Source organism: Streptomyces venezuelae ATCC 10712 (assembly GCF_008639165.1).
Classification (GTDB): Bacteria; Actinomycetota; Actinomycetes; order Streptomycetales; family Streptomycetaceae; genus Streptomyces; species Streptomyces venezuelae.
This window is the reverse complement of the sequence record NZ_CP029197.1, coordinates 5,448,451-5,506,121: the sequence shown is the minus strand read 5'-3', so window position 1 is coordinate 5,506,121 and position 57,671 is coordinate 5,448,451. Positions and strand designations below refer to the sequence as shown.

General features: G+C 72.6%; 44 protein-coding genes (1 of these 44 running past the window's edge). 21 read left to right on the top strand and 23 right to left on the bottom strand.

Annotation, left to right across the window (positions count from 1 at the left end; genetic code table 11):
* On the bottom strand, positions 1 to 2,444 hold the start of the coding sequence (locus DEJ43_RS25600; RefSeq protein ID WP_233448081.1) for an RHS repeat-associated core domain-containing protein. It extends 3,811 nt beyond the left edge of the window; only the first 2,444 of its 6,255 coding nucleotides appear in the window; its start codon is at positions 2,442 to 2,444; its stop codon lies beyond the left edge, outside the window.
* 304 nt (positions 2,445 to 2,748) lie between these two features.
* On the opposite strand from DEJ43_RS25600, the gene DEJ43_RS25595 reads away from it, so the two are divergent.
* Both DEJ43_RS25595 and DEJ43_RS25590 read left to right on the top strand, forming a co-directional pair.
* Positions 2,749 to 3,405: a response regulator gene (locus DEJ43_RS25595; RefSeq protein WP_015036290.1), complete on the top strand. Its 657-nt coding sequence runs from the start codon at positions 2,749 to 2,751 to the stop codon at positions 3,403 to 3,405.
* Positions 3,398 to 4,969: a sensor histidine kinase gene (locus tag DEJ43_RS25590; RefSeq protein ID WP_015036289.1), complete on the top strand. Its 1,572-nt coding sequence runs from the start codon at positions 3,398 to 3,400 to the stop codon at positions 4,967 to 4,969. Before DEJ43_RS25595 ends, DEJ43_RS25590 begins: the two co-directional genes overlap by 8 nt.
* 30 nt (positions 4,970 to 4,999) lie before the next feature.
* Here the strand turns inward: DEJ43_RS25590 and glgP are convergent, their stop codons facing one another.
* The 6 genes from glgP to DEJ43_RS25560 all read right to left on the bottom strand — a co-directional run bounded on the left by glgP (position 5,000) and on the right by DEJ43_RS25560 (position 14,261).
* Positions 5,000 to 7,573, bottom strand: coding sequence for an alpha-glucan family phosphorylase (gene glgP, locus DEJ43_RS25585; protein ID WP_041662881.1), 2,574 nt, complete (start codon positions 7,571 to 7,573; stop codon positions 5,000 to 5,002).
* A 125-nt stretch (positions 7,574 to 7,698) separates the two neighbouring features.
* On the bottom strand, positions 7,699 to 9,039 hold the full coding sequence (locus DEJ43_RS25580; protein WP_015036287.1) for an FAD-dependent monooxygenase: 1,341 nt from the start codon (positions 9,037 to 9,039) through the stop codon (positions 7,699 to 7,701).
* Positions 9,040 to 9,144: 105 nt separating this feature from the next.
* Positions 9,145 to 10,167 (bottom strand): monodechloroaminopyrrolnitrin synthase PrnB family protein, encoded by a 1,023-nt coding sequence (locus DEJ43_RS25575; RefSeq protein ID WP_244322131.1) that lies wholly within the window; start codon positions 10,165 to 10,167, stop codon positions 9,145 to 9,147.
* Between the two features lie 89 nt (positions 10,168 to 10,256).
* Positions 10,257 to 11,684, bottom strand: coding sequence for an MFS transporter (locus DEJ43_RS25570; RefSeq protein ID WP_150253469.1), 1,428 nt, complete (start codon positions 11,682 to 11,684; stop codon positions 10,257 to 10,259).
* Positions 11,681 to 13,111 (bottom strand): 4-hydroxyphenylacetate 3-hydroxylase family protein, encoded by a 1,431-nt coding sequence (locus DEJ43_RS25565; protein WP_015036284.1) that lies wholly within the window; start codon positions 13,109 to 13,111, stop codon positions 11,681 to 11,683. Before DEJ43_RS25565 ends, DEJ43_RS25570 begins: the two co-directional genes overlap by 4 nt.
* Before the next feature lie 148 nt (positions 13,112 to 13,259).
* Positions 13,260 to 14,261, bottom strand: a complete 1,002-nt coding sequence (locus tag DEJ43_RS25560; RefSeq protein WP_015036283.1) for an AraC family transcriptional regulator — start codon at positions 14,259 to 14,261, stop codon at positions 13,260 to 13,262.
* 118 nt (positions 14,262 to 14,379) lie between these two features.
* Between DEJ43_RS25560 and DEJ43_RS25555 the strand changes: the two genes are divergently transcribed.
* The 6 genes from DEJ43_RS25555 to DEJ43_RS25530 all read left to right on the top strand — a co-directional run bounded on the left by DEJ43_RS25555 (position 14,380) and on the right by DEJ43_RS25530 (position 24,407).
* Entirely contained in the window at positions 14,380 to 15,306 is a 927-nt protein-coding gene (locus DEJ43_RS25555; RefSeq protein WP_015036282.1) for an SDR family oxidoreductase, read from the top strand.
* A 342-nt stretch (positions 15,307 to 15,648) separates the two neighbouring features.
* Positions 15,649 to 17,634, top strand: coding sequence for an alpha-1,4-glucan--maltose-1-phosphate maltosyltransferase (locus DEJ43_RS25550; protein ID WP_223831098.1), 1,986 nt, complete (start codon positions 15,649 to 15,651; stop codon positions 17,632 to 17,634).
* Complete coding sequence (treS, locus tag DEJ43_RS25545; RefSeq protein WP_015036280.1) at positions 17,631 to 19,325, top strand: maltose alpha-D-glucosyltransferase; 1,695 nt, start codon at positions 17,631 to 17,633, stop codon at positions 19,323 to 19,325. The genes DEJ43_RS25550 and treS overlap by 4 nt, the downstream gene beginning before the upstream one ends.
* A gap of 246 nt (positions 19,326 to 19,571) precedes the next feature.
* Positions 19,572 to 20,921: a maltokinase N-terminal cap-like domain-containing protein gene (locus DEJ43_RS38710; RefSeq protein WP_015036279.1), complete on the top strand. Its 1,350-nt coding sequence runs from the start codon at positions 19,572 to 19,574 to the stop codon at positions 20,919 to 20,921.
* Positions 20,922 to 21,060: 139 nt separating this feature from the next.
* On the top strand, positions 21,061 to 23,373 hold the full coding sequence (glgB, locus tag DEJ43_RS25535; protein ID WP_015036278.1) for a 1,4-alpha-glucan branching enzyme: 2,313 nt from the start codon (positions 21,061 to 21,063) through the stop codon (positions 23,371 to 23,373).
* Positions 23,374 to 23,516: 143 nt separating this feature from the next.
* Complete coding sequence (locus tag DEJ43_RS25530) at positions 23,517 to 24,407, top strand: ScbA/BarX family gamma-butyrolactone biosynthesis protein (RefSeq protein ID WP_051026163.1); 891 nt, start codon at positions 23,517 to 23,519, stop codon at positions 24,405 to 24,407.
* Here DEJ43_RS25530 and DEJ43_RS25525 read toward each other — a convergent pair.
* The 4 genes from DEJ43_RS25525 to DEJ43_RS25510 all read right to left on the bottom strand — a co-directional run bounded on the left by DEJ43_RS25525 (position 24,382) and on the right by DEJ43_RS25510 (position 28,113).
* Entirely contained in the window at positions 24,382 to 26,625 is a 2,244-nt protein-coding gene (locus DEJ43_RS25525) for a HelD family protein (protein ID WP_015036276.1), read from the bottom strand. The genes DEJ43_RS25530 and DEJ43_RS25525 overlap by 26 nt on opposite strands.
* Before the next feature lie 158 nt (positions 26,626 to 26,783).
* Complete coding sequence (locus DEJ43_RS25520) at positions 26,784 to 27,122, bottom strand: thioredoxin family protein (RefSeq protein ID WP_015036275.1); 339 nt, start codon at positions 27,120 to 27,122, stop codon at positions 26,784 to 26,786.
* On the bottom strand, positions 27,119 to 27,550 hold the full coding sequence (locus tag DEJ43_RS25515; protein WP_015036274.1) for a MerR family transcriptional regulator: 432 nt from the start codon (positions 27,548 to 27,550) through the stop codon (positions 27,119 to 27,121). Before DEJ43_RS25515 ends, DEJ43_RS25520 begins: the two co-directional genes overlap by 4 nt.
* 29 nt (positions 27,551 to 27,579) lie before the next feature.
* Positions 27,580 to 28,113 (bottom strand): Lrp/AsnC family transcriptional regulator, encoded by a 534-nt coding sequence (locus DEJ43_RS25510; RefSeq protein WP_015036273.1) that lies wholly within the window; start codon positions 28,111 to 28,113, stop codon positions 27,580 to 27,582.
* Positions 28,114 to 28,157: 44 nt separating this feature from the next.
* On the opposite strand from DEJ43_RS25510, the gene DEJ43_RS25505 reads away from it, so the two are divergent.
* Both DEJ43_RS25505 and DEJ43_RS25500 read left to right on the top strand, forming a co-directional pair.
* A complete protein-coding gene (locus tag DEJ43_RS25505; protein WP_015036272.1) occupies positions 28,158 to 29,051 on the top strand; it encodes an NAD-dependent epimerase/dehydratase family protein in 894 nt (297 codons plus the stop codon).
* Complete coding sequence (locus DEJ43_RS25500; RefSeq protein WP_015036271.1) at positions 29,051 to 29,938, top strand: aldo/keto reductase; 888 nt, start codon at positions 29,051 to 29,053, stop codon at positions 29,936 to 29,938. The genes DEJ43_RS25505 and DEJ43_RS25500 overlap by 1 nt, the downstream gene beginning before the upstream one ends.
* Before the next feature lie 423 nt (positions 29,939 to 30,361).
* Here the strand turns inward: DEJ43_RS25500 and DEJ43_RS25495 are convergent, their stop codons facing one another.
* Positions 30,362 to 31,768, bottom strand: a complete 1,407-nt coding sequence (locus DEJ43_RS25495) for a C4-dicarboxylate transporter DctA (protein ID WP_015036270.1) — start codon at positions 31,766 to 31,768, stop codon at positions 30,362 to 30,364.
* A 132-nt stretch (positions 31,769 to 31,900) separates the two neighbouring features.
* Between DEJ43_RS25495 and DEJ43_RS25490 the strand changes: the two genes are divergently transcribed.
* From DEJ43_RS25490 to DEJ43_RS25465, 5 genes are all read left to right on the top strand, one after another.
* Positions 31,901 to 33,676 carry a sensor histidine kinase gene (locus DEJ43_RS25490; protein ID WP_015036269.1) on the top strand — a complete coding sequence of 592 codons (1,776 nt, stop codon included), beginning with the start codon at positions 31,901 to 31,903 and terminating at the stop codon, positions 33,674 to 33,676.
* Entirely contained in the window at positions 33,673 to 34,377 is a 705-nt protein-coding gene (locus tag DEJ43_RS25485; protein WP_015036268.1) for a response regulator, read from the top strand. Before DEJ43_RS25490 ends, DEJ43_RS25485 begins: the two co-directional genes overlap by 4 nt.
* A gap of 178 nt (positions 34,378 to 34,555) precedes the next feature.
* On the top strand, positions 34,556 to 35,164 hold the full coding sequence (locus tag DEJ43_RS25480; RefSeq protein ID WP_015036267.1) for a helix-turn-helix transcriptional regulator: 609 nt from the start codon (positions 34,556 to 34,558) through the stop codon (positions 35,162 to 35,164).
* A 33-nt stretch (positions 35,165 to 35,197) separates the two neighbouring features.
* A complete protein-coding gene (locus DEJ43_RS25475) occupies positions 35,198 to 35,956 on the top strand; it encodes a tyrosine-protein phosphatase (RefSeq protein ID WP_015036266.1) in 759 nt (252 codons plus the stop codon).
* A gap of 605 nt (positions 35,957 to 36,561) precedes the next feature.
* Positions 36,562 to 37,353: a hypothetical protein gene (locus tag DEJ43_RS25465; protein ID WP_015036265.1), complete on the top strand. Its 792-nt coding sequence runs from the start codon at positions 36,562 to 36,564 to the stop codon at positions 37,351 to 37,353.
* A gap of 29 nt (positions 37,354 to 37,382) precedes the next feature.
* On the opposite strand, the gene DEJ43_RS25460 is transcribed toward DEJ43_RS25465, so the two are convergent.
* The 3 genes from DEJ43_RS25460 to DEJ43_RS25450 all read right to left on the bottom strand — a co-directional run bounded on the left by DEJ43_RS25460 (position 37,383) and on the right by DEJ43_RS25450 (position 40,815).
* Complete coding sequence (locus DEJ43_RS25460; protein WP_015036264.1) at positions 37,383 to 37,904, bottom strand: hypothetical protein; 522 nt, start codon at positions 37,902 to 37,904, stop codon at positions 37,383 to 37,385.
* A 150-nt stretch (positions 37,905 to 38,054) separates the two neighbouring features.
* Positions 38,055 to 39,407 (bottom strand): helix-turn-helix domain-containing protein, encoded by a 1,353-nt coding sequence (locus DEJ43_RS25455; RefSeq protein ID WP_015036263.1) that lies wholly within the window; start codon positions 39,405 to 39,407, stop codon positions 38,055 to 38,057.
* A 382-nt stretch (positions 39,408 to 39,789) separates the two neighbouring features.
* On the bottom strand, positions 39,790 to 40,815 hold the full coding sequence (locus DEJ43_RS25450) for an ATP-dependent 6-phosphofructokinase (protein ID WP_015036262.1): 1,026 nt from the start codon (positions 40,813 to 40,815) through the stop codon (positions 39,790 to 39,792).
* A gap of 356 nt (positions 40,816 to 41,171) precedes the next feature.
* Between DEJ43_RS25450 and pta the strand changes: the two genes are divergently transcribed.
* From pta to pyk, 3 genes are all read left to right on the top strand, one after another.
* Positions 41,172 to 43,253 carry a phosphate acetyltransferase gene (pta, locus tag DEJ43_RS25445; protein WP_015036261.1) on the top strand — a complete coding sequence of 694 codons (2,082 nt, stop codon included), beginning with the start codon at positions 41,172 to 41,174 and terminating at the stop codon, positions 43,251 to 43,253.
* Positions 43,250 to 44,482 carry an acetate kinase gene (locus tag DEJ43_RS25440; protein WP_015036260.1) on the top strand — a complete coding sequence of 411 codons (1,233 nt, stop codon included), beginning with the start codon at positions 43,250 to 43,252 and terminating at the stop codon, positions 44,480 to 44,482. Before pta ends, DEJ43_RS25440 begins: the two co-directional genes overlap by 4 nt.
* Before the next feature lie 74 nt (positions 44,483 to 44,556).
* Complete coding sequence (gene pyk, locus DEJ43_RS25435) at positions 44,557 to 45,987, top strand: pyruvate kinase (RefSeq protein ID WP_015036259.1); 1,431 nt, start codon at positions 44,557 to 44,559, stop codon at positions 45,985 to 45,987.
* A 101-nt stretch (positions 45,988 to 46,088) separates the two neighbouring features.
* On the opposite strand, the gene DEJ43_RS25430 is transcribed toward pyk, so the two are convergent.
* From DEJ43_RS25430 to DEJ43_RS25410, 4 genes are all read right to left on the bottom strand, one after another.
* On the bottom strand, positions 46,089 to 47,414 hold the full coding sequence (locus DEJ43_RS25430) for a hypothetical protein (protein ID WP_015036258.1): 1,326 nt from the start codon (positions 47,412 to 47,414) through the stop codon (positions 46,089 to 46,091).
* Positions 47,404 to 47,976 (bottom strand): DUF6114 domain-containing protein, encoded by a 573-nt coding sequence (locus DEJ43_RS25425; RefSeq protein WP_015036257.1) that lies wholly within the window; start codon positions 47,974 to 47,976, stop codon positions 47,404 to 47,406. Before DEJ43_RS25425 ends, DEJ43_RS25430 begins: the two co-directional genes overlap by 11 nt.
* A gap of 178 nt (positions 47,977 to 48,154) precedes the next feature.
* On the bottom strand, positions 48,155 to 48,835 hold the full coding sequence (locus DEJ43_RS25420; protein WP_015036256.1) for a DUF6230 family protein: 681 nt from the start codon (positions 48,833 to 48,835) through the stop codon (positions 48,155 to 48,157).
* A gap of 601 nt (positions 48,836 to 49,436) precedes the next feature.
* On the bottom strand, positions 49,437 to 50,414 hold the full coding sequence (locus DEJ43_RS25410) for a tetratricopeptide repeat protein (RefSeq protein ID WP_015036255.1): 978 nt from the start codon (positions 50,412 to 50,414) through the stop codon (positions 49,437 to 49,439).
* Positions 50,415 to 50,712: 298 nt separating this feature from the next.
* Between DEJ43_RS25410 and DEJ43_RS25405 the strand changes: the two genes are divergently transcribed.
* Positions 50,713 to 51,348, top strand: a complete 636-nt coding sequence (locus tag DEJ43_RS25405) for a TetR/AcrR family transcriptional regulator (protein ID WP_015036254.1) — start codon at positions 50,713 to 50,715, stop codon at positions 51,346 to 51,348.
* Between the two features lie 102 nt (positions 51,349 to 51,450).
* Here the strand turns inward: DEJ43_RS25405 and icmA are convergent, their stop codons facing one another.
* From icmA to DEJ43_RS25385, 4 genes are all read right to left on the bottom strand, one after another.
* Positions 51,451 to 53,151, bottom strand: coding sequence for a coenzyme B12-dependent isobutyryl-CoA mutase large subunit (icmA, locus tag DEJ43_RS25400; protein WP_015036253.1), 1,701 nt, complete (start codon positions 53,149 to 53,151; stop codon positions 51,451 to 51,453).
* 71 nt (positions 53,152 to 53,222) lie between these two features.
* Positions 53,223 to 53,555, bottom strand: coding sequence for a DUF3817 domain-containing protein (locus DEJ43_RS25395; protein ID WP_015036252.1), 333 nt, complete (start codon positions 53,553 to 53,555; stop codon positions 53,223 to 53,225).
* A gap of 43 nt (positions 53,556 to 53,598) precedes the next feature.
* A complete protein-coding gene (locus DEJ43_RS25390) occupies positions 53,599 to 54,108 on the bottom strand; it encodes a MarR family winged helix-turn-helix transcriptional regulator (protein ID WP_015036251.1) in 510 nt (169 codons plus the stop codon).
* A 9-nt stretch (positions 54,109 to 54,117) separates the two neighbouring features.
* Positions 54,118 to 55,506, bottom strand: coding sequence for an MFS transporter (locus DEJ43_RS25385; RefSeq protein ID WP_041662877.1), 1,389 nt, complete (start codon positions 55,504 to 55,506; stop codon positions 54,118 to 54,120).
* Positions 55,507 to 55,583: 77 nt separating this feature from the next.
* Here DEJ43_RS25385 and DEJ43_RS25380 point away from each other — a divergent pair, with 77 nt between their 5' ends.
* Positions 55,584 to 56,576 carry an ArsR/SmtB family transcription factor gene (locus DEJ43_RS25380; RefSeq protein WP_015036249.1) on the top strand — a complete coding sequence of 331 codons (993 nt, stop codon included), beginning with the start codon at positions 55,584 to 55,586 and terminating at the stop codon, positions 56,574 to 56,576.
* A 70-nt stretch (positions 56,577 to 56,646) separates the two neighbouring features.
* A complete protein-coding gene (locus DEJ43_RS25375) occupies positions 56,647 to 57,663 on the top strand; it encodes a glycoside hydrolase family 6 protein (protein ID WP_071891498.1) in 1,017 nt (338 codons plus the stop codon).
* The last annotated feature ends 8 nt before the right edge of the window (positions 57,664 to 57,671 follow it).

Below are 57,671 nucleotides of genomic sequence, written 5' to 3'. Positions count from 1 at the left end.
ACGAGCTTCGACGTGTCGTCGCCGTTGTAGGTCAGGCTCTGCCGGACCATGCCCGCGAACTCGGGGCGGTCGGTGACGGAGTCGTTGAAGGAGTCCTTGACCACCTGGCCGTCGCGGCCGCGGAAGTAGCGGGTCTCGGTCAGGGTGCGCGGGTCGTCGGCGGCGCCGGTACGGGTCTGGACCCGCTCGTAACCGCGGGGAACGGAGTGCACCCGGTCCTCGGCCTTGGTGAACTCGTCCTCGCTCTTGGCGTAGGCGGCTCCGCCGAGGTAGCTGTACGAGGTCACCTGGTCCGGGGACTCGACCAGGTTGTCGCCCTCGACGACCTGGGTGACGACGTACGAGTTGAACCAGTCGAGCTGGGCGGTGTCGCCCTCCCAGGCCCATTTGACGGGGTAGCAGCGGGTGGTGTTGGTCGCGTCCGGCTGCGGGAGACTCGTCGGGGCGCAGTCCTGCGGGGAGTAGTAGACCCCGATGGTGCCGCCGGTCTCGGTGTTGATCTGCGACATGCGCAGCCGGATGTAGGGCGCGAGGCCGTCGCCCGTCCGGTCGACGCGGTTGGCCTTCTGCTCACCGGTGAAGGTCACGGCCGGCAGGCCGAGGGTGCCGCCGGCCTTGCCGGTGTGCTGGATGGACTTCAGCCACATCGGCGTGGAGATGCCGTCGCCGGAGGGCGGGAAGTTCTGGTCGAGGGTCCAGGTGTCGACGTCCTTGTACACCCCGCCGGTCAGCAGCTTGGTGGTGATGGAGGTCAGGCGCTTGCGGGACCAGAAGCTCGGGGAGTACTGGTCCTTGCACTCGGTCGCCCCGTCCTTGCAGTACAGGTCGTAGGGGACGTCGGGCCAGTTCTTGGCGTTCGTCTCGTCGAAGGTGCCGCAGCCGGTGGTGCAGCGCTCGTCGACGCCGAACTGCACGCGGCCCATGGGCTTGCCGGTGTAGACGGCGTCGTCGCGCAGGCCGTAGTCGATCCGGTCCAGCCAGCCGCCGCGGATGTAGGGGGTGACGGTGGCCTTGCCGGTGGTCTCGGAGACGTTGCGGCCGTAGTTGTTGCCCTCGGTCTTCCAGTAGTACGCCATCGCGTTGCCGCGCGGGTCGACCACGTAGTCGAGCTGCCAGCGCCAGGCCTGCTTGCAGGAGGCGTCGGCGAAGGCGGCGGCGTGGCAGGGCTCGCCCGCCTGGTTGCCGAAGACCGGGACCGTCCAGGTGGAGTTGGTCACCGGGCTGTCGTCGTCGGGCGTGATGGTGCCGCCGTCGGTCCAGCCGGGCAGCCGGTTCCGGCCGAAGAAGTACTGGGTGCCGTCGGTGCCGGTGACCTTCCAGTGCTCGCCCTTGCCGTCGACGCCGTCGGTGCCCTCGTCGCCGTTGGCGGCGCCGGTCAGCTTCTCGACCGCTTCACCGGCGTCGCCCTGCGCGTGCCAGCCCTTGTCCTTCTCGTAGACGAGTTCGGTGGTGCGGCCGCCCAGCGACATCGTCGCGTTGTCGTTGAACCAGCACAGGTCGCCCACCTTGGTGGTGTTCGTCCCGCCGGTCTTGTCGTCCTCACACGAGGTGTACTTGCGCTCGATGAAGCCCGGCTCCCAGTTCCAGCCGTCGCCGATCCAGGACGCCTGGGAGTTGGTGGCTCCCGTCCGGCCGTCGACCGACTGGGAGTTGTAGTCCAGGCTGATGCTGGGAGCGGTGCCGCCCGGGACGCCCGGGACCTCGATCGGGTAGGTCCAGGTGAAGGCGCCGGTCGATCCGCCCGCGCTCCAGGAACCGGAGGGCTGCAGGGACGTCGCCTTGAACGTGCCGGTCGGGCCCTCGTCGCCGGCCGTCGCCGCCAGGACCATGGGGGCCGCGCCGAGGGAGACGACGGCGGACAGGCTGCCGGTCCGCGGGTCGTTCTCCGTCTTCAGCGGCTTCCGCGTCGCGCAGCCCGGCTTCTCGGGCGTGGTCAGGGCGCAGGCCGGCAGTTCCACCAGGCGGAGCCGTGCGGCCCAGTCGCCGCCGTAGGCGCCGCGGAAGGCGTTGTAGTCGACCTCGATCCGTGCCGGGTCGGCGGCGGCCGCGGTGTGACCGGTGCGGGCGACGGAGAGCACGATGCCGTCGACGCCCGCCCTGCGGGCGGCCGTGCGGTCGCCGAGGGTCACCCGGACGTCTCCGCTCGCGGAACGGGCGGTGGTCGTGTCCGCGCCCGCGGCCCTGGCGGTCGCCCGGGGGACGACGGCCTCCAGACGGACGGGAAGGTCGCCCGCCCGGCCTCCGCGGGCCATCGAGACCGAACCGGTTCCCGCCGCGGGCCAGGCGGCCTTGGGCGTGTACCGGCGGGCGGCGGCGTCGGGCCGCTTCTCGCCGCCCGACCGCATCTCCGTCACGGGGACGGCCTTCGGCTGCCGTACCTCCGGCAGCGACGGTCCCCCCTCCGCCGCGACGGCCACCGTCGGCAGTACGCCGCCGAGGAGCACTGCGGCCAACGCGGCCGACAGTCCTCTCCACTTTCTGTACTTCAACACCCACCCCTTGATTAATGGCTGTGCAAAATCCGGGTCAGGCTAGCAGCACGAAAAACCGAGTTGATCTTTGCCTACAGACCAGGATGAATCGCCCAGCTGGCACAAAACCCCCAGTTCAGCGGGCACTTCGCGGCCATGGAAAAAGCTGCCGAGAGAAACTTGGAAAAGAAACTGAATTCCCCGTGCACGAGAAATCGACCGAGCCGGGAAAAGGGATTTCACCCACGCTTCGGAGCCTGCGCCTAGGCTGGTCGGCATGATCAAGGTGCTGCTGGCCGACGACGAGACGATGATCAGGGCCGGGGTACGGGCCATCCTCGCCACCGACCCCGGGATCGAGGTGGTCGCCGAGGCCGGTGACGGCCACGAGGCCGTCGCACTCGCCCGCGAACACCGGCCCGACGTCGTCCTCCTGGACATCCGGATGCCCCGCCTCGACGGACTCGGCGCCGCCGAGGAGCTGCGCGCGGCCGTGCCGGACACCGCCGTCGTCATGCTCACCACCTTCTCCGAGGACGCGTTCGTCGCCCGCGCGCTCGGCAGCGGCGTCAGCGGCTTCCTGCTCAAGTCCGGGGACCCGCGCGAACTCATCGCCGGGGTCCGGGCCGTCGCCGGGGGCGGCGCCGCCCTCTCCCCCACCGTCGCCCGACGGGTCATCGACACCCTCGGCGGCGAGCGGTTCACCCGCGCCGCCCGGGCGCGCACCCGCCTCGAACCGCTCACCGGACGCGAGCGGGAGGTCGTCGCCCTGCTCGCCGCCGGGCTCTCCAACCAGGAGATCGCGGACCGCATGTACGTCGTCGAGGGCACCGTCAAAGCACATGTGAGCGCCGTCCTCGCCCGGCTCGGCCTGCGCAACCGGGTCCAGCTCGCGGTCCTCGCGTACGAGGCCGGACTGGTCCCCGATGCGTGACGCCCCGCGCGAGCCGCTCCGCGAGCGTCTCTTCGACCTCCTGCTGTGGATGCTGCTCGGCGTCCCCGTACTGCTGAAGTCGGACCCCAACGACGGGGGCAGCTGGCCGCGGGTCGCCGCCGGCCTGCTGGTCCTCGCCGGCTGCGTCGCCGTCAGCCGCCGATGGCCGCTGGTGTCGCTCGCGGTCACGGTCGCGGCGAGCCTGCCGGCCACCCTGGAGCTGTTCACCCCCTCGTACAGCCTGGCGCTCGTCGCCTTCGGCTACCTCGCGGGGCGGCGCCAGGAGCACACCCGGGCGGCGCTCTGGCTGTTCGGCGCAATCGCGGTGGCCGGGCTCGTCCTGACCTCCGTCACCGGCACCTCGCTCGGGCAGTGGTTCACGCTGCTGCTCGTCCTCGCGCTCGCCGTCGTCGCGCCCTGGCTGATCGGCCGGTACGTCCGCCAGTACGACCGGCTCGTGCGGAGCGGCTGGGAGCTCGCGGACCGGATGGAACGCGAACAGGCGGCGGTCGCCGACCGGGAGCGGCTGCGGGAACGCTCCCGGATCGCCGGCGACATGCACGACTCCCTCGGCCACGACCTGGCCCTGATCGCGATCCGCGCGGGCGCCCTGGAGGTCTCCCCCGAGCTCGGCCCCGAGCAGCAGCGGGCGGCGGGCGAACTGCGCCGCGCGGCGGCGGAGGCGACGGGCCGGCTGCGGGACATCATCGGCGTCCTGCGCGAGGACGACGCCGCCGCGCCGACCAGCCCGCCCGGCGAGACGGTCGAGGAACTGGTCGCCCGGGCCCGGTCGTCGGGTCTCGCCGTCACCCTCGCCACGACGCCCGTGCCCACCCTGCCGGGAATGTCGGGGCTCGCCCTGCACCGGGTCGTGCAGGAGGGCCTCACCAACGCGGCCAAGCACGCGCCGGGCGCGGCCGTCACGGTCACCGTCGCCCCGGAGGCGGCGGACGTACGGGTCGAGGTGGTCAGCGGCCCCGGGACGGACGGGCCCCGCGGCGGGTCCGCAGCGGGGCCCGGTGGAGCGGGCCCGGCCGGGTCCGGATCCGGCGGACGGGGGCTCGTCGGGCTCGACGAGCGGGTCCGCCTCGCGGGCGGCACCCTCACCCACCGGACCACCGGGGACGGCGGCTTCGCCCTGACGGCCGTCCTGCCCCGCAAGGCCCCCGCCCCGCTGCCCGCCGCACCCACGTCCGCCCGAGAACTCGACCGGGCCCGCCGCGAGGTGCGCAAGGGGCTCGCCCGGGCGATCTGGGTCCCGCTCGCCCTGCTCGCCGCCCTCGGCACGCTGATGGCCGGGGTCGCCCTGTGGACGCAGGCGCAGTCGTACCTGGAGCCGGCGGCCTACGCGAAGATCAGGATCGGCCAGACGCTCGCGGAGCTGGACGAGACCACCGACGACTGGCCCGAGCACCCGCTCGACTCCGCGCCGCAGGCGGCCCCGCCCGAGCCGGCCGGCATGGACGAGTGCCGGTACTACCGGTCGACGATGCTCGCCGCGATCCCCGTGTACCGGCTCTGCTTCGTCGGCGGGCACCTCGCCGACAAGGCCGAGGTGCCCTGAGCCGCCCGGGGCCGATCCGAAGGGCGGCCCCTAGCGGAGCAGCACCCCCGCCCCCTCTCCGGTCGTCTCCTCCGGCAGGGCCACCAGGCCGAGTTCCGCCGGGTGGGCGAGCAGCGGGTGGGAGGGGCGGACGCGGACCGTGCAGCCGAAGGTGCCGGTCCGGTCGAGTTCGAAGGTGCCCGCGTAGGGCTGGCGGCCCTCCAGGTCCGGGCCGCCCGCCGGCTTGAGCGGGACGGCACGGGTGTCGGCGAGGGTGTCGTCGGCGTCGACCCGGCCGGTGACGGCCTGCACCTCGACGTCGTCGGGGGCGAGGGCGCCGAGCGCGACCCGGACCCGGACGACCGGGGTCGCGCCGAGCTCCGCGTCGGCGAGCTCGTCCGCGAGGTCGTCGCCGACCTCGACGTGGTCGACGGTCACCTTGGGCCAGGCCTCCCGGACCCGGGCCTTCCAGGTGGCGAGCTCCCGAGCCCGGTCGGGGGTGAGGGCCCGGCGGGCGGTGGCGGCGGGCACGTACAGCCGCTCGACGTACTCGCGGACCATCCGGTCGGCGAGGACCTTCGGGCCGAGGTCGCCGAGGGTGCGCCGGACCATGGCCGTCCAGCCGGCCGGGACGCCGTCGGGGCCCCGCTCGTAGAAGCGGGGGGCCACCTGGCGTTCGATCAGCTCGTAGAGGGCGGCGGCCTCCAGGTCGTCGCGGCGGTCCTCGTCGTCGGCGGCGGCGCCGTCGGCGGTGGGGATGGCCCAGCCGAAGTCGGGCTCGAACCACTCGTCCCACCAGCCGTCGAGGACGGAGAGGTTGAGGCAGCCGTTGAGGGCGGCCTTCATCCCGCTGGTGCCGCAGGCCTCGAGGGGCCGCAGGGGGTTGTTGAGCCAGACGTCGCAGCCCGGGTAGAGGCCACGGGCCATCGCCATGCCGTAGTCGGGCAGGAAGACGATCCGGTGCCGGACCCGGGGGTCGTCGGCGAAGCGGACGAGTTCCTGCACGAGCCGCTTGCCGCCGTCGTCGGCGGGGTGGGCCTTGCCCGCGACGACGAGCTGCACCGGCCGCTCGGGGTGGAGCAGCAGCGCCCGCAGCCGGTCCTTGTCGCGGAGCATCAGGGTGAGCCGCTTGTACGAGGGGACGCGGCGGGCGAAGCCGATGGTGAGGACGTCGGGGTCGAGGACGGAGTCGGTCCAGCCGAGTTCGGCGGCGGCCGCCCCGCGCTGCCGCCAGGAGGCCCGCAGCCGCTGCCGGACGTCGGTCACGAGCCGTTCGCGCAGGGTGCGGCGCAGCTCCCAGAGCTCCCGGTCGGTCGGCTCGGGGCCGAGCTCGCCGACCTCGGGGGCGACCCAGGTGGGGGCGTGGACGCCGTTGGTGATGGAGGTGATCGGCACCTCGTCGGCGTCGAAACCCGGCCAGAGTCCGGCGAACATGGCGCGGCTGACGGCCCCGTGGAGGGTGGAGACGCCGTTGGCGCGCTGGGCGAGCCGCAGTCCCATGGCGGCCATGTTGAACACGCCGGGCTCGCCGCCCAGCGGGGTCTCGTCGCCGAGGGCGAGGACCCGTCCGGTGTCGACGCCGGGGAGCGCGCCGTCCTCGCCGAGGTGGCGGGCGACCAGGCTCCGGTCGAAGCGGTCGATGCCGGCCGGGACGGGGGTGTGGGTGGTGAAGACGGTGCCGGCCCGTACGGTCTCCAGGGCGCTGTCGAAGTCGAGCCCCTCGCCCTGGAGTTCGCGGATGCGTTCGAGTCCGAGGAATCCGGCGTGGCCCTCGTTGGTGTGGAAGACCTCGGGTTCGGGGGTGCCGGTGAGCCGGGTGTACGTGCGGACGGCGCGGACGCCGCCGATGCCCAGCAGCATCTCCTGCAGGAGCCGGTGCTCACTGCCGCCGCCGTACAGCCGGTCGGTGACGCTCCGTTCGCCGGGGGCGTTCTCCTCCACGTCCGAGTCGAGCATGAGGAGGGGGACGCGGCCGACCCGCGCGATCCACAGATGGGCGTGGAGGCTGCGGCCGCCGGGCAGGGCGAGGGTGATCCGGGCGGGGGCGCCGTCGGCCTCGCGGAGCAGGGTGACGGGCAGCTCGCCGGGGTCGAGGACGGGGTACTGCTCCTGCTGCCAGCCGTCCCGGCCGAGGGACTGGCGGAAGTAGCCGTGCCGGTAGAGCAGTCCGACGCCGATGAGGGGGACGCCGAGGTCGCTCGCGGCCTTGAGGTGGTCGCCGGCCAGGATGCCGAGGCCGCCGGAGTACTGGGGCAGGGCGGCCGTGACGCCGAACTCGGGCGAGAAGTAGGCGAGGGCGGCGGGCCGGCCGGCCGCGCTCCCTTCGGTCCGCTGGTACCAGCGGGGGGCGTGCAGATAGGTGTCGAGGTCCTCGGCGGCGGCCCTGAGCCGGGCCAGGAAGTCCTGGTCCGCGGCGAGCGCGGCGAGCCGGGGGGCTTCGAGGGCGCCGAGGATGCGGACGGGGTCGGTGCCGGACGGCGCCGCCGGGCCGGGGGGTTCGAGGGAGTCGAAGAGGGCGCGGGTGGGTTCGTGCCAGGACCAGCGCAGGTTGTGCGCGAGGTCGGCGAGGGGTCGAAGGGTGTCGGGGAGGACGGGACGCACGGTGAATCGACGGATTGCCTTCACGTGTTCCACCTTCGCAGGCGAGTACGGAGCGGAGTGGACGCACCACGCTGTGCGTCCGTCGTTCCGGCCCGACGTTAGGGCATGGCCGCCCCGGCGGGCGACGGCGCACGGGGGCGCGGCGCGTCTCAGCCGATGGCCGGGAGGGGGATCTCGTACGGGGAACCCCGGTTCACGGTCGCCGGGTCGAAGGCGCCGGTGGCGGCGTACCGGCAGGCGATGGCGGCGAGTTCCTCGGCGGGGATGACCTGGTGGATGTCGCTGAAGCCCTGCGGGGCGCGGGCGTGCGCGAGGTCGATGACGACCTCGGGGCCGAGCTCCCGGTTGGCCCGCTGGAGCGCGGTGGTGACGGGGCGCCGGTCGTGTTCGTAGGCGGCGAGGCCCTCGACGGGGTCGGAGTGGCGGGCGAGGGCGTGGGCGAGGGCGCGCGCGTCGACGATGGACTGGGTCGCCCCGTTGGAGCCGATCGGGTACATGGCGTGGGCGGCGTCGCCGACGAGGGTGGTGCGGCCGTGGGTCCAGCGGTCCAGCGGCTCGCGGTCGACCATGGGGTACTCGTGCGCGGAGTCGGCGGCCCGCAGGATGCCGGGGACGCTGACCCCGCCGAACTCCCAGCCCTCGTAGAACGGCAGGAAGGCGTCGACGGGGACGGGACGGTTCCAGTCGCCGCGGAACCGTTCCTCCGCGAGGGCGGCCGCGGCGCCCGACCCGCACACGTCCTCCGCGGGCCGGGCCAGCGCCCAGTTGACCAGCACCTCACGGCCGGGCCCGGTCGGCCGGCTCATCGGGTACACCACGGCCTTCTGCCGGTCGTCGCCCGCGATGAACATGAACGGGCCCACCGCCCCGGCCGGCATCCGGGACACCCCCCGCCACACCAGCATCCCGTTCCACGACGGCCCGCCCTCCGCCGGGTGCAGCGCCGCCCGGACCGTCGACCGGATGCCGTCCGCGCCGACCAGCACGTCCGGCTCCAGCGAGGCATGGCCCCGCACCGCGCCCACCCGGTGTTCGAGCCGCAGCCGCGGCCGCCCGTCCGGCGGCAGTTCGAGACCGCTCACCCTGACCCCGGTCACCAGGGCCGCGGGCCCGAGCCTGGCCCGTACCGCCCCGGCGAGGACCTGCTGGAGGTGCCCGCGGTGCACGGACAGCTGCGGCCAGCGGTAGCCCGCGCCAAGACCGCGCGGCTCCCGGGATATCAGCCCGCCCGAACGGTGGTAGTAGCGCAGCTCGCGGGTGCGCAGGGCGCCCGCCTCCAGCGCGTCGAGCAGGCCCAGCGCGTCCAGTTCGCGGACCGCGTTCGGCATCAGGTTGAGCCCGGCGCCGACCGGGCGGATCGCGGCCGCCGCCTCGACGACCGTCACCCGCTCGAACCCGGCGGCGTGCAGGGCGAGGGCGGTGCTGAGACCGGCGATGCCGCCACCGGCGATCACGACGTGCGGGCTCTGCCCGAGGGTGTGGGGGGACATGACGACTGCTCCTTCGGCGCCGCTACGCGGCCGACGGCCCGACGGGGGCCCCTGCGGGACGGCGCCGCACGGTCGCGCGGCGCACCATGGTCTCGTTCTCCCTGGTCAGGTCCAGGACGGAGCGCAGCAGCGCGACGGGGGCCCCGCCGCTGCCCTCCTCGTACAGGCGCACGTCCTCGTGGTAGGCCTTGCGGGCGATGCCGAGGTGGCGGCGCGGAAGGTCTTGAGGACGCGCAGCACCCGGGAGAGCGCCTCCGCCGACGCGGTGAGCGAGGCGGGCAGCCGGTCCGCGCCCTCCCAGCTGACCGCGGCGGACAGCTTGCTCACCGCCGACACCCCGCCCCGGTGCCGGGCGTGGAAGGCGCGCCAGGACGGCAGCGCGTACGGCACCGAATCGGCGAGGAAGGCGTCGTAGGCCGGGTCGGAGCGGTCGCACTGCCAGAGCGTCAGGTCGACCGGCCAGAGCGGGACCTGCGCGGCGGCCGGGCCGAGGTAGTCCCGGCCGGCGATCTCGACCTCCTCGAAGTAGGGGCGGAGGGTGAGCGCGAAGTACTCGGGCGGCACCCGCGCCACCGTGAGGTCGATCGACTCGACCATCGCCCGCAGGTGCCGGGCGACCCGGTCGAGGGCGGCGGCGAACCCGGGGTCGTACGGTTCGAGGCGGGCGATCCGGCCGCAGTCGTCGAGCGCGGCGACCAGGCCGGGGAGGACCATCCGCACCGCGTCCTGGAGCAGGAACTCCGTCGGGTGCCCGGTGTACGAGCGGCGGCGCGGGCCGACCGGGTTCCAGGTCGTGTAGTGGTGGACGGTGTCCCGGGGCACCATGTCGGTGCGCAGGCCGAGGAGTTCGAGCGCGGGCAGCACCTCGGGGACGGCCTCGGCCGGCTGCACGCCGTGCCGCTTCAGCGAGCCCAGCAGGATGCCGAGGTCCCGCATGGCGGCCAGCGCGTGGCCCACGCTCCACTGGGCGGCCCGGTCGAGGTCCGGCACCATGGCCCGCAGCGCGACGGTGAGCGCGGCCACGTCGCCGTCCGCGTTCATCGCGGGCACGGCGTTGAGCAGGGCGTCGGCGCCGAGCGGATCGGCGGCGCGTATGTCCTCGGTGCGGTGACGCGGATCGCCGAACACCTATTCAGCTCCTCTTTCTCGGGGCTCGGTGCGCCGGAGAAGAACGGCTCACCCGCCGGTGGTGGGGGGAATCGTTTCTGGTCGGACGGTCAGGGGCGGCCGGACACCTTGAGCCCGGGCGACGGCACCGGTCTCGGCGGGCGGAGGCGTACGGAGGCGAGCGCGGCTCCCGCGGCGAACGCGGCGCCCGTGAGCAGGGCCGCACGGTGGCCGGCCGTCTCCGCGGCCGCCCGGGCCGCGTCCACCGACCCGGTGCGGGCGGTGGCGACGGCCACCAGGACGGCGAGGCCGAGCACCGAGCCGAACTGCTGGCTGGTGTTGACGAGGCCGGAGGCGAGACCGGTCTCCTCGGCGGTGGCCTCCGCCGTGGCCGCCACGTTGGTGGTGACCATGACCAGCGGCAGCGCCGCACCGAGAAGGAGGCTCGGGGCGAGGACGGTGCCCGTGAACGAGCCGTCGGGGGTGAGCGCCAGGGCCAGCCACAGCGTCCCCGCGGCCAGCAGCACGAACCCCAGGGTCATCGTCCGGTGCAGTCCGAGCCGGAAGATGATCCGGCCGGTCTGCGGGGCGACCGCGACGACCACGAGCGAGAGCGGCAGCAGTCCGAGACCGCCGCCGAGCGGCGGGTACCCGAGGACGTTCTGCAGGTAGAGGCTGACCAGGAAGAACATCGGGAACAACGTGGTCTGGGCGAGCGCGGCCAGCGCGTTGGACAGCCGGAGCGCCGGGCGGGCCAGAACCGCGGCCGGGACGAGGGGCGCGACGGCGCGGCGCTCGACGGCGGCGAAGGCGAGCAGCAGCGCGAGCCCCGCTCCCCCGGCGCCGAGGGTACGGGCGGACAGCCACCCGGCCTCCGGTGCGCCGACCAGCGCGGCGGCCAGCAGACCGAGTCCCGCGGTGGCGGTGAGCGCCCCGGCGAGGTCGAAGCCGCCGGGCCGGGGGCGGCCGGCCCGGTGGTCGAGGAGCCGGCCGGCGAGGGCGGCGAGCACCGCGGCGAGCAGGACGTTCAGCCAGAAGGTGGAGCGCCAGCCGAGCAGGTCGGTGAGGACGCCGCCGAGGACGGTGCCGAGGACCCCGCCGAGCCCGCCCATCGCGGCGAACGCGCCGAGCGCCCGGTGCCGGGCGGGCCCGTCGGGGAAGAGCAGGAGCAGCAGGGCGAAGGCCGAGGCGGCGGCGAGGGCGGCGCCGGCGCCCTGGGCGGCGCGGGCGGCCACGAGGACGCCGGCGCCGGGGGCGAGGCCACCGGCGGCGGAGGCGCCGGCGAGCAGGCCGAGGCCGCCGAGGAAGACCCGCCGGTGGCCGAGGAGGTCGGCGGTCCTGCCGCCGAGCAGGAGCAGTCCGCCGAAGGTGATCAGATAGGCGTTGGCGACCCAGGAGAGCCCGGCGGAGCCGGACCCGAGGTCCGCTCCGACGGAGGGCAGCGCGACGTTGACGATCGCGGTGTCCATGATCAGCAGCAGCTGGGTGGAGGCGAGCAGGGCGAGGGCCCCGCGCCGTGGGCCCGGCGCGGTCGTCACCGGGTCGTCCCCAGGTCGTAGCCGTCGAGGCAGGCCTGGGCGAGGCTCTCGCAGTCGGCCGCGGCGCCGGCCCAGGTCTGCATGGTCAGGTGGACGTGCGGGGCGCCGTGGTAGAAGCGCTCGTACTGCTCGTGGCGGCCCGCGAACTCGGAACCGAGGGCGTCCCAGGCGAGTTTGAGCAGTTTGACGCGGTCCTCGGCGGGGTGGCTCGCGGTGCCGAAGTAGCGGCGGACGAGGGGTCCGAGCTCGGGGTGGCGGAGGTCGAGGCCGCCGGCGGGGAGCTGGACGAGGGCGCCGCCCGCGAGGAGCTTGATGTCCTGGACGGCGCGCGGGTAGAGCTCCGCGGCCATGATCCGCTGGGCGAAGGAGATCTCCCGGCCGGGGCGGACGCCGCCGCGTCCGCCGTCGACCTGCTCGTACGAGGCCTCGGCGGCGAGAACGAAGGCCTTGGCCTGGGCGACCATGCCGAGGAGCCGGCCGACGGTCTGGGTGACGGGCGGCAGTTCGGCGGTGCCGTTCGAGCGGGCGATGAGGATCGCGAGCCCGGTGAGGAACTCCAGCTTGGTCCAGAAGCGGGTCGCGGACTGGTGGACGAGGTTCGCGTAGGCGGGGGTCTCCCACCAGATCGCGGCGGTGGCGGCCGGGTCGCGGTAGGTGAGGACCCGTTCCCAGGGCACGAGGACGTCCTGGCAGACCAGCATCGCGTCGTTCTCGTCGTACCGGGAGGACAGCGGGTGGTCGAAGACGGACCGGGCGCGTTCCTCGTAGGAGGCGCGGGAGATCAGGGTGAGGCCGGGGGTGTCGAGCGGCAGGGAGAACGTCACGGCGTGCGCGGTGTCGTCGGCTGCGAGGGGTTCGATGGTGCCGACGAGGATCTCGTCGGCGAAGACGGCCCCGGTGCCGATGGTCTTGGCGCCGCTGACGACGATCCCGCCGTCGCGTTCCGCGACGACCCGCAGGGTGAGGTCGTCCCCGCCGTGCCCCCGGGCGGGGCTGTTGAGGGTGAACGCGGTGTGCAGGTCGCCCTCGGCGAGCCTGCGGTGGAAGGCGAGGGCGTGCGCGGCGCCGTCGAAGCCGTCTCCGGTGAGGACGGCGGGCGCGGCGGCGATCCCGGCGACGCCCGCGGCCATGTAGTCGGGGGTGCGGCCGAGGAAGCCGTAGCTCGCCCGGGCCGTGGTCCGGAAGGCACGGCGGCGGGCGACGAGGTCCTCGTACGAGCGGGGGACCTCGTGGACGCGGCGCACCCCGTCCCGGACGAGGACGGGGTGGTGCACGGGGTCGTCGGCGAGGTCGAAGAGCCCGGCGAAGGAGGCCGCGGTGGACCGGAAGGCGGGATGCGCGGTGACGTCCTCGACCCGTTCCCCGTCGATCCAGACCGCCCGTCCGTCGCGCAGCCCCTCCAGATACTCCTGCCCGGACCTCGTCACCGGTGTATCGCCTCTCCTCGGTCGTCACGGCTCTGCCGGTCCCGAGCCTGTCCGGCGCACCCCCTCGGGACAATGAACGTCCGTCCAGGGGCACTTAAGAACCGTCCAGGCGGCTCCGAAGATGTCAGGTCGGCTGGTACGGGGCCGCTCAGGCGGCCCGGGCGACGCCCGCCCGGTACTCCCCCGGGGTCACCCCGAACCACTTGCGGAAGGCGAGGTGGAAGCCGACGGCGCTCTGGTAGCCGACCCGGGCGGGCACGGCGGACTGCGGCAGCGAGGTCTCGGTGAGGAGCCGGCCGGCCTCCTGCATCCGGCGGGCGGCGAGGTACCGGGCGGGGGACTCGCCGACCAGGTCGCGGAAGGCGGCGGTGAACGCGGACCGGGACATGCCGACCTCCCGGGCGAGGGAGTCGATCGTCCACGGTTCGGGGAACCGGGTGGCCATCATGACGACGGCCCGGCTGATCCCCGGGTGCCGCAGCAGCGGCAGCGAGGCCGGGTTCCCGGCGAGTTCGCGGAGCAGCGGGCGCAGCGCGAGGACCAGGGCCATCTCGAAGGCGCGCAGGGTGATGAGCCGGTCGCCGGGGCCGACGGGCCGGTCGGGGGCGGCGAGCAGCCGCAGGGTGTCGCGGAGCAGCGGCTCGCGGTCGACCTGGTTGCCGTCGAGGACGAGTGCCCAGGGCAGCGAGGTGTAGAAGCCGGTGGCGGCGCTGGCGTCGTAGTGGAGCCCGGCGCACAGCAGCCGGCTCTCGGGGCCGCTGCCCTCGATGACGATCTCGCCGGAGGTGCCGGGCTCCCGCTCGGGCAGGACGGCCTTGAGCGGCACGCCCTGCCGGTCGGGCCGGTCGGAGAGGCGGTGCGCGGTGCCGGTGGGGAAGACGACGAGGTCGCCCGCGTGGAGCTCGACGGGGGTCTCGTCGTCGGTGGTGATCCAGCAGTCGCCCTCGACGACGTAGTGGAGGACGGCGCAGCTGCGTTCGGCGTCGCCCTCGATGGCCCAGGGGGCGCGGACGTGCCAGCGGCTGTCGAAGACTCCGGTGAGCCGGAGGGGTTTGAGCAGTTCGCTCAGCAGGTCGTCGTGCTCGTCGTGCGGGGGGTGCTCGTGGTGCGGGTCGTGCTGCTGGTGACGGTCGGTTCCCACGGTTGCCATGGACGATCCTTCAACTTCCGCCCCGGTTTGTTAATTGAACGGCCGACGCCGTCGCGGCGAGCCTGGAGGGACGCCGACACGACAGCGACGACAGCCTATCGAAGGGCCTCAGACACACATGTCCAGTGAGATTCCGATGCGGGTGGCGGTCGTGGGCGCGACCGGGTTCCAGGGGGGTGCGGTGGCCCGTCTGCTCGCCGAGCGGCACCACCGGGTGCGGGCGCTGACCCGGCGGCCTGCGGCGGACCGGCCGCCGCTGCCGGGGGCCTTCTTCCTCGGCGGCGACCTGGGGCGGCCGGCGGACGTCCGGCGCCTGTTCGAGGGGACGACGCACGCCTTCGTCACGATGCCGCTGGTGTACGGGGTCGACCGGGTGGAGGCGTACGCGCGGAACATCGCGGAGGCGGCCCTGGAGGCGGGGACGGTCCGCCTCGTCTTCAACTCCAACACCCGGATACCGCTGGGTCCGACGGACGTCCCCGCCTTCGAGACGCGGCGGCTCGCGGAGTGGGTGCTGCGGGACAGCGGGGTGCCGCTGGTGGTGATCAGGCCCCCGGTGTACCTGGACAACCTGTTCTCCCCGTGGAACGGGCCCTCGCTGGTCGACGACGGGGTGCTCGCCTATCCGCTGCCCGCGTCGACGCGGACGGCGTGGCTCTCGCACCGGGGGCTCGCGGAGGCGGCGCTCGCGGCGCTCACCCGGGAGGGCCTGGACGGGCGGACCTTCGACATCGGCGGCGGGCGGGCGCTGACCGGTGGCGAGCTGGCGGCGGCGTTCGCCCGGGGGCTCGGGCGGGCGGTGCGGTACGAGGAGCTGGATCCGGCCGCTTTCGAGCGGGGCCTCGCGGAGCTCCTCGGCCCGGAGACGGCGGCCGGGGTGGCCGGGATCTATCACTTCATGGCGAGCGGCGCCGATCCGCTCCTGATGGCCGACGACGACGGCGTGTCGACGGAGGTCCTGGCCCTCGACCCGCCTCCGGTGGAGGAGTGGGTCTCCCGTCAGCCCTGGCAGGTCTGGTCGACGGATCCGTCCCCGTCCCGCTGACGGCCGGCCGGGAACGGATCCCGCCGTCGCGGGCCGGGAGCAGGCCCCGCCCTACAAGGGCGGGGTCTTTTCTTTGTCCGGTGTCCGTGCTTGCCGCTTCGACTACGCCCTAGTAGTTAACAAAGCGCCGGGATTGCCCACCCGAGGACCGGGGGAAGGCTTCACCGGTAACCCCCCGAACCCGTCTCCCCGTGACCCCTGTTCATCCCTGTGGACCCGCCATCCGAGTGAACGCGGACAGGAGCGGCCATGCCCGCAACCCGCCGGCCGTCGACGGAGCTAGAAAGAGCGCACCACCACCCGCACCCCCGTAACCCGTCAGGTGATGCTGTGAATCCGCTCATGGGACGCATTCCCGTACTGGACGTACGCCCGCTGGTCGACTGCGGCCGCCGCCCCGCGAAGGCGGTGGCCGGAGAGACCTTCGAGGTGACGGCGACCGTCTTCCGCGAGGGCCACGACGCGGTCGCCGCCAATGTCGTGCTGCGCGGCCCCTCGGGCCGGCCCGGACCCTGGACCCCGATGCGCGAACTCGCCCCCGGTACCGACCGGTGGGGGGCCGAGGTCACGCCGGACGCGGAGGGCCTCTGGACGTACACCGTCGAGGCGTGGAGCGACCCGGTGGCGACCTGGCGCCACACGGCGAGGATCAAGATCCCGGCCGGGATCGACTCGGAGCTCGTCCTCGCCGAGGGCGCCGAGCTGCACGAGCGGGCCGCGAAGGGCGTCCCGAAGAAGGGCGGCGGCCGGGAGGCGGTGCTGGCCGCCGCGGACGCGCTGCGTGACGTGTCCCGTCCGGCCGCGGTGCGGCTCGCGGCGGCGCTCAACCCGAGGGTGGTGGAGTCCCTCGACCGGCATCCGCTGCGCGAACTCCTCTCCGCCTCCCCGGCGTTGCCGCTGCAGGTGGAGCGCGAGCGGGCCCTGTTCGGCTCCTGGTACGAGTTCTTCCCGCGCTCCGAGGGGGTGCGGAAGGTGAAGGGCCGTACGATCCCGGGGAACTTCCGCACCGCCGCCGAGCGACTGCCCGCGGTGGCGGCGATGGGCTTCGACGTGGTCTACCTGCCGCCGGTGCACCCGATCGGCGAGACCCACCGCAAGGGCCCGAACAACTCCCTCTCCGCCGCGCCGCACGACGTCGGCGTGCCGTGGGCGATCGGCTCTCCGGAGGGCGGGCACGACGCGCTCCACCCCGACCTGGGCACCTTCGAGGACTTCGACGCCTTCGTGGCGCGGGCCCGGGAGCTGCGGCTGGAGATCGCCCTGGACTTCGCGCTCCAGTGCTCGCCGGACCATCCGTGGGTGGAGAAGCACCCGGAGTGGTTCCACCACCGGCCGGACGGCTCGATCGCGTACGCGGAGAACCCGCCGAAGAAGTACCAGGACATCTACCCGATCGCGTTCGACGTGGACATGGACGGGATCGTCGCGGAGACCGTGCGGGTGCTGCGGCACTGGATGGACCACGGGGTGCGGATCTTCCGGGTGGACAACCCGCACACGAAGCCGGTGGTGTTCTGGGAGCGGGTGATCGGCGAGATCAACCGGGCCGACCCGGACGTGATCTTCCTGGCGGAGGCCTTCACCCGGCCGGCGATGATGCGGACGCTCGGCGCGATCGGCTTCCAGCAGTCGTACACGTACTTCACCTGGCGGAACACCAAGGAGGAGCTCACCGAGTACCTGACGGAGCTGTCCGGCGAGACGGCGGCGCAGATGCGGCCGAACTTCTTCGTGAACACCCCGGACATCCTGCACGCCTACCTCCAGGAGGGCGGCCGGCCCGCGTTCGAGGTGCGGGCCGTGCTCGCGGCGACGCTGTCGCCCTCCTGGGGCATGTACGCCGGGTACGAGCTGTGCGAGAACACCCCGCTGCGGGACGGCAGCGAGGAGTACCTGGACTCGGAGAAGTACCAACTGCGGCCGCGTGACTGGGAGTCGGCGGAGCGGGCCGGTACCACGATCACTCCGCTGATCACCGCCCTGAACCGGATCAGGCGCCGGCACCCGGCCCTGCGCCGGCTGCGGAACCTGTCGTTCCATGACACCGACAACCCGCAGGTGATCGCGTACAGCAAGCGTTCGGGTTCGAACACCGTTCTGGTGGTCGTCAACCTCGACCCGCACCACACCCAGGAGGCGACGCTCTCGTTGGACATGCCGGAACTCGGCCTCGACTGGCACGAGACCGTGCCGGTGCGCGACGAGCTCACCGGCGAGACCTATCACTGGGGCAGGGCCAGCTACGTGCGTCTGGAGCCGGGTGTCACACCCGCGCACGTCCTCGTCCTGCGACCGTCCCCGCAGACCGGAGGGTCACCCACATCATGACTGTCAACGAGCCCGTCCCCGACACCTTCGAGGACACTCCCGCCAAGGACCTTGATCCCGACTGGTTCAAGCGGGCCGTCTTCTACGAGGTCCTCGTCCGGTCCTTCCAGGACAGCAACGGGGACGGCGTCGGCGACCTGAAGGGCATCACGTCCAAACTGGACTACCTCCAGTGGCTTGGCGTGGACTGCCTCTGGCTGCCGCCGTTCTTCAAGTCCCCCCTGCGGGACGGCGGCTACGACGTCGCCGACTACACGTCGGTGCTGCCCGAGTTCGGCGACCTGGCGGACTTCGTCGAGTTCGTCGACGCGGCCCACCAGCGCGGGATGCGCGTGGTCATCGACTTCGTCATGAACCACACGAGCGACCAGCACGAGTGGTTCCAGGAGTCGCGGCGCGACCCGGAGGGCCCGTACGGCGACTACTACGTCTGGGCCGACGACGACAAGCAGTACGCGGACGCGCGGATCATCTTCGTCGACACCGAGTCCTCGAACTGGACCTTCGACCCGGTCCGCAAGCAGTACTACTGGCACCGGTTCTTCTCGCACCAGCCCGACCTCAACTACGAGAACCCGGCCGTGCAGGAGGAGATCCTGTCCGCGCTGAAGTTCTGGCTCGACCTGGGGATCGACGGCTTCCGGCTCGACGCGGTGCCGTACCTGTACCAGCAGGAGGGCACCAACTGCGAGAACCTCCCCGCGACCCACGCCTTCCTCAAGCGGGTCCGCAAGGAGATCGACGACCACTACCCGGACACGGTGCTCCTCGCCGAGGCCAACCAGTGGCCGGAGGACGTCGTCGACTACTTCGGCGACTTCCGCTCCGGCGGCGACGAGTGCCACATGGCCTTCCACTTCCCGGTCATGCCACGGATCTTCATGGCCGTCCGGCGCGAGTCGCGCTACCCGGTCTCGGAAATCCTGGCGAAGACCCCGGAGATCCCCTCCGGCTGCCAGTGGGGCATCTTCCTGCGCAACCACGACGAGCTCACCCTCGAAATGGTCACCGACGAAGAGCGCGACTACATGTACGCCGAGTACGCCAAGGACCCGCGCATGCGGGCCAACATCGGCATCCGGCGCCGCCTCGCCCCGCTCCTCGACAACGACCGCAAGCAGATGGAGCTGTTCACCGCCCTGCTCTTCTCGCTGCCGGGCTCGCCGGTGCTCTACTACGGCGACGAGATCGGCATGGGCGACAACATCTGGCTCGGTGACCGGGACGGCGTCCGCACCCCGATGCAGTGGACCCCCGACCGCAACGCGGGCTTCTCCTCCTGCGACCCGGGGCGGCTCTACCTGCCGGCCATCATGGACCCCGTCCACGGCTACCAGGTGACCAACGTCGAGGCTGGCATGGCGTCCCCCTCCTCGCTCCTCCACTGGACGAAGCGGATGATCGAGATCCGCAAGCAGAACCGGGCGTTCGGGACGGGCACGTACACCGAACTCCCGGCGTCCAACCCGGCGGTGCTCGCCTTCCTCCGTGAGGATGGCGACGATCTCGTCCTCTGCGTGAACAACTTCTCGCGGTTCGCGCAGCCGACCGAACTCGACCTGCGTCGCTTCGACGGCACCCAGCCGGTGGAGCTGATCGGCGGGGTGACGTTCCCGGCCATCGGCCAGCTCCCCTACCTCCTGACCCTTGCGGGACACGGTTTCTACTGGTTCCGTCTCAAGAAGGGCTGACCGCCGGTCAGTTCGGATACGTCCGGGGTGGGACGGTTTCCTCCCGTCCCACTCTGGGCACTGTGACCCACACACGTTCCACAGCACGATTCAGGTCCATCCGGGCCTTCTTGCCGGGCCCATACGGATCTTCCCCCTCCGACACGTCCCGCACATCCGGACAGCCCCAGCCGCCATCCGGGACACTCTGCGCATTTGAACGCATACGACAGTCCATTGCGCACCCCGGGGAAAGGACGCGATGCCATGCCGGAGACCGCATCCACCACCCGGGCCCCGGACGCCCTCCTTCCGTCCCTCGCCCCCCTGCTCCACGAATGGCTGCCACGGCAGCGCTGGTTCGCGGGCAAGGGCCGCCGGGTCACCGGATTCACGCTGGACGCGGCCACCGAGCTGCTGCCCCTGGACGGCGCGGGACCCGGTCTCCTCCATCTGCTCGTACGGGTCGAGCAACCCAGCCGTCCGGCCGGCACGCCCGCCGACTGCTACCAACTGGTCCTGGGCGTACGGCCCCAGCTCCCGCCCCGCCTCGCCCCCGCCCTGATCGGGCGGATCCGGCAGGGGCCGCTCGCCGGACGCGCCGTGTACGAAGGGCTGCGCGACCCGCGGCTCGCCGGCCTCCTCTACGAGCGACTGCGCACCCCGGGCCGAACGGGCCCCCTGCGCTTCCACGCGACCACGTCACTGCCACCGGCCCTGGCCCCCCGCATGCTCGACGCGGAGCAGTCCAACTCCTCGCTCGTCTATGGAGATTCGTTCATCCTCAAGATCTTCCGCCGGGTCAGTCCCGGGGCCAACCCCGACCTGGAGCTGCCGCTCGCCCTCGCGGGCGCCGGCTGCGCCCGGGTCCCCGCCCCGGTCGCCTGGTTCGAGTCGGGGGCCTCGACCCTCGGCGTCCTCCAGCCGTACCTCCGGGACTCCCGGGACGGATGGCGGCTCGCGCTCGACGCGCTCGCCGACGGACGCGAGTTCACCGCCGAGGCCCGGGCGCTCGGCCGGGCCACGGCCGAGGTGCACCTGGCCCTGGCCTCGGCCCTGCCGACCCGCCGGCTCGGCCGCGTCGAGACCGAGCGGCTCGCAGCGGCGATGGACCACCGGCTGCACGCGGCGGCGCAGGCGGTTCCGGCGCTGCTGCCGTACGTGCCGGGGCTCCGCGCCGTCTTCGCGGCGGCGAGCGGCACGACCGGTGACGGGGTGGTCCAGCGCATCCACGGCGACCTGCACCTCGGCCAGACCCTGCGGGGCTCCGACGGGGGCTGGGCCGTCATCGACTTCGAGGGCGAGCCGGCGAAGCCGCTCGACGAACGGCGCAGCCCGCAGCCCACGGTCCGCGACGTCGCCGGGATGCTCCGCTCCTTCGACTACGCGGCCCGCACCCACCGCCCGTGGAACGCGGACTGGGCGGCGCGGTGCCGGGCGGCGTTCTGCACCGGGTACGCGGAGGCGGCGGGCACGGATCCCCGTGCGGACCCGGCGCTGCTGCGGGCCTACGAGACCGACAAGGCGGTGTACGAGGTCGTGTACGAGGCCCGCCACCGCCCGGACTGGCTCCCGGTCCCCATGTCCGCCATCCAACGCCTCTCCACCAGCCCATGACCACCACCCCCCGCCCCAGGCTCCTCCGCCCAGCCGGGCGGAGGGTCCGGACCGGGGGGAACCCCCGTTCGGCCGAGTTTCTCGGGTGCTTTTCGCACCGTTGGCCACACATACCCCCGTACCCCCAGGAGGCACCCCGGTGACCGCCCGCCCCGTAGGCAAGACGGCCCGCAGCAGCAAGGCCCCCAAGGCCGCGCAGGCCGAGAAGGCCACCACGAAGCCCCGGGCGCCCAAGGCCCCGAAGGCGCCCAGGACCGCGCCACCGATCGATCCGGGCGACCGGGCCCGGCTGCTCGCCGGGGAGCACCACGATCCGCACGGGGTGCTCGGCGCGCATCCGGTCCGGGGCGGCGTCGCGGTCCGGGTGCTGCGCCCGTGGGCGAAGGAGGTGACGGTCGTCACCAAGGGCAAGCGGGTCCCGCTCCGCCACGAGGGCGACGGGATCTTCTCCGGGCTGCTCCCCCTCCTGCGCAAGGTCCCGGCGTACGAGCTGCGCGTGCGGTACGGCGACGACGCCTCCGACGAGCTCGCCCTCCACGACCCGTACCGCTTCCTGCCGTCGCTCGGCGACCTCGACCTGCACCTGATCGGCGAGGGCCGGCACGAGGAGCTGTGGACGGCGCTCGGCTCGCACGTCATGACGCACGACGGCGTCACCGGCACCCGCTTCGCGGTCTGGGCGCCGAACGCCCGCGGCGTCCGGGTCACCGGTGACTTCACGCACTGGGACGGCACGGGCCTGCCGATGCGCTCGCTGGGTTCGACGGGCGTGTGGGAGCTGTTCGTGCCGGGCATCGGCGAGGGCGCGCTCTACAAGTACGACATCACCCGGCCCGACGGCACGCACACGGTCCGCGCGGACCCGATGGCCCGCCGCACGGAATGCCCGCCGAACACCGCGTCGATCGTCACCGCCTCGCACTACACGTGGGACGACGCGGAGTGGATGCGGCGGCGCGGGGACCGCCCGCCGCACGAGGCGCCGATCTCCGTCTACGAGGTCCACCTGCCCTCCTGGCGCCCCGGACTGACCTACCGTCAGCTCGCCGAGCAGCTCCCCGCGTACGTCCGCGACCTCGGCTTCACGCACGTGGAGCTGATGCCGGTCACCGAGCACCCCTTCGGCGGCTCCTGGGGCTACCAGGTCACCGGCTTCTACGCGCCGACGGCCCGCATGGGCACCCCCGACGACTTCCGCTTCCTGGTGGACGCGCTGCACCGGGCGGGGATCGGCGTCCTGATGGACTGGGTGCCGGCGCACTTCCCGAAGGACGACTGGGCGCTGGCCGAGTTCGACGGGCGCCCGCTGTACGAGCACGAGGACCCGCGCCGCTCGCACCATCCCGACTGGGGCACCCTGGAGTTCGACTACGGCCGCAAGGAGGTGCGGAACTTCCTGGTGGCCAACGCGGTGTACTGGTGCCAGGAGTTCCACATCGACGGTCTGCGGGTGGACGCGGTGGCCTCGATGCTCTACCTCGACTACTCGCGGGAGCACGGCGAGTGGCTGCCGAACGAGTTCGGCGGTCGGGAGAACCTGGACGCGGTGCGCTTCCTCCAGGAGATGAACGCCACCGTCTACCGCCGCTGCCCCGGCGTCGTCACCTTCGCCGAGGAGTCGACCGCCTGGGACGGGGTGACGCGGCCGACCGACCAGGTGGGAGCGGGCGGCTTCGGTGGTCTGGGCTTCGGCATGAAGTGGAACATGGGCTGGATGCACGACTCGCTGGAGTACATGCAGAAGGAGCCGGTGCACCGGAAGTACCACCACCACGAGATGACCTTCTCGATGGTGTACGCGTACAGCGAGAACTACATCCTGCCGATCTCCCACGACGAGGTCGTGCACGGCAAGCGGTCCCTGGTGTCGAAGATGCCGGGCGACTGGTGGCAGCAGCGGGCCAACCACCGCGCCTACCTGGGCTTCATGTGGGCCCATCCGGGCAAGCAACTGCTCTACATGGGGCAGGAGTTCGCGCAGGGCGCGGAGTGGTCGGCGGACCACGGGCCGGACTGGTGGCTGCTGGACCCGGCGTACGGCGCGGAGCCGGACCACCGGGGCGTGCGGGATCTCGTCCGGGACCTGAACACGGTCTACGCGGCGACGCCCTCGCTCTGGGAGCGGGACACCGCCCCGGAGGGGTTCCAGTGGGTGGTGGGGGACGCGGCGGAGGACAACGTCTTCGCGTTCCTGCGCTTCGACGCCTTCGGCTCGCCGCTGCTCGCCGTCTCGAACTTCTCGCCGGTCGTCCGGCACGACTACCGGCTCGGCGTGCCGGACCAGGTGGTCGCCTGGGCGGAGGTGCTGAACACGGACGCCGGCCGGTACGGCGGCGGGGACGTGGTGGGGCGCGATCCGCTGAAGACGGAGTCGGTGCCGCACCACGGGCGTTCGGCCAGCATCCGGATGACGCTGCCGCCGCTCGCGACGGTCTGGCTGCGGCCCGCGTGAGCCCCGAGGCTCGATAAAGGTCTTTACCTGTCCGATAAGTGACGCCGAATCAGTTCACCGTTCACCTGTTCGGGCAGCCCGCGCACCGTTCGGATATCTTCGCTCTCCACACCAAGCCGACGGGCCGGACGGGCGGGGACATCATGCGGGACACCGTGGAACGACGCCTGTCCCCGGAGCTCTGCCACCGGGTGCGCAGCGAGGACACCTTCCCCGTCGAGTGGCGGCCGCTCGACGGGAAGGACCGCTTCGCGGTGCGGGCCGCCTGGCCCGCCGACCACCCGTTCTTCACCCCGGTCCGCCGGGGCGCGGAACGGTGCCACGACCCGCTGCTGCTGGTCGAGACGCTGCGGCAGTCCACGATGGCCCTGCTCCACGACGCCCACGGACTGCCGCTGTCCCGGCACATCCTGCTGGGCGAGATCTCCCTCGCCTGTGACCCGGCGGGCCTCACCGTCACCGGCGAGGGGGCGGACATAGAGGTCCGCTTCGCCGAACTCCTCCGGCGCGGCGACCAGTTGTCCGACACCCGGGTGGACTGGATCGTACGGCGCGGGGCGCGCGCGGTCGCGACCGGCGGCGCCCGCGCCCGCTTCGTCGGCCCCGCCGCCTACCGCAGACTGCGCGGCGGGCATGTCGAGGCCGGCGCCGTACGCCCCGGGCCCCGGGTCCGGCGGGCGCCCGCACCGCTCACCGGCCGGGCCAGGACCGAGGACGTCCTCCTCGCCCCCGGCGGGCGGGAGGGGGTGTGGAAGCTGGTGGTCGACACCGGCCACCCCCAGCTCTTCCAGCGCCCCAACGACCACATACCGGGAATGCTCTTCCTGGAGGCGGCCCGGCAGGCCGCCTCCGCCGCCGCCTGGCCCCGCCCCTGTCTGCCGTCGGCCCTGCGGATCGTCTTCGACCGGTACGCCGAGTTCGACGGCGGCCCCTGCCTGCTCCGAGTGGAATCCGGGCGCGCGGCCGGGGAGTTCGAGGTCACCGGGTATCAGGACGGCGCACGGCTCTTCACCTGCGGGCTGCGGAGCGGATGATCCCGAGCCGCTGGGTCGCCCGGGTCAGCGCCACGTACAGGTCGTTGGTGCCGTGCGCGGCGCCGGCGACGATGCCCTCCGGGTCGACGACCAGGACGGTGTCGAACTCCAGGCCCTTGGCCTGCCGGGGGTCGAGCAGCACCACCGGCCGGGTGAGGTCGGGGGCCGGGCCGTAGGCGGCGTCGGGCAGGGCCGCGACCAGACCCGGGTGCAGCTCCTGCGGCGCGATCACGGCGATCCGGCCCTCCTCGCGGCGCTCGGTCGCGACCGCGTCGGCGGCCTCCTTCACCGGGTCGTCGACCGTCCGGTCCCAGGGCTCCACCCCGGTGGAGCGCACCGAGCTCGGCGGCTCGAACCCGGGGTCGTCGGCCCGTCGCACCTCGGCCGCCACCGCCATGATCTCGGCGGGCGTCCGGTAGTTGACGCCGAGCCGCACCAGCTCCCAGCGGTCCTCCACGTACGGGGCGAGGATCCGCTCCCAGGCGCCGACGCCGGCCGGATCGCCGGTCTGGGCCGGGTCTCCGACCAGGGTCATCGAGCGGCTGGGGCTGCGGCGCATGAGCAGCCGCCACGCCATCGCGGAGAGCTCCTGCGCCTCGTCGACGATGATGTGCCCGAAGGCCCAGGTGCGGTCGGCGGCGGCGCGCTCGGCGGCCGTGCGGTGGTCGGCCTCCTCGTGGCGTTCGGCGAAGCGCTCGGCGTCGATGATGTCGTGGGCGGAGAGGACCTCGGAGGCGTCCTTGTCCTGCTCCTCCTTGTCCTCGAACTCGTAGGTGCGCGAGGCGTAGGAGACGTCGAGGACGCCCTGCGCGTACTGGATCTGCTTCTGTCGTTCGGCCTCCTCGGCGGCGCGGGCGGCCGAGTCGTCCTCGCCGAGGAGTTCGGCGGCCTCGTCGAGCAGCGGTACGTCGGCGGGGGTCCAGGCTCCGCCGTCGCGGCGGATCGCCCGGGCGTCCTCGTCGGTGAGGTGGGTGGGCTCGGCCAGGTAGTCGGCGAGGAAGTCCTGCGGGGTGAGCGCGGGCCAGAGGGTGTCGATCGCCGCGTACACCTCGGGGTTGCCGGCGATGCCCTTGGCGAGCAGCGCGATGTCGTCGGGACCGAGGAAGTTGGGGCCGCCGTAGGGGTCGGCGCCGATCCGGTCGGCGAGCTGCTCGGCGAGCGCGTCGAGGATCCGGAAGACGAAGTAGGGGCGGGCCAGGTTGTGCGGGAGGGCGGTCTCGCGGGCCTTGTGCCGGGCCTCCAGGGCCATGTCCCAGTCGATGACCAGGTCGCCGTCCTCGTGCGGGACGATCAGCGGCTCGCCGCGCTCGGGGACCTGCTGGCGGTCCCGTACGGCGGCGGCGAGCGCGTCCGCCATGGCGGCGGAGCCCTTCACCGCGGCGGCGCGGGCGGTGTCGGTGCCGGTGGCGCGGACGCCGGGGAACAGTTCGGCGGGGGTGGCGAGGAGCACGCCGGTCTCGCCGAGGGACGGCAGGACGTTGCCGATGTAGCCGAGGAAGGCCGGGTTGGGGCCGACGATCAGGACGGCCCGCTTGGCGAGCTGCTCGCGGTGGGCGTAGAGGAGGTAGGCGGCCCGGTGCAGGGCGACGGCCGTCTTGCCGGTGCCGGGGCCGCCCTCGACGACGAGGACTCCGCGGTGCGGGGAGCGGATGATGGCGTCCTGCTCGGCCTGGATGGTCTGCACGATGTCGTGCATCCGGCCGGTGCGGGCCGCGTCGAGCGCGGCGAGCAGCACCTCGTCGGCGTCGCGGCTCTCGTGCCCGGTGCGGGTGGCGTCGGCGAGGTCGAGCACCTCGTCGTGGAGCGCGGTGACGGTGCGGCCGAGGGTGCTGATGTGCCGGCGGCGGGAGAGGCCCATGGGCTCGTACCCGGTGGCGAGGTAGAAGGGGCGGGCGATCTCGGCGCGCCAGTCGACGACGAGCGGGGTGCGGTTCGGGTCGTCCTCGCGGATGCCCAGCCGGCCGATGTGGTGGTCGCGTCCGTCCTTGAAGACGAGCCGCCCGAAACAGAGTCCGCTCTCTCCCGCGTTGAGGGCGGAGAGCAGTCCTGACTGCTCGGCGACCAGCACGTCCCGTTCGAGTCTGCCCTGGTTGCTGCCGACCCCGGGGGTCCGCAGGGCACGCTCGACGGCCGCCTCGGCCTCGGTCCGCAGATCGTCGAGTCGTGCGTAGAGATCGGTGATGAATTGCTGCTCGTTCCGAAATTCCTCGGTTGACAATTCGACTCCCGGCGCGATACAGTGCGTTTAGTGAACTTCTCTGTGCCCGTGAATTCTCCGGACACGGAATCTCTCAATATACGCGAAGAAATGCCCCGACTGTCAATTGTAGTCGGGGCATTTCTGTATGCCCTGCGGAAGTCCCGGCCCCCCGCCCGTCAGCCCAGCACGTCCGCCAGCTCCTCCAGGAGACGGCGCTTCGGCCGGGCGCCCACCAGGGACTTCACCGGCTCCCCCGCCCGGAACACCAGCATCGTCGGAGTCGCCAGCACCCCGTACCGCAGGGTGGTCTCCGGATTGCGGTCCACGTCGATCTCGACGACCCGGAGCCGCTCCGCCTCCTCCGCGGCGATCGCACCGAGCACCGGCTTCAGCTGACGGCACGGCCCGCACCACTCCGCGGTGAACTTCACCAGGACCGGCAGCCCGGACCCCAGCACCTCCGCCTCGAAGTCCCCGTCCGTGACCTCGGCCACGCCCTCCGCGTACGTCGTCATTCCCGTCCCCTCTCCGTCTCCGTCTCCGTCTCCCACTGCGCATCGAGCTCGCACCGGGGCTCCGGGCCGTGCGGCAGCTCCGCCTCGGCCCGCAGCAGCTGGGCGCCCACCTGGGCGCGCACCGCACGGAGCTGTTCGATCAGACCGTCCAGCTCAGCGACCTTCCGCCGGTAGACGGCGATCGACGCGGGACAGGAGTCCCCGGCCGGATGCCCCGCGCGCAGACAGTCGACGAACGGCCGCGTCTCCTCCAGCTCGAACCCGAAGTCCTGCAGGGTCCTGATCTGCTGGAGGAGCCGCAGGTCGGCCTCGTCGTACGTGCGGTGGCCCTGCTCCGTGCGCCGGGCGGTCAGGAGACCACGGGACTCGTAGTACCGCAGGGTCCGCGTGGTGGTCCCGGCCCGCTCGGCCAGCTCTCCGATGCGCATGTCCCCGACCGTACGGCTTGACGCCGACGTCAAGGCAAGGGCGTCCCACCGGGCGGCAGCAGCGGCTTCCGCTCCACCGGGGAGGAGAGCACGATCGACGTCGTCGTCCGGCCGAGGGCCGAGGTCTGCTCCAGGACCTCTTCGAGGTGGACGGTGTCCGTGACGGCCACCTTGAGGATCCAGCAGTCCTCGCCCACCACGTGATGCACCTCGAGGACCTCGGGCCGCGCCGTCAGCTCCAGCGTCCTCGGATGCTTCAGCGTGTAGCCGCCGTGCGGGTTCACCCGGATGAAGGCCCGGATGCCGTAGCCGAGCCGGGCCGCGGAGACATGGGCGCCGTAACCGGTGACCGCGCCGCAGGCCTCCAGCCGGCGCACCCGCTCGGTGACCGCCGCGGGGCTCAGCCGGACCCGGCGGCCCAGCTCGCTCAGCTTGATCCGGCCGTCGGTCTGGAGGAGGTCCAGGATCTGCCGGTCGATGGGGTCGAAGGCGCCCACCGACGTTTCGTCGGCGCGAGGACCCGACGGCCGTGGTTCTTTCGGCGCGACGACCGACACTCCCATGTCTCCCCCTTCAACGGACGAGCGCCCAACGTAACACTGGAGACATGGACATCCTGATCATCGGCGGAAACCGCTATTTCGGAAAGCGGCTGACACTCCGTCTGCTGGAATCCGGACACGACGTGACGATGCTCAACCGCGGTTCCTCCGGCGTTCCGGAAGGCGTGACCCATCTGATCGCCGACCGGAACGACGAGAACGCACTGGAAAGCGCACTGGGCGACCGGACCTTCGACGTGGTGATCGACCAGGTCTGCTACACCCCCGTGCAAGCCGCGATCGCGCGCCGCGTTCTCGGACCGCGCACCCGCCGCTATGTGATGACCTCGACGGTGGAGATCTACGAATTCCAGCATTCCGCCACGCCGCTTCGGGAGGACGCCGTCGATCCGCGGACCGTCACCGTCGACCCCGGCCTTCCCTGGGCCGACCCCGAATTCCTCGAAACGCACTACGGGGAGGGAAAGCGGCAGGCCGAGGCGGTCTTCGCGGCCGCGCCCGCCTTCCCGTACACAGCGGTCCGGGTCGCCCACGTGCTCGGCGGCGCCGACGACTTCACCGGCCGGATCGGCCACTACGCCGACCGCATCCGGGCGGGCGAGCCGATCGCCGTACCGGCGGAGAACCACCCCGCCACCTATGTGTACGTCGAGGAGATCGCCGCATTCCTGGCATGGGCGGCCGAGAACTCCTTCACCGGACCGGTCAACGCGCATTCCCACGGCGCCCTCACCACCGCCGACATCTGCGCCGAGATCGAGCGCCTCGCGGGCGGCCGGACCGTATTCCAGAAGGTCGAGGTCGGCGAAGTCTCGCCGTTCTCCTTCGCCCGCTCCTACGCCATGGACAACTCCCGCGCCACAGAACTCGGATTCACCTTCCGCGATTCCACCGCATGGCTGCCCCAGGCCCTCTCCGAGACGCTGGGAACGAACTGATGCGACAGCGCGCACTGGGAGACGTACGCGTCGGCGCGATCGGACTCGGCGCCATGCCGCTCTCCATCGAGGGACACCCCGACGAGGCCCGCGCCCTCGCCACCGTCCACGCCGCGCTCGACGCGGGCGTCACGCTGCTCGACACCGCGGACTCCTACCACCCGCCGGGCGGCGAACCCGGCGCCAACGAACTGCTCGTGGCACGGGCCCTGGCCGCGTACGGGGGTCGCGGCCGGACCGAGGACGTCCTGGTGGCGACGAAGGGCGGCCGCGGCCGCACCGCCGACGGCGGCTGGACGGTCGACGGACGGCCCGAACACCTGCGGCGCGCGGCCGAGGCCTCGGCCCGGCGGCTCGGCGTCGACGCGATCGGGCTGTACCAGCTCCACAAGCCCGACCCGGCCGTCCCCTACGCCGAATCCCTCGGCGCGATACGGGAGTTGCTGGACGCCGGCACGATCCGGCTGGCCGGGATCTCGAACGTCGACACCGACCGGATCCGGCTCGCCCGGGAGATCCTCGGCGAGCGCCTCGTCTCCGTCCAGAACCGCTACTCCCCCGCCGACCGCGGCTCCGAGCCCGAACTGCGGCTCTGCGCCGAACTCGGCCTGGCGTTCCTGCCGTGGAGCCCCCTCGGCGGCATCGCCCGCAGCTCCCTGGACGGGGCGTCGACCCTGGCGGCGGACCCCGAGTTCGGCGCCTTCCACCGAGTGGCCCGCACCCACGGCGTCAGCCCCCAGCGCGTCGCCCTCGCCTGGCTCCTCACCCGCTCGGCCACCGTCCTCCCGATCCCGGGCGCGAGCAGACCGGAATCGATCAGAGACTCGGCGGAGGCGGGGGCGCTGCGCTTGACGGAGATGGAGATCGCGGAGCTGAACGGGACGTGAGCCTGGGGCCGCGGGGCGGGGCCTTTCCTGGGGCTCCGCCCCTTCCCGAACTGGGGGCAAGCCCCCAGACCCCGTACGGCCTACGGCCGCGCCCTCAAACGCCGGGCGGGCTGAAATCCAGCCCCGCCGACGATTGAGGCGCGGGCCTTTGCGCCCGCCCCCGTACGGCCTGCGGCCGTGCCCTCAAACGCCGGGCGGGCTGGAAAATCCAGCCCCGCCGGCGTTTGAGGCGCGGGGCCTGGGGCGGAGCCCCAGTTCGGGAAGGGGCGGGGCGGGGAGAAGGCCCCGCGCAGCGGCCTCCAGGCAGCCGCCGACGCGTGGCGCAGCCGCACCCCGGTCAGACCCCGGCGCGGGGCGGGGAACAGGCGCCCCGGTCAGACGCCGGCGCGGGGCGGGGACAGGCCCCGCGCAACCCCACCCCGATCAGACCCCGGCCCGCGCCTTCTCCTCCCCGTCCTCCGCCCGCTGCTCCGGCACCGCCGCCCCGTGGTCGTCGACCAGCGTCGTCTCGTCGAACGGCACCCGCCCCGCGAGCACCTCCGCCACCCGCTCCTTGTCGATCTCCTTCGTCCACGTGCCGACGAGCACCGTCGCGACCGCGTTCCCCGCGAAGTTGGTGAGGGCGCGCGCCTCGCTCATGAAGCGGTCGATGCCGACGATCAGGCCCACCCCGTCGACCAGCTCGGGCCGGTGCGACTGGAGGCCACCCGCGAGGGTGGCGAGCCCGGCGCCGGTGACGCCCGCCGCGCCCTTCGAGGCGATGATCATGAAGACGAGGAGCGAGATCTGCTCGCCGACCGACAGCGGGTCCCCCATCGCCTCGGCGACGAACAGCGAGGCCATCGTGAGGTAGATCGCGGTGCCGTCGAGGTTGAAGGAGTAGCCGGTCGGCACGGTGATGCCGACGACCGGCTTGCTGACGCCGAGGTGCTCCATCTTCGCGATGAGCCGGGGCAGCGCCGACTCGGAGGATGAGGTGGAGAGGATCAGCAGGAACTCGCGGCCCAGGTACTTCAGCAGGGTCCAGATGTTGATCCCGGCGACCAGCCGCAGGATCGTCCCGAGCACGACGAAGACGAAGATCGCACAGGTCAGGTAGAAGCCGATCATGATGACGGCGAGCGACTTGAGCGCGGCGGCGCCGGTCGCGCCGACGACGGCCGCGATCGCGCCGAAGGCGCCGACCGGGGCCGCCCACATGATCATGGCGAGGATGCGGAAGACGAGCCGCTGGATGTGCCCGATCCCGCGCAGCACCGGTTCGCCCGCCGAACCCATGGCCTGGAGCGCGAAGCCGGCGAGCAGTGCGACGAGCAGGGTCTGGAGGACCTCGCCCTCGGTGAACGCGGAGACGATGGTGGTGGGGATGATCCCGAGCAGGAAGTCCGGCGTGGACTCGCTCGCCCCCTCCGCCTGCTTGGCCCCGGCCTCGGCCAGTTCCTTGGTGAGGTGCAGCCCGGAGCCGGGCTCCAGGATGTTGCCGACGACGAGACCGATCGCGAGGGCGACGGTCGACATGAGGAGGAAGTAGCCGAGGGCGAGACCGCCGACGGCGCCGACCTTCGCGGCCTTGCGGACCGATCCGACGCCGAGGACGATCGTGCAGAAGATGATCGGCGAGATCATCATCTTGATCAGGTTGACGAAGCCGGTGCCCAGCGGCTTGAGCTCGACGGCGACGCCGGGGGCCAGGAAGCCGACCGCGATGCCGAGCAGTACGGCTCCGATGACGGCCAGATACAGATAGTGGGTACGGTCCCGGCGTGCGGCCACGGGGTCCTCCTCGTGCTGATGGGTGTCCACGTCCCGGTGGACTCCGCGACTATCCATCAGCCTGTGACCGGGGTCACGCTTACGTACGTTTCGTTCACGGCCGAAGCGACCCGGGGGCGGGTGCGTGGGGACGAAACGATTCGGGAACGCGTTGCGCCGCCGCACGCTCCGCCGTGCACACTTACCCGCATGCGCCTCCCCCTCCCCCGACCCCGCAGCCTGGCCGGCCAGCTCTTCGCCATGCAGGTCGTGCTGGTGGCCGTCGTCGTGGCGGGATGCGCGGTCTTCGCGTACGTCACCGACCGGGCGCAGGCCGAGGAGACGGCGCGGCGCCAGGCCACCGCGACCGCCGCCGCCGTCGCCGACTCCCCGTCCGTCGTCGCGGCGGCCCGCTCCGACGAGCCGTCCGCGCTCCTCCAGCCGTACGCCGAGTCGCTGCGCCGGCACGCCGGGGTGGCCTTCGTGGTGATCATGGCGCCGGACGGCACCCGCTGGACCCACCCCGAGCCCGAACAGATCGGCCGGACGTACCTCGGCCACATCGAGCAGGCGCGGGCGGGCCGCACGTACACCGAGACCCATCTCGGCGTGCTCGGCCCCTCCGTACGGACGGTGGCCCCGGTCTTCGACGGCGACCGGGTCGTCGCGCTGGTCAGCGCGGGCATCACCATCGACAAGATCAGCGAGCAGGTACGGGAACAGGTCGTCGCCCTGCTCGGCATGGCGGGCGCGGCGCTGGTCCTCGGCGGGGCGGGGACGTACGTGGTCAACGCCCGGCTGCGGCGGCACACCCACGGCATGAACGCCACCGAACTCAGCCGCATGCACGACTACCACGAGGCCGCGCTGCACGCGGTCCGCGAAGGGCTCGTGATGCTCGACGGGCGGCGGCGGATCGCGCTCATCAACGACGGGGCGCGGGAGCTGCTCGGCCTGGACGAGGGCGTCGTCGGCCGCCCCGCCGCCGAGCTCGGACTGCCCGCGCCGCTGACCGGGGCCCTGCTGTCCTCCGAGCCGCGCGTCGACGAGACGCATCTGACCGCCGACCGGGTCCTCGTCGTCAACACCCGGCCGGTGGTCGGCGGCGAGCGGCGCGGCACGGTCGTCACGCTCCGGGACCGTACGGAACTCCAGGCGCTCTCCGGCGAGCTGGACTCCGAGCGGGGGTTCACGGAGGCGCTGCGCTCCCAGGCCCACGAGGCGGCGAACCGGCTGCACACGGTCGTGTCGCTGATCGAACTCGGCCGGGTCGCAGAGGCGGTGGAGTTCGCGACGGCGGAACTCGAACTGGCCCAGGCGCTCACCGACCGGGTCGTCGACGCGGTCGGCGAGCCGGTGCTCGCGGCGCTGCTGCTCGGCAAGGCGGCGCAGGCCAACGAGCGGGGCGTCGAGCTCGTCCTCACCGAGGACAGCCGCATCGACGACGGACTCGTGCCCGCGACCCTGCCCGCCCGGGACCTGGTGACGATCCTGGGCAACCTCATCGACAACGCGGTGGAGGCGGCGGGCGGCACCCCACAGGCGCGCGTGACGGTCACGGTGGCGGCCCGCACGGGCGACGGCGAACTGCTCCTGCGGGTCGGCGACACGGGCCCCGGCGTCCGCCCGGCCGACCGCGACGCCGTCCTGGGCCGCGGCTGGACCACCCGAGGCCCGGGCCGAGGCCTGGGCCTGGCCCTGGTGGGCCAGGCAGTCACCCGAGCCTCGGGCACCCTCGACATCACGTCCACGAGGGAAGGCGGCGCCCAATTCACCGCCCGCCTGCCGCTACCGGAACCGACAGCCGTGCCGACGGTGCTGCCGGAAGCGGCCCTCCTGGCGGCGGCGCGTACGGGCGGGACGGACGGCGGCGGCCGCCCATCCGCGGCCTCCGCCACCGGCGCGGACCCCGGCCGGGCCCCCGGGACTGACCCGGCCCCCGCCCCCGGCGTCACCCCCCATGGCGCGAAGGAGGTGACCCCGTGAGCAGCGCTCCGCCGCCGCCCCTCCGGGTGCTCGTCGTCGAGGACGATCCCGTCGCCGCCGACGCCCACGCCCTGTACGCGGGTCGCGTCGAGGGCTTCACCGTCGTCGGGGTCGCGCACTCCCGGGCCGCCGCCGTGCGGCTGCTCGACCGGACGCCCGTCGACCTGATCCTCCTCGACCTCTACCTGCCCGACGGTCACGGCCTCCAGCTGCTGCGCTCCCTGCGCGCCGCCGGGCACTCCGCCGACGTCATCGCCGTGACCTCCGCCCGCGACCTGGCGATCGTCCGCGAGGGCGTCTCCCTCGGCGTCGTCCAGTACGTCCTCAAGCCCTTCGCCTTCGCCACCCTCCGCGACCGGCTCGCCCGGTACGCCGAGTTCCGGGCCACGGCCGGCGAGGCCTCCGGGCAGGAGGAGGTCGACCGGGCCCTCGCCACCCTCCGGGCCCCGCACCCCGCCGCACTCCCCAAGGGTCTCAGCGCCCCGACCCTGGAGTCGGTCACCCGTACCCTGAGGTCCACCCCGGCCGGGCTCACCGCCGCCGAGGCGGGCGCGGCCGTCGGGATCTCGCGGATCACCGCGCGCCGCTACCTGGAGCACCTGGTGACGGCGGGCCGGGCGGTACGGGCCCCGCAGTACGGACAGATCGGGCGCCCCGAGCTCCAGTACCGCTGGCTCGACGGCCCCGCCCGCGGTCACTGATCGTCTTCGCCGCCACCACCCCGGGTTACCGCTCGGTTCCCACGTTCCTACGACTTCGCACGTTGGGGGAACGAACCGTAGCCAGCCGTCACCCTGCGCACCTACCGTGTGCCGGGTGCACCAACCCTCCCCACCCTTCAACGCCCTCGCCGCACGGCGCCTGCGCGAGGGCCTCGGCATGGCCCCCGACCACGTCGCCTACGGCCTGCGCGCGCAGTACGGTCTCTTCGTCACCCCCGACGCCGTCGTCGCCTGGGAGCGCGGCCGCGCCGTCCCCGACGAACAGCAGCTCACCGCCCTCGCGGGCGTCCTGTGGTGCTCCCCCGCCGAGCTCATCGCCGCCCCCGCCACCCTGCGCGAGCACCGGATGGCGCGCGGCCTCGCCCCCGAGGAGCTCGCCCTGCGGGTCGGCGTCGCCGCCCACGCGTACCAGCGGATGGAGGACGAGGGCCGCTGGCGCGGCACCGAACGGCAGACCGCCGCCCTCGCCGAGGTCCTCGGGCTCGGACCGCGCGCCCTGATCACCGCGACCGGCGGCGACGAGCGCCTCGCCGAACTGCTCCGGGACGCCGCCACCACCCGCTGGCAGGCCTATGTGAAACCGGCGGCGAAGATGCTGCCGCTGCCCCGGCGGACCGTGGAGTTCGCGCTTCAGCGGCTGCACGGCGAGTACCACGCCCGGATGGCCGCGACCAGCAGTTGGGGCGCTTCGGGCGCGACGGGCGACGAGGGCCGGGCGTACCTGGACGGGATCACCGGCCACTTCTGGGCCGCGGTGGGTTCCTAGATCATTACGGGTCCGGCCCCCTAGATTGGCCCCGTGAGACGACACATACCCTTCGAACGACTCCACAACTTCCGTGACCTGGGCGGCTATCCGACCGCCGACGGCGGAACCGTACGGTGGGAGACCCTCTACCGCTCGGACTCCCTCGCCAAGCTCGCGGACGCCGGCCCCACCGATCTGGAGCGCTTCCGCTCGCTCGGCGTCGCCACGGTGATCGACCTGCGCTATCCGTGGGAGATCGCCGCCAAGGGCCGCCTGCCGGAGACCGAGGACGTCTCCTGGCACAACCTCTCCGTCGAGCACCGCCCCTACGACCAGGAGGCGATCGACCCCGCCCTCGACCCCTGGCGCTACCTCGCCGACCGGTTCGCGGAGGTCGCCGAGGACGGTGCGGTCGAACTCCGTACGGCCCTGGAGGTCATCGCCGCGGCCGACGGACCGCTCGTCTTCCACTGCGCCTCGGGGAAGGACCGTACGGGTCTGCTCGCCGCCCTCGTCCTCGCCCTCCTGGGCGTCCCCGACGAGGAGATCCTCGCGGACTTCGCCCTCACGGAGCTCGCCACGGAGCGGCTGATCGCCGACTGGCGGGCGGCCCACCCGGGCCGCGAGCCCCGCTGGCCGGGCTACGGCCGGGCACCGGCCGACATCATGCGACTGTTCCTCGCGGACCTGCGCGCACGGTACGGCTCCGTGGACGCGTACGTCACCGGCCATGTCGGCCTCGACCCCTCGGTGGTGACGACCCTGCGGTCCCGGCTGGTCGACGCCCCCGAGGCCGTATCCGAAAAGTAGCGCCGCCTGCCGGCGGCTGGGTACAGCGGCCGACCCCGGTGGGACATGACCGACCCGGGCGGGGACTGACAGGTCGGAGCTGTGACCCGTGACCGGGTGGCGGGCGCGACCGTGTGCGTCCGCCGTCGGGTCGGTCAGTTGCTCCGTTTCCGCGCCGTCAGTTGGAAGAGCCGCGCGGTGTGCATGTAGGGCGGGCGCGCGGTGGTGGCGAGTTCCAGTTGTTCGAGGTCGGCGTAGAACGCCGGGTCGTACTTGCGCGCGTCTCACGACGGTGCGGGGGCGTGGCTGGTCCACACCCCCGCGGAAGTGTCCGAACGCCACGCTGAATGTCGCGTACATGGCGATACTGGAATCCGGGCGCGGTGCCCTGAGGACACTGCGCATGGGAACCGGGGGAGCAACATGGAGACTTCTGAACTGGCGACCATGGCCGTCGCGGTCTTGACCGCGACGGCGACCGGTGCGGCGACCGCGGTCGGCCAGAGCGCCGGAACCGCGGTCGCCGATGCGTTACACACCCGGCTGGCCTCGACGGAGCGGGGGCGGCTCTGGACACACTGCGGCAGGCCCCGGAAGACCCGGCCGCACAGGACACGGCCCGGTCCGTGGTCCAGGAGGAGATCGAGGCGGACCCGGAACTGCGACGTCAGCTGCAACTGCAGCTGACCGCACCGGGAACCAATGCCACGGGCAGCCTGCTGATCACCGGCAGCCAGGTGTCGCGCAGTTCCATCGCTCTTGGCCCGCTGACCATCAACAACACCCGGAGCGGGCGGGCCGTCATCGCCTTGACGGCCGCTCTGCTGCTGGCCCTGGTCGTGCTGGTGGTGTACGGGGGCACACGGCTGATCACGGTCGACGACTCCCCCGGGTCGTCGCAGGACGACAGCGCCCGCCATGCCGCGCGAGCCCTGAACGTCAGCGAGGTCAAGCAGGTCGTTCCCGACCTGACGAGCATGCCCTCCGGCTGGGAGCGATCCGCCCCCCTCAGAGCCGGCGAGGACGAGGACAACGGATGCTCAGGGGCCCAGGCGAGCTTCAACACGAACAACTGGAACGACGGCACCCACACGAGGAAGGTCTGGGCCGAATTCACGGTGCGGTCCTGCCCCAGCGCGGCGCTGACCGCGCAGGGCTTCGAGGAAATCCGGTCGGGCGTCGCCAACAACAACAAGGCGAGGGAGATCTCCCTCCCGGAGCTCGGCGACCAGCGCACCGCGATCACCCACTACAACAGCGGCCTCGACGAGACCACAGCCGTCGCCCTGCTCCGCGTCGGCACCGTCCTCGTTGAGCTGGAATACCAGCCGGTGCCCGACGACTCGGGCTGGTCCAGGGAGTTCGAGCAGCTGGCCTCCATGGCCGCCGCCCGCGCCCAACAGGTCCAGAACGCCTGACTCACCGCCTCGTTCCCCCGAGAGAAGGATCACGAGCGGCTCTCGCTCGAAGGGGCGTCGAGCGCGGCCGCGATGCCCTCAAGGATCCCGATGAACTCTTCGGCCGGGATCTCGACCACGAAGACCGCACCGGCGTCTTCGGGGTGGGTGAACAGGTGTTCCGCACGCCAGAACTCCAGCGTGATCACCACGTGGTCCCTCTCGCGGAACAGGTGGGCCACCACGTTGTCGGTGGTGGGCCCCCAGAGCAGGAACCGAAACCGGCTGCTCAGCTGGTGGTCGGCCTCGGACTCGTCGTCATCCCCCGCGCGCTGCCAGAGACGCCGGTGCGTGGCCTCGGCGGACAAGCCGTCGAACGGCAAGGAAGAACCTTCGCCAGACCGCAGCCAGGCGGCCGCATTCAGCACATCGCGGCGGAACTGGGGGACGTACGCCATGTTGTCGTCGCAGGTCAGCCACTTTCCAGTCGCCCAGAGGTCGACCCGGCACAGTGGGCCCGGCTCACCGACCTCCGCGGCGAACCTGGACTTGTCTCCCAGAAGTACGTTCATGCCGGTGACCGTCGCAGGTTCAGCCCTTCATGAACAACCGAAAACCGCAGCTCGAAGCCCCGCCCCGGCACCCGCCCGTGCTGCACCGCGTTGTTCGCCGGCTCGGCCAACACCAGCTCCGGCGCGTACTCACTTCCCATCGGACAGGCCCTAGGGGCGTCGTTCGAAGGAGAACAGTTGCCCGGTCGCGTCCGGTGCGCAGGGTGCCTGGGCGAGGCGGGCCCAGGGGGCCGTGCGGTCGCCGACGACGGTGACGCAGCTGCCGGGGGTCGCCGAGCCGGCCGGGACGATCCGGTATCCCCGTACGGGAGTCCCGTAGGGCTCCAGGGCGAAGGCCTCCACGCGGCTGGGGTCCCCGCACTCGGAGTCCTCGTACGGGGCGTCGGGTATCCGGCCGCCGGACGGTATCCCGGAGCAGCCGGGGCCGAAGTCGGGGTGGTCCGAAACGATCCTCCACCGGCCGCCGCCCACCTCCGCGAGGGAGTAGAGCGGCACGCCCGCCTCGGCGCACGGCACCTGATGGATCTGCCCGGTACGGGTCCCGCGCCGCTCGGCGAGGCACAGCTCCGTGCCGGCCACCCGGATCCGCACGCCCCCGGCGACGGGGGCGCCCGTACGGGTCGGCTGCCCACTGTGCCCGGGGTGCCCCTGATGCCCTTCCCGGAGCAACGCGACGACACTGACCCCGGCGAGCACGAGCCCGGCCACCGCGACGACGGCGACGACGGCACGCCGTATCCGGGCGGGCGGGGTCACCGGCTCGCCGGTGCCCCCCTCGGACGTGGGCCACACGGGCGGGCCCCCGGCGGAGGCGGCGACTTCGACCCGATCCGGGTCGAGGCCGGTGGGGTCGGTGGGGCAGGCGGGGGTGCCCGGGCCGGCGGGGTCCGCGGGGCCGGTGGGGTCCGCGGGGGTGCCCGGACCGGTGGGGCCGGTGGGGTCCGCGGGGCCGGTGCGGCCGGTGGGGGTGCCTGAGCCTGCGGGGGTGCGCTGGCCTGCGTGGTCGTCCGCCGGGTCCGCCAGGTCGCCGGGGGTGACCAGACCTGTGGGGCTCCCCGGGTCGGCAGGCCCCTTCGCCGAGCCACCCGGGCCCCGCTCCACCGCGGGTCCCCACGCCTCGGCCCCGTCAGCCGCCTCCGTCCACGCCCCCGGCTCCCCCGGCTCCCCCGCCTCCCCCGGCCCCGCCGCTCCCGTCGTGTCGCCCAGCCCATGCCCAGCCCGCCCGGCGAGTGCGTTGCGGACCGTTCGCCACCGCGCCTCCTCCTCCCGCGTCGCCCCGCACGCGCGGACGAACGCGGTCAGGAGTTCCTCGCGGGGCAGTGTCGTGCGGGCCAGCATGTTCGCCACGGTGGAGCGGGGCAGGACGTCCCCGCCGGACTCCGCCCGGGCCGAGAGTTCGCGGTAGGTCAGGCCCGACCAGTCCTTGAGGGCCTGGAGACGCGCGAGGAACTCGGCGGGGGTGCGTGCGCCCCGCGGGTCAGGGGTGTGCCGCCCCGCTGTCATCCGCGCCTCTTCCCTCCGCCGGGCTTTGCCGGGCTCTGCCGGGCTCTGCCTGGCTCCGCCGTCTCCCCGGACAGGGGTTGGGACATGTCCGGGACAAGCCCCAAGCCTTGTTGATCTCACGCTCCGGCTCAAGAGTGGAACCCGGCATTTCCCGGGGGGTGATGCCGGGCACAGCGCAGTGGCCCCGACCGTCCACGGGGGGATGGTCGGGGCCACTCGGGTGTGTGCGGGTCCCGGTGGGAATCCGGGACAGGTCGGGACGGAGGTCCCGGCGGCGGGGCCGAAGGCCCTGGGGGTGGCGTGCCGATCAGGCCGGGCTCGCGACGCCTGATCGGCAGGCCGCCTTCTAGAAGACCGACCCGCCTGATCGGCAGGCCGCCTGCTAGAAGACCGACTCGGCCTCGCGCATGCGGTCCTCGGGGACCCTCTTGAGCTGGGTCACGGCCTCGGCCAGCGGCACCATCTCGACGCCCGTGCCCCGCAGCGCCGTCATCTTGCCGAACTCGCCCCGGTGCGCCGCCTCCACCGCGTGCCAGCCGAAGCGGGTGGCGAGCACCCGGTCGTACGCGGTCGGCGTGCCGCCGCGCTGGACGTGGCCGAGGATGACCGGGCGGGCCTCCTTGCCGAGGCGCCGTTCCAGCTCGACGGCGAGCTGGTTGCCGATGCCCTGGAAGCGCTCGTGGCCGAACTGGTCGATCTCGCCCTTCTGGTACTCCATCGAGCCCTCGGCCGGATGGGCGCCCTCGGCGACGCAGATGACGGCGAACTTCTTGCCGCGGGCGAAGCGCTCCTCGACCATCTTGACCAGGTCGTCGACCTGGAAGGGCCGCTCGGGCAGGCAGATGCCGTGCGCGCCGCCGGCCATGCCGGACTCCAGGGCGATCCAGCCGGCGTGGCGGCCCATCACCTCGACGACCATCACGCGCTGGTGGGACTCGGCGGTGGTCTTGAGGCGGTCCATCGCCTCGGTGGCGACGCCGACGGCGGTGTCGAAGCCGAAGGTGCGGTCCGTGGAGGAGATGTCGTTGTCGATCGTCTTCGGGACGCCGACGACGGGCATGCCGGCGTCGGAGAGCATCCGCGCGGCGGTCAGGGTGCCTTCGCCGCCGATCGGGATGAGGACGTCGATGCCGTACTCGCGGGCCAGGTCGGGGGCGGATTCGGCGGCTTCGGCGAGCCGGTTCCGCTCCAGGCGGGCGGAGCCGAGGATGGTGCCGCCGCGGGCCAGGATGCCGCTGACGGCGTTGAGGTCGAGGGGGCGGTAGTGGCCGTCGAGGAGGCCCTTGAACCCGTCCTCGAAGCCGATGACTTCGTCGTCGTGGCCGGTCAGCGCCCGGTGCACGACCGACCGGATCACTGCGTTCAGGCCGGGGCAGTCGCCGCCTGCGGTGAGAACTCCGATGCGCATCGTGCTGTGTCTCCTGCTCGGTCGCGTTCCGTTGTGAGCCATAGCGATTCTCACACGGCCGGTGTGGCGGGCGCGCTCGTGGCGGTTCCGCGCGTCCCTGCGGGGGCTGTCGCGGGGGCCTTTCGTCCCGGGTTCCGGGGCCCTTCGTCCGGCGGGCGACCTAGCTATCGGCGGGGGTATTGTCAAGGGGGTAATGCCGCCCTATCGGGGCTTTCTGAGCACAGCCGGTTGACGACGGAGTCGGTGGACGACACGGTCGGCCGACCGGCGTACGGGCCGCGAGCGTGCCGCGAGGGCGCCGCTCGCCCCGGCTCCGCGAGCCCCGTTTTCCGCAGGACTGGACAGGAGACCACGGCGTGACGCGCAGCGTGTACGTGACCGGGATCGACCGCGGTGACGGCCGCCAGGTCGTCGAGCTGGGAGTCATGGAGCTCCTCACCCGCCAGGTGGACCGGGTGGGGGTGTTCCGGCCGCTGGTGCACGACGGGCCCGACCGCCTCTTCGACCTGCTCCGCACCCGCTACCGGCTCACGCAGGACGCCTCGACGGTCTACGGCATGGACTACCACGAGGCCTCCGCGCTGCAGGCCGAGCGGGGCACCGACGAGCTGGTCTCCCAGCTGGTCGACCGTTTCCACGCGGTCGCCCGGGAGTACGAGGTCGTCCTCGTCCTCGGCACGGACTTCGCCGCCACCCAGCTCCCCGACGAGCTGGCGCTCAACGCCCGCCTGGCCAACGAGTTCGGCGCCTCCGTCATCCCGGTCGTCGGCGGCAAGGGCCAGCCGGCGGAGTCCGTACGGTCCGAGACGCGCAACGCCTTCCGGGCGTACGACGGACTCGGCTGCGACGTCCTCGCGATGATCGTCAACCGGGTGGCGGCCGAGGACCGGGCCGCCATCGCCGAGCGGCTCGCCGCCCGGCTGCCCGTACCCTGCTACGTCCTGCCGGACGAGCCGGCGCTCGCCGCGCCCACCGTCGCCCAGATCCAGCACGCGCTCGGCGCCTCCGTGGTCCTCGGCGACGACGCGGGCCTCGCGCGCGACGCGCTCGACTTCGTCTTCGGCGGCGCGATGCTGCCGAACTTCCTCAACGCGCTGACGCCGGGCTGTCTGGTCGTCACCCCCGGGGACCGGGCCGACCTGGTCGTCGGGGCGCTCGCGGCGCACTCGGCCGGCACCCCGCCGATCGCCGGTGTGCTGCTCACCCTGAACGAGCGGCCCAGCGACGAGATCCTCACCCTGGCGGCCCGGCTCGCGCCGGGCACCCCGGTCATCTCCGTGCCGGGCAACAGCTTCCCGACCGCCACCGAACTCTTCTCCCTCGAAGGCAAGCTGAACGCGGCCACCCCGCGCAAGGCGGAGACGGCACTCGGCCTGTTCGAGCGGCACGTCGACACGGCCGACCTGCTCAAGCGGGTCTCGGTGGCCCGCAGCGGCCGGGTCACCCCGATGATGTTCGAGCACGAGCTCATCGAGCAGGCGCGCGCCGACCGGCGCCGGGTGGTGCTCCCGGAGGGCACCGAGGAGCGCGTGCTGCGCGCCGCCGACGTGCTGCTGCGCCGCGACGTCTGCGACCTGACGCTGCTCGGCGACGTCGAGACCATCCGCAAGAAGGCCGCCGACCTGGGCGTCACGCTCGCCGGCACCCAGCTGATCGACCCGCAGACCTCGGAGCTGCGGGACTCCTTCGCCGAGAAGTACGCGGCGCTGCGGGCCCACAAGGGCGTCACCGTGGAGCTGGCGTACGACGTGGTCTCGGACGTCAACTACTTCGGCACGCTGATGGTCCAGGAGGGCCTGGCCGACGGCATGGTCTCCGGTTCGGTGCACTCCACGGCCGCGACGATCCGGCCCGCCTTCGAGATCATCAAGACGAAGCCGGAGGCGTCGATCGTCTCCTCGGTCTTCTTCATGTGCCTCGCCGACAAGGTGCTCGTGTACGGCGACTGCGCGGTCAACCCGGACCCGAACGCCGAGCAGCTCGCGGACATCGCGGTCCAGTCGGCGGCCACCGCGGCCCGCTTCGGCGTCGAGCCGCGGATCGCGATGCTCTCGTACTCCACCGGCACCTCGGGCTCCGGCGCCGACGTCGACAAGGTGCGGGAGGCGACCAAGCTGGTCCGCGAGGCGCACCCGGAGCTGCGGATCGAGGGGCCCATCCAGTACGACGCCGCCGTGGAGCCCTCGGTCGCGGCGACGAAGCTGCCGGACTCGGAGGTGGCCGGTCAGGCGACCGTGCTGATCTTCCCCGACCTCAACACCGGCAACAACACCTACAAGGCCGTGCAGCGGTCGGCCGGCGCCGTGGCCGTCGGCCCGGTGCTGCAGGGTCTGCGCAAGCCCGTGAACGACCTCTCGCGCGGCGCGCTCGTCAGCGACATCGTCAACACGGTCGCCATCACGGCGATCCAGTCCCAGGGTCAGGAGCTCCCGGCATGACCACACCCACCCGCGTACTGGTCCTCAACTCCGGCTCGTCGTCGGTGAAGTACCAGCTCCTGGACATGCGCGACGACAGCCGTCTCGCCCAGGGCCTCGTGGAGCGGATCGGCGAGGAGACCTCCCGGCTCGTGCACACCCCGCTGCAGGGCGGTGGCGCGAAGCGCGAGAAGAACGGGCCGATCGCCGACCACGCGGCCGCGCTGAAGTCGGTCGCCGAGGAGCTGGCGGCGGACGGCCTCGGGCTCGACTCGCCCGAGCTGGCGGCGATCGGCCACCGGGTGGTGCACGGCGGGCTGCGGTTCACCGAGCCGACGGTCATCGACGACGAGGTGCTCGCGGAGATCGAGCGGCTGGTGCCGGTGGCGCCGCTGCACAACCCGGCGAACCTCACGGGCATCCGTACGGCCATGGCGCTCCGTCCCGACCTGCCGCAGGTCGCGGTCTTCGACACGGCCTTCCACACGACGATGCCGGAGTCGGCGGCGCGGTACGCGATCGACGTGGAGACCGCCGACGCGTACCGGATCCGGCGGTACGGCTTCCACGGCACCTCGCACGCGTACGTGTCGCGGGAGACGGCGAAGCTGCTCGGCAAGGAGCCGGCGGAGGTGAACGTGATCGTGCTGCACCTGGGCAACGGCGCGTCCGCCTCGGCGGTACGGGGCGGCCGGTGCGTGGACACCTCGATGGGCCTGACGCCGCTGGAGGGCCTGGTCATGGGCACCCGCTCGGGGGACATCGACCCGGCGGTCACCTTCCACCTCAAGCGGGTGGCGGGCATGTCGGCGGACGACATCGACGTCCTGCTCAACAAGAAGTCCGGCCTGGTGGGGCTCTGCGGCGACAACGACATGCGGGAGATCCGGCGCCGGATCGACGAGGGCGACGAGCGTGCGGCGCTCGCCTTCGAGATCTACGTCCACCGGCTGAAGAAGTACATCGGCGCGTACTACGCGGTGCTCGGCCGGGTGGACGCGGTGGCGTTCACGGCGGGGGTCGGGGAGAACGCGGCGCCGGTGCGGGAGGCTGCGATCGCGGGCCTGGAGGAGCTGGGGCTCGCGGTGGACGCGGAGCTGAACTCCGTGCGTACGGACGAGGCGCGGCTGATCTCGCCGGACTACGCGCGGGTGGCGGTCGCCGTGGTGCCGACGGACGAGGAGCTGGAGATCGCCCGCCAGACCTTCGCTCTGGTGGGCGGAGAAACGCTCGGAGGAGTGAACGCCTGAGCGCCCCCGCGCCCATTTGTACTTTCCGCCAGTCGGAATATTCCGCAGTGAAACAAACCGATAGGATCCGCCTCATGCGCCGTTCCAAAATCGTCTGCACGCTGGGCCCCGCCGTCGACTCGTATGAGCAGCTGAAGGCTCTCATCGAGGCCGGTATGAACGTGGCCCGATTCAACTTCAGCCACGGGTCCCAGGCAGAACACCAGGAGCGGTACGACCGCGTCCGGCAGGTCTCCGCGGACACCGGCCGCGCCGTCGGCGTGCTCGCCGACCTCCAGGGCCCCAAGATCCGCCTCGAGACCTTCGCCGAAGGCCCGGTCGAGCTGGTGCGCGGTGACGAGTTCACCATCACCACCGAGGACGTCCCCGGCGACAAGTCCATCTGCGGCACCACCTACAAGGGCCTGCCCGGCGACGTCTCCAAGGGCGACCAGGTCCTGATCAACGACGGCAACGTCGAACTGCGGGTCGTCGAGGTCGACGGCCCCCGCGTCAAGACGATCGTCGTCGAGGGCGGCGTCATCTCCGACCACAAGGGCATCAACCTGCCCGGCGCGGCCGTCAACGTCCCCGCCCTCTCCGAGAAGGACGTCGACGACCTCCGCTTCGCGCTCCGCATGGGCTGCGACATGGTCGCCCTCTCCTTCGTCCGCGACGCCAACGACGTCAAGGACGTCCACAAGGTGATGGACGAGGAGGGCCGCCGCGTCCCCGTCATCGCCAAGGTGGAGAAGCCGCAGGCCGTCGAGAACATGGAGGCCGTCGTCGCCGCCTTCGACGCGGTCATGGTGGCCCGCGGCGACCTCGCGGTGGAGTACCCGCTGGAGAAGGTCCCGATGGTGCAGAAGCGCCTCGTGGAGATGTGCCGCCGCAACGCCAAGCCGGTCATCGTCGCGACCCAGATGATGGAGTCGATGATCACCAACTCCCGGCCGACCCGCGCCGAGGCGAGCGACGTCGCCAACGCGATCCTGGACGGCGCGGACGCGGTCATGCTGTCGGCCGAGTCCTCCGTCGGCGCATACCCGATCGAGACCGTGAAGACGATGTCGAAGATCGTCGCCGCGGCCGAGGAGGAGCTGCTCTCCAAGGGCCTGCAGCCCCTGGTCCCGGGCAAGAAGCCGCGCACGCAGGGCGGTTCGGTCGCCCGCGCGGCCTGCGAGATCGCCGACTTCCTCGGCGGCAAGGCGCTGGTCGCCTTCACCCAGTCCGGCGACACGGCCCGCCGCCTCTCCCGCTACCGCGTCCAGCAGCCGATCCTCGCCTTCACGACGGACGAGAACACCCGCAACCAGCTCACCCTGAGCTGGGGCGTCGAGTCCTTCGTCGTCCCGCACGTGGACAACACGGACGCGATGGTCGACCTGGTGGACGCCGAGCTCCTGAAGCTCCAGCGCTACAGCGCCGGCGACACGATGGTCATCACGGCCGGCTCCCCGCCCGGCGTCCCGGGCACGACGAACATGGTCCGCGTCCACCACCTGGGCGGCGGCGAACGGGCCTGACCCCTCGACGCGTGACGAAGCCCCCGTCCGATCCGGACGGGGGCTTCGCCGTACTCACGGCAGGTGCGCGGGACTTCCGGCTCTCGCCGGGGCCGCGGCCGTCAGCTGGGTTCGATCGTGTTGCGGAGGCCCGGGACGGTCAGGGTGCCGCCGAACTGGCCGGCCTGCATCACCACCACGTCGGTGAAGATGGCGAGCGGGACGTCCAGTGGGGGCGGGGTCGCCGGGCTGAAGGTGACCGGGAAGATGCCGAAGAGGTTGCCCTTCAGGGACTCCGTGTACATCGTCACCTTGCCGTTGTCGATGGTCGACTCCTTGCCCGGGGTCGACCGGACGTGGCCCGAGTAGCCCGGGGAGTGGACCGTCGTCTGGTGCAGGTCCTTGATCTTGACGTTGGTCGCCGTGAACTTCAGGACCTTCTTGATCTTGCCGCCGGCCGTCTTGACCTCGACGATGCCGTGGTACTTGAGGCCCAGCAGGGTGAGCTTCGTGCTGTCCAGTCGCCACGGGTCGTCCGGGAGCAGCGGGATGCCGGGCTCCAGTTCGGCCGCGGCCAGCGCCTCGGGGTCGGGCACGGGGCACGGGAAGCGCGGCTTGGCGCCCTCCGGTATGTCCTCGTCCTTCTTGGCGTCCAGGCCCTTGGCGCTCTCGGGGAGCTCCTCGACCTTCGCGCCCGCCTTCGCCGCGGCCTTCTCGATCTCGGCCTTCGTCTTCTCGGCCGCCGGGTCGGTGGCCGGCTTCGTCGGCGTCGGGTCGGCCTTCGGCGTGCTCGTGGCGGCCGGGGCCTTGTCGTCGGACGTCGCGGGCTTGGCGGCGGGGGCCGGGGCCTGCGTCGTCGGGGGCGCCGGGGTGGGCGTCGCCGTCGGCTTGGGGTCCGGGCCGTCGAACAGGTCCTTGAGCGCGTCGCCGAGGCCCAGCGGGTCGAGCGGGTTCTTCGACTTCGTGGGGGTGGGCGTGGCCGTCGGCGTCGCGGTCGGCGCGGCGGTGGCCTTCGCCCGCTCCTGAGTCTGGGACTGGGGCTGGGTCTGGGACTGGGCCTGCTGCGTCGGCTGGGCCGTCGCCTGCTGGGTCCCGGTCGGGGTCGGGTTCCCCGTCGGCGTGGCCGTCGCGGTCGGGGTGGCCGTCGCGGTGGCCGAGGGCGTCGCGGTCGGCTTCGGCTTCGCCGTCTCGGCGGGCTTGGTGCTCTCCTCCGGCGCCGGCTCGTCCGAGCGCGTCACGCAGGGGCCGGGCGCGAAGGGTATGTCTCCTTCGTCGGCCAGGGCGAGCTTGGGCGTGAGGCCCATGCCCACGAACACCGCGGTCGGCATGGCGGCCAGCGCCATCGCCTTGCCCGCGGGGCCCTGGATCCTGTTCAGCAGCGACTTGCGGGGAGCCGCGTGCCGCGGCCCCTGCTTCGCGAGCGCCGACTGAGTCTCGTCACCCCGCACTGTTCCTCCCGCCGTTGGCGTCGATCGTCGTGTCGGTCACCTGCTGTTCACCGTCGCGCTGCTCCGGGACTCCGGCCGCCACCACGGCCTGGGTCTCGGTGTCGTACGCGGGGTGGGCCTCCTCGGAGGCCTCCGGCGAGGCTTCGTGCTGAGCGTCGTCGGTCTCTTCGACCGGCTTCCCCGGCGCCCACGAGACGGACAGGCCGCCACCGGTCATGGAGAGCAGGAACCCGATGAAGAGGCCACCGAAGTTCGACACCGGGATGGAGACGAGCGCCAGGACGATCGCCGCGACGCCCGCGAACACCCGGACGATGGGCTGGAACCACATCGTCAGACCGAGGGTGATGAGCAGGACCCCGATGATCAGGGCGCCCGCTCCGGCGGTGGTCGCCAGGGCGAGGGTCATGTTCCCGAGTCGCATGTCGCCGTAGGGGAGGTACGCGATCGGTACGCCGCCCAGGATGGTCAACAGTCCGGCCCAGAAGGGGCGACTGCCCCGCCAGGCGCGGAAACGCTGCATGATCGGGACTCCGCGGGAAGCAGTGGACTCGGCGCTCATGGAAAACAGCTCCCTGGAAGCGGTTGTGCTGAAAGGTGGTACGGAGAAGGTGGGGCCGGCGCACGCCGTGCCCCCTGTCACCGCGGCTACGCGGCCACGAGGTGTCCGGCCGTGCGGGCGGGACCGTACGGGACGGCCCTCGCCCGCCGGCGGAGACGGAGCCCTAGGGGCCGAAGCCCTAGAAGCACTCCACGGCGCCGCGGTGCAGCGACAGCTTCAGGTCGGGGAGCTTGAAGGTGGCGGCGGTCGTCGCCCACGCCTTCTGCTTCACGTCCTTCAGCACGGCCTCGTCGGCACGCTGCGAGAAGCCGTACGGGTGCGCCTTGGACTCGGTGCCGGGCTGGATGCCGGGCTTGCCGTTCGGCTTGCCGTCGTTGTCCTTGCCGAGCGCACCGGCGGCCACGCCGATGTCGATGTTCTTGAACTCGGCGTTCGCCTCCAGCGAGGAGACGTCCAGGTAGATGCCCTTGGCGTAGACGCGACGGTCCTCGGTGGCGGTCTTGCCCTTCGAACCGGCCGACAGCTGGAGCGAGACCGTGCCGATGAACGGCACGTTGGGCGTCACGACGGACTGGCACATGTCCGTGATGTAGGCCTCGGAGAAGCCGGAGACCGCGACGGGCTCGGAGAGGTCTCCGCCCTTCAGGTCCTTGCCCTTGACATAGCTGCCGTACTGGACGAAGTCGTAGCCCTCGAGCTCCTTCGCCTTAACCTTGAACTCCTGGCCGGAGATGCTGAAGGACGCGGCGAGCACGCCCTGGGCCAGGCCGACACCGATCGCGGCCGTCGCGGCCACACTCGGGACCATGACGACGGCGAACCGCTTCCATCTGGTCCCGCCACGAACCTGGGACTTCATGAGAATTCCTCCTTCTCGGACGTACATCTCCGGAAGGGCGCGGGGCCCGTCCTGGGATGGGAGAAGAGCTACGTCCTCGGGAAGGAGAGCGCCGAGGCATCAGGCGGCGCGATGCGCGTCCGAATCACCGGCGATCACCCCCGAGCGACAACCACGGCCGCGCCTTGTCACGCGGCCTGTTTTCGGACAGGCCCCGTTCGGTGAGAGCGGGAACCCCCCTGTCCACGACCGGTGCCGGAACACCGGTCCGCCCGGTGGGGACCTTCGCCGCGTCCCGGTTGGTTGCCGGGGTGGTGCGGTTCGGACCGAGCGTCGCCGATCGTGGTCCATTCCGGGCGCTCGCACAAGGGGGTTCGTTACTGGCTAGTAACGGGTGGATAACCGCGTCATGGCGGGGCGGGGCCGTACGGGCACTCAGGGTGCGTTCGAGTGGCGCCTGATATCAGCAGATTGCCGGAAGAAGTCGGACAGAACCACAGGTTCGATTTACTGCAAGTAACAGCGGCCGCGATTACCAAGTTTTGGTAAAGCGCGGCCGCCTTTTGTCACCCTGCTGCCAAATCGTCGGACGATCCGGCGCGCCGGGAAGCCGGGCCGGGGGCTAGAACAGCACCCGGGCCAGGGCCTGCCGGGCCGCCGTGACCCGCGGGTCGTCGGCGCCGATCACCTCGAACAGTTCCAGCAGCCGGAGCCGCGCCGCGTCCCGGTCCTCGCCGGCCGTGCGGCGCACGGTCTCCACGAGGCGGCCGAAGGCGTCGGACACATGACCGCCCACCAGATCCAGGTCGGCGGCGGCGATCTGCGCGGTGACGTCGGCCGGGGCGTCCGCGGCGGCCTTGCGGACGGCGGACGGGTCCAGGTCCTGCACCCGGGCGAGGAGTTCGGCCTGGGCGAGGCCGAGCTTGGCCTCCGGGTGCGCCGGGTCGTCGGCGAGCACGTTCTTGTACGCCTGGATCGCGCCGGCCAGGTCACCCGCGTCGAGCGCGGACATGGCCGCTTCGAGGAGCGCGTCGTACGGGCCGACGGGCCGCGCGGCCCGCTCCGGGCCGCCCTCGGCACCCTCGGCGCCCGCGTCGACGGCGATGCCGGTCAGACCGAAGCGCTCCTCGCCGATCTGGATCAGCTGGTCGAGGGTCTCGCGGATCTGGGCCTCGGGCACCGCGCCCTGGAAGAGCGGCAGCGCCTGACCGGCGACCACCGCGAAAACGGCCGGAATTCCCTGGATGCCGAACTGCTGCATCAGCATCTGGTTGGCGTCGACGTCGATCTTCGCGAGCAGGAAGCGGCCGTTGTACTCGACCGCGAGACGCTCCAGAAGGGGGCCGAGCTGCTTGCAGGGCTCGCACCACTCGGCCCAGAAGTCGAGGACGACCGGGACCTCGGCGGAGCGCTGGAGCACATCGCGCTCGAAGCCCGCCTCGTCGACGTCGATCACCAGGGCGGACGGGGGCACGGCGGCGGGGCCGCCCTGCCGGGCGGCTTCGGCGCGCGCCTGCTCCGCCTTCGCCTTGGCCTCTCCGGCCGCCTTCACCGCGGCGAGGTCGACGACGCCGCTCATGGACATGTTTCGGGGCTGCATGGGTACATCCTCCCCCTTCCGCGCGCGTAACCGGTAAGCCATGGCTGAACCGTGCCGTCCGCACGCCTCCCGCCGGTGTGCGAGACGTGGGCCGACACGGTTCGTCGTCTTCGGTTCGCGCCGGGTCCCCACCCGGCGCCTTGGTTGTCGCTCAGGCCGCTCATTGCCTTTCGCTACAGGTCGTAGCGTAACTCTCCGGGGAGACCCGGCGGGAGGGCGCGGAGCCGATCCGTACGGTGAACTGGCTCACACGACGGGCCTCTGGCGCCGTACCTACCGACGGGTATGGTCGACGTCCATGTGCAGCTTCACCAACCCCCGCACCCACCGCACCGGGCGCCCCCGTTCCACCGAGGCCGACACGGCCATCCTGGAGGCGACCCGCGCGGCCCTGGTCGAGCTGGGCTGGTCCAAGCTGACGATGGGGGACGTGGCCGGCCGGGCCGGGGTCGCCAAGACGACCCTGTACCGCCGGTGGGCCAACAAGAGCGAGCTCGTGGTGGACGCCGTCGCCGTTCTCTTCGATGAACTCGAACTGCCCGACCTGGGTTCCCTCCAGGCCGACATCGAGCACGTCGTGCTCCAGTTCGCGGCCCTGCTCGAACGCCCCGAGACCAAGACGGCCCTGATGGCGGTGGTGGCCGAGTCGACCCGTGACGAGCCGCTGCGCAAGCGGATACGGGCCTCGATCGTCGACCGGCAGAAGCGGCTCGTGCTGGAGGGCCGGATGCGGGCGCAGCGGCGCGGCGAGCTCCCGGCGGACCGGGACCCGGTCGCGGTGGACGCCACCGACGACCTGATCTTCGACGTGATCGCGGGCGCGGTCGTGCACCGCGCGCTGGTCAGCGCGGAGCCGGTCGACGAGCCGTGGGTGGCGCGCCTGTCGGCGCTCCTGGTGGGCGGCCTGGGCGCGGCGGCGGCGGCCGGCGTCTGAGGACCCCGGCCTGGGCGCGGCGGCGGCCGGCGTCTGAGGACCTCATGACGGTGGGGCGGTACGGGAGTTCCCGTACCGCCCCACTCGTCCGTGCGGGAGGGGTCAGAAGCCCGGGGGCTCCGTGTAGACGCCCCACTCGTCGCGCAGCGCGTCGCAGATCTCGCCGAGGGTGGCTTCGGCCCGTACGGCCTCCAGCATCGGGGCGATCATGTTCGAGCCGTCCCGGGCGGCGGCGAGCATCGCGTCGAGCGAGGCGCGGACCTTGGCGTCGTCACGGCGTTCCTTGCGCTCGCCGAGCACCCGGACCTGCTCCCACTCGACCTCGTGGCTGACCCGCAGGATCTCCAGGTCGCCGGTGACGGAGCCGTGGTGGACGTTGACGCCGACGACCCGCTTGTCGCCCTTCTCCAGGGACCGCTGGTACTGGAAGGCGGACTCGGCGATCTCGCCGGTGAACCAGCCGTCCTCGATGCCGCGCAGAATGCCGGAGGTCATCGGGCCGATCGGGTGCTGCCCGTCCGGGTGGGCGCGGCGGCCGCGCTCCTTGATCTGGTCGAAGATCTTCTCGGCGTCGGCCTCGATGCGGTCGGTGAGCTGCTCGACGTACCAGGAGCCGCCGAGCGGGTCGGCGACGTTGGCGACGCCGGTCTCCTCCATCAGCACCTGCTGGGTGCGGAGCGCGATCTCGGCGGCCTGCTCGCTGGGGAGCGCGAGGGTCTCGTCGAGGGCGTTGGTGTGGAGGGAGTTGGTGCCGCCGAGGACGGCGGAGAGGGCTTCGACGGCGGTGCGGACGACGTTGTTGTACGGCTGCTGGGCGGTGAGGGAGACACCGGCGGTCTGGGTGTGGAAGCGCAGCCACTGGGCCTTGTCGGTCTTGGCGCCGTACACCTCCTTCATCCAGCGGGCCCAGATCCGGCGGGCGGCGCGGAACTTGGCGATCTCCTCGAAGAAGTCGAGGTGGGCGTCGAAGAAGAAGGAGAGGCCGGGGGCGAAGACGTCGACGTCGAGGCCGCGGCTGAGGCCGAGTTCGACGTAGCCGAAGCCGTCGGCGAGGGTGTACGCGAGTTCCTGCGCGGCCGTCGCTCCGGCCTCGCGGATGTGGTAGCCGGAGACGGAGAGCGGCTTGTACGCGGGGATGCCCTGCGCGCAGTGCTCCATCAGGTCGCCGATGAGGCGCAGATGGGGCTCGGGCTCGAAGAGCCACTCCTTCTGCGCGATGTACTCCTTGAAGATGTCGGTCTGGAGCGTGCCGTTGAGCACGGCGGGGTCGACGCCCTGGCGCTCGGCGGCGACCAGGTACATGCAGAAGACGGGCACGGCGGGCCCGGAGATGGTCATGGACGTGGTGACGTCGCCGAGCGGGATGTCCTTGAAGAGGACCTCCATGTCGGCGGCGGAGTCGATGGCGACACCGCAGTGGCCGACCTCGCCGAGGGAGCGGGGGTCGTCGGAGTCGCGGCCCATGAGGGTCGGCATGTCGAAGGCGACGGAGAGGCCGCCGCCGCCGGCCGCCAGGATCATCTTGTAGCGCTCGTTGGTCTGCTCGGCGTTGCCGAAGCCGGCGAACTGGCGGATGGTCCAGGTGCGGCCGCGGTAGCCGGTCGGGTGGAGTCCCCGGGTGTAGGGGTACTCGCCCGGCCAGCCGATGCGCTCGAACCCCTCGTAGGTGTCGCCGGGCCGGGGCCCGTAGACCGGCTCGACGGCGTCGCCGGAGAGCGTGGTGAAGTCGGCGTCCCGCTTGCGGGCCTTGTCGTAACGGGCCTGCCAGCGACGGCGGCCTTCCTCGATGGCGTCAGCGTCCATGCTTCGAATTTACTAGGACGTCCTAGTAAATGTCGATGGCAAACCCCCGCACATCAGTGCGGGGGTCGGTGTCAGGCCTTGACCGGCTCCGGCCGCACGCCGCTGACCAGCGGAAGCGTCTCGCGGACGACCTTGCGCTCGACGAAGAAGGCGGCGAACGGGATGGTCCCGGACAGCAGCACCCACAGGAGCTTGCCGAACGGCCACTTCGCCTTGGAGCCCAGGTCGAAGGCGAAGACCAGGTAGATGATGTAGAGGACACCGTGGGCCTGGGAGACCGCGAAGGTCACGTCCTCGCCCATGTCGAACCCGTACTTGAAGACCATGCAGGTGCACAGCACGAGCAGCATGACGGCGGTGATGTACGCCATGACGCGGTAACGGGTCAGCACGCTGGATTTCATGCCGTCGAGCGTAACGGCACGTTCCGGGCGATCTTCGCCCGGGTCAGCCCTCGTCGAAATCGTGCGCGCTCACCCGCAGCGGGCGGAGCATCGCGAAGATCTCCGCGCACTCCTCGGCGTCGTACGCGCCGAGGCCGAAGTCCATCGCCATCAGGTCGCGGGTCGCCGCCTCGACCACCTCGCGGCCCTTCTCCGTGATGGAGGCGAGCGTCCCGCGACCGTCGTTGGGGTTGGGCCGCTTGTCGACGAGGCCGGACCGCACCAGCCGGTCCACCGTGTTCGTCACCGAGGTGGGGTGCACCATCAGCCGCTCGCCGATCTTGGACATCGGCAGCTCGCCCGCCTTCGAGAAGGTGAGCAGCACCAGGGCCTCGTACCGCGCGAAGGTCAGCCCGTACGGCTTGACGACGGCGTCGACCTCGGCGAGGAGGATCTGGTGGGCGCGCATGATCGAGGTGATCGCGGCCATCGAGGGGACCGGGCCCCAGCGCTTCTGCCAGAGTTCGTCGGCGCGGGCGATGGGGTCGAAGGGGAGACTGAGCGGCTTCGGCACGCGTCGACCTTACCGACTGGTCATATGCCGGTCAGCCCCGTCTCGTCTTTCGGTCGCCCGCAGCTCGACGGCGGCGGCCAGCAGGCAGAGCGTGCCGAGGACGCCGGTGCCCGCGACGACGACGTGCACGGGGGCGAACTCGGCGGCGATGCCGGCCCCGGCCATGCCGACGCCCTGGACGGTCATCATGCCCGCCGTCATCAGGGTCATGGCCCTCCCCCGCTGTTCCTCCGGGACGGCGGCGACGAACCAGGCGTCGAGCCCGAGGGTGTACGCGCCGGTGGCGCCGGCCAGGAGGAGCGCGGCGGCCGCGAGGGGGACGCCGGGCTCGGGGGCGTACAGGAGGTAGGGCAGGACGCCGGTCACGGCGAGCGGCAGCACGATCCGGGAGCGGGTCGCGGCGGACAGGAACGATCCGGCGAACAGCTCGCCCGCGATGGTGCCCACGGGCAGGGCGCACATGAGGAGGCCGAGGGCGGCGGTGGAGGCGCCGGTCCGGTCGGCGTACGGGGCGGCGAGGGCCTCCGGGACGACGGCGAAGAGCGGCGGCACCCAGAACATCAGCATCAGGGCCCGCACGCGCCGGTTCCGCAGCACGGCGAAGGTTCCCGGCAGCCCGCCCGCCGCGCCGCCCGCGCGGGCGGGGCGGCGGGCCGTGCCGAGCCGGAGGAGCAGCGCGGAGGCGAGGAAGGTGGCGGCGGTGACGACGAGGGCGCCCCGGGGCGGGACGACGGTGAGGAGGACGCCGGCGGCGGCGTAGCCGGTGAGCAGGGCGCTCTGCGAGACGATCCGCAGCAGTGAGCGTCCGAGGACGAAGAGGTCGCCCTCGCCGAGGATGTCGGCGAGGGTCGCCATGCGGGTGCCGTTGAAGACCGGTGAGACGACGGCGATGGCGCAGCGCAGGACGAGCAGGAGGGCGACGGGGGTGGCGGGCGCGGCCATGACCGCGACGCAGCCGGCGCAGACGAGGTCGCAGACGACGAGGATGCGCCGGGGCGGGAGCCGGTCGGTGAGGCCGGCGAGCAGGGTGCCGCCGAGGAGGTAGGGGAGGAACCCGAGCGCGAAGGTGAGGGAGGAGAGCAGTGGGGACCGGGTCATGTCGTAGACGAGCACGGTGAGGGCGAGTTCGCTGACGACGACTCCGAGCAGTGAGAACAGGTGCGCCGCGAACACGAACCGGAACTCCCGTACGGCGAACACGGCCCGGTATCCGCCGGGCGGTGCGGGTGCCTCGGGGGCGGGGGCGGGAGGCGCGGCCTCCCGCGCGGCGCCGGCCCCGGCCCCCGGCGCGGTCTCTGCGGTGTCGGGCAGTGCGGTGTCGGGCAGGGCGCCGTCCCGGGCGGGGGCAGGGGTGGGGGCGGGCGCCGGGGGTGGCGTCCGGGTGTGGTTCTCGGGCATGGGCGCAGCCTGCCGCGCGGGCGGGGCGCGCCCTAGACTTTCGGCTCCAGACGAATATTCCGTGCCCGGAGGGCCCCGTGCCGTACCACCTGCGCTTCGGCGAGGCCGACCCGTTGAGGATCCGGTTCGCGATCTCGCCGCTCTGGGAGACGCACTCCGCCGTGCGGGTCCTCGCGCGGCCCGCGAAGCAGGGCTACCACCTGCCGTGGGTGCGGCGGATCGCGGCCGCCGCGCGCGGGCTCGACCTCGCGCCGCTGCAACTGCTGATGCCGGCGCGGGGGCACAACCCGGACTTCCTCTATCCGCCGCCGATCGGCCCCGCCGCGACCTTCGAGGACGAGATCGCCGCGGTACGGGAGACCGATCCGGCCGTCGCCCTCGACGAGTTCGAGCGGGCGCTCGCCGAGACGCCCGGGGCGGCCGGCACCGTGGAGGGGCGGCGGCTGCTCGCCGATCCCGCCGGGGCCGTGACGCGGCTCGCGGATCTGCTGGAGGCGGCCTGGGAGGCGCTGGTCGCGCCAGACTGGCCGCGGCTGCGGGCGCTCCTGGAGGCGGACGTGGCGTACCACTCGCGGCGGCTCGCGGAGGGGGGCCTGGAGAGGCTGCTCGGTGAGCTGCACCCGGCGTTCGACTGGGCGGCGGAGTCGGCGACGCTCCGGGTGGAGTACTCGGGGGAGCACGACCGTCCGCTGGACGGGCAGGGGCTCGTCCTGCTGCCTTCGGTGTTCATCTGGCCGGACGTGGTGAGCGGTTTCGATCCGCCGTGGCAGCCGACGGTGGCGTATCCGGCGCGCGGGATCGGCGGGCTGTGGGCGGAGCCCCGGGACCGTACGCCGGAGGCTCTCGGGCGGCTGCTCGGCCCGGTGCGGGCGGATGTCCTGTGCGCGCTGGCCGAGCCGATGGGGACGACGGCGCTGGCCCATCTCCTGGGCCGGTCCGCGTCCACCGTCTCCGCGCACCTGTCGGTGCTGCGGGACGCGGGGCTGCTGACCTCCCGGCGGTACGGCCACCAGGTGCTCTACGAGCGGACGCCGCTGGGGATGGCGGTGTCGCAGCCCGGAACCGACTGACCGTCATGTCACGATGGCCCGGATTGTCCCGCCTGTCGTGCGCAGCGCCGTACCCGACCCTGGGGGCCGGATGTCCCGCCGTACCGTCACCGCCGTCGCCCTGACGCTCGTCTCCGCGCTGCTCCTGACCGGCTGCGGCGAGGACGAGCCGCCGAAGGGGCCCGTCGGCCCGCCCTCCACGCGGGGCGAGCCCGCGGCCCCGGCCAGCGGCTCGCCGTTCTGGGTCGACCCGGAGAGCGACGCCGCGAAGCAGGTGCGCCAGTACGAGGCGCAGGGCAGGACCGAGGACGCGAAGATCCTGAAGCGGATCGCGGACCGGCCGGTCGCGGAGTGGCCGGCGGGCGACGATCCCGTTCCGGAGATCACGCGCGCGGTCCGTGGCGCGGCGGCGGAGAACCGTACGGCCGTGTTCGTGGCGTACAACATCCCGCACCGCGACTGCGGCATGTACTCGGCGGGCGGCTCGCACGACGCGCAGGCGTACCGGAACTGGATCGACGCCTTCGCCACGGCGCTCGGGGACGCGTCCGCGATCGTCGTCCTGGAGCCGGACGCGGTGCCGCACATCGTGGACGGCTGCACCCCGGCGCAGTACCACGACGAGCGGTTCCAGCTGCTGGCCGGGGCGATCGAGCGGCTCAAGCGGCAGCCCCGCACCCGGGTCTACCTGGACGCGGGGAACCCGGCGTGGATCGACGATCCGGGCAAGCTCGTGGAGCCGCTGCGCCGGGCGGGCGTGGCCCGCGCGGACGGCTTCTCGCTGAACGTCTCCAACTTCCAGACGAACGAGGCGGTGCGGGGCTTCGGCGCCGCGCTCTCCGGGCTGCTCGGGGGCGCCCACTTCACGGTGGACACCAGCCGCAACGGCGACGGCCCCCTCCCGGGTGACCGGGCGGAGGCCTGGTGCAATCCGCCGGGCCGGGCCCTCGGCGTACCGCCGACGGACCGGACCGGGGACGAGCTGGTCGACGCGTATCTGTGGATCAAGCGTCCCGGCGACTCGGACGGCCAGTGCCGGGGCGGCCCGGCCGCCGGGACGTGGTGGCCGGACTACGCCCTGGGCCTGGCGCGCAGGGCGAAGTCCTGAGGCCCTGA

What these genes read in the sequence shown, in the direction of transcription:
- DEJ43_RS25450 (WP_015036262.1), bottom strand. Translation starts at nt 40,815, where the DNA reads ATGCGCATCGGAGTTCTCACCGCAGGCGGCGACTGCCCCGGCCTGAAC.
- DEJ43_RS25595 (WP_015036290.1), top strand. Translation starts at nt 2,749, where the DNA reads ATGATCAAGGTGCTGCTGGCCGACGACGAGACGATGATCAGGGCCGGG.
- DEJ43_RS25375 (WP_071891498.1), top strand. Translation starts at nt 56,647, where the DNA reads ATGTCCCGCCGTACCGTCACCGCCGTCGCCCTGACGCTCGTCTCCGCG.
- DEJ43_RS25490 (WP_015036269.1), top strand. Translation starts at nt 31,901, where the DNA reads ATGCGCCTCCCCCTCCCCCGACCCCGCAGCCTGGCCGGCCAGCTCTTC.
- pyk (WP_015036259.1), top strand. Translation starts at nt 44,557, where the DNA reads ATGCGCCGTTCCAAAATCGTCTGCACGCTGGGCCCCGCCGTCGACTCG.
- treS (WP_015036280.1), top strand. Translation starts at nt 17,631, where the DNA reads ATGACTGTCAACGAGCCCGTCCCCGACACCTTCGAGGACACTCCCGCC.
- DEJ43_RS25500 (WP_015036271.1), top strand. Translation starts at nt 29,051, where the DNA reads ATGCGACAGCGCGCACTGGGAGACGTACGCGTCGGCGCGATCGGACTC.
- DEJ43_RS25555 (WP_015036282.1), top strand. Translation starts at nt 14,380, where the DNA reads ATGTCCAGTGAGATTCCGATGCGGGTGGCGGTCGTGGGCGCGACCGGG.
- DEJ43_RS25460 (WP_015036264.1), bottom strand. Translation starts at nt 37,904, where the DNA reads ATGAACGTACTTCTGGGAGACAAGTCCAGGTTCGCCGCGGAGGTCGGT.
- DEJ43_RS25385 (WP_041662877.1), bottom strand. Translation starts at nt 55,506, where the DNA reads ATGCCCGAGAACCACACCCGGACGCCACCCCCGGCGCCCGCCCCCACC.
- DEJ43_RS25495 (WP_015036270.1), bottom strand. Translation starts at nt 31,768, where the DNA reads ATGGATAGTCGCGGAGTCCACCGGGACGTGGACACCCATCAGCACGAG.
- icmA (WP_015036253.1), bottom strand. Translation starts at nt 53,151, where the DNA reads ATGGACGCTGACGCCATCGAGGAAGGCCGCCGTCGCTGGCAGGCCCGT.
- DEJ43_RS25510 (WP_015036273.1), bottom strand. Translation starts at nt 28,113, where the DNA reads ATGGGAGTGTCGGTCGTCGCGCCGAAAGAACCACGGCCGTCGGGTCCT.
- DEJ43_RS25410 (WP_015036255.1), bottom strand. Translation starts at nt 50,414, where the DNA reads ATGCAGCCCCGAAACATGTCCATGAGCGGCGTCGTCGACCTCGCCGCG.
- DEJ43_RS25515 (WP_015036274.1), bottom strand. Translation starts at nt 27,550, where the DNA reads ATGCGCATCGGAGAGCTGGCCGAGCGGGCCGGGACCACCACGCGGACC.
- DEJ43_RS25395 (WP_015036252.1), bottom strand. Translation starts at nt 53,555, where the DNA reads ATGAAATCCAGCGTGCTGACCCGTTACCGCGTCATGGCGTACATCACC.
- DEJ43_RS25405 (WP_015036254.1), top strand. Translation starts at nt 50,713, where the DNA reads ATGTGCAGCTTCACCAACCCCCGCACCCACCGCACCGGGCGCCCCCGT.
- DEJ43_RS25420 (WP_015036256.1), bottom strand. Translation starts at nt 48,835, where the DNA reads ATGAAGTCCCAGGTTCGTGGCGGGACCAGATGGAAGCGGTTCGCCGTC.
- DEJ43_RS25455 (WP_015036263.1), bottom strand. Translation starts at nt 39,407, where the DNA reads ATGACAGCGGGGCGGCACACCCCTGACCCGCGGGGCGCACGCACCCCC.
- DEJ43_RS25425 (WP_015036257.1), bottom strand. Translation starts at nt 47,976, where the DNA reads ATGAGCGCCGAGTCCACTGCTTCCCGCGGAGTCCCGATCATGCAGCGT.
- DEJ43_RS25550 (WP_223831098.1), top strand. Translation starts at nt 15,649, where the DNA reads ATGGGACGCATTCCCGTACTGGACGTACGCCCGCTGGTCGACTGCGGC.
- DEJ43_RS25505 (WP_015036272.1), top strand. Translation starts at nt 28,158, where the DNA reads ATGGACATCCTGATCATCGGCGGAAACCGCTATTTCGGAAAGCGGCTG.
- DEJ43_RS25520 (WP_015036275.1), bottom strand. Translation starts at nt 27,122, where the DNA reads ATGACGACGTACGCGGAGGGCGTGGCCGAGGTCACGGACGGGGACTTC.
- DEJ43_RS25560 (WP_015036283.1), bottom strand. Translation starts at nt 14,261, where the DNA reads ATGGCAACCGTGGGAACCGACCGTCACCAGCAGCACGACCCGCACCAC.
- DEJ43_RS38710 (WP_015036279.1), top strand. Translation starts at nt 19,572, where the DNA reads ATGCCGGAGACCGCATCCACCACCCGGGCCCCGGACGCCCTCCTTCCG.
- DEJ43_RS25530 (WP_051026163.1), top strand. Translation starts at nt 23,517, where the DNA reads ATGCGGGACACCGTGGAACGACGCCTGTCCCCGGAGCTCTGCCACCGG.
- DEJ43_RS25580 (WP_015036287.1), bottom strand. Translation starts at nt 9,039, where the DNA reads ATGTCCCCCCACACCCTCGGGCAGAGCCCGCACGTCGTGATCGCCGGT.
- DEJ43_RS25480 (WP_015036267.1), top strand. Translation starts at nt 34,556, where the DNA reads ATGGCCCCCGACCACGTCGCCTACGGCCTGCGCGCGCAGTACGGTCTC.
- DEJ43_RS25590 (WP_015036289.1), top strand. Translation starts at nt 3,398, where the DNA reads ATGCGTGACGCCCCGCGCGAGCCGCTCCGCGAGCGTCTCTTCGACCTC.
- DEJ43_RS25440 (WP_015036260.1), top strand. Translation starts at nt 43,250, where the DNA reads ATGACCACACCCACCCGCGTACTGGTCCTCAACTCCGGCTCGTCGTCG.